At 37.4% G+C, this 56,614-nt stretch carries 64 protein-coding genes (2 of these 64 running past the window's edge); 22 read left to right on the top strand and 42 right to left on the bottom strand.

Features of this window, described 5'->3' with window-relative positions:
* Positions 1-1,114, top strand: the 3' portion of a protein-coding gene (locus EG339_RS17960) for an aminotransferase-like domain-containing protein (RefSeq protein ID WP_123871299.1). 374 nt of this gene lie to the left of the window's left edge; only the last 1,114 of its 1,488 coding nucleotides appear in the window; its start codon lies off the left edge, out of view; it ends in the stop codon at positions 1,112-1,114.
* Between the two features lie 88 nt (positions 1,115-1,202).
* Here the strand turns inward: EG339_RS17960 and EG339_RS17955 are convergent, their stop codons facing one another.
* The 8 genes from EG339_RS17955 to EG339_RS17920 form a co-directional block, all read right to left on the bottom strand.
* On the bottom strand, positions 1,203-2,009 hold the full coding sequence (locus EG339_RS17955) for an alpha/beta hydrolase (RefSeq protein WP_123871298.1): 807 nt from the start codon (positions 2,007-2,009) through the stop codon (positions 1,203-1,205).
* 177 nt (positions 2,010-2,186) lie between these two features.
* The gene (locus EG339_RS17950) at positions 2,187-3,161 is read right to left on the bottom strand and encodes a ketoacyl-ACP synthase III (protein ID WP_123871297.1); all 975 of its coding nucleotides are present in this window, start codon (positions 3,159-3,161) and stop codon (positions 2,187-2,189) included.
* Positions 3,162-3,347: 186 nt separating this feature from the next.
* Positions 3,348-3,926 carry a Crp/Fnr family transcriptional regulator gene (locus EG339_RS17945; RefSeq protein WP_123871296.1) on the bottom strand — a complete coding sequence of 193 codons (579 nt, stop codon included), beginning with the start codon at positions 3,924-3,926 and terminating at the stop codon, positions 3,348-3,350.
* Positions 3,927-3,973: 47 nt separating this feature from the next.
* Positions 3,974-4,495 (bottom strand): GNAT family N-acetyltransferase, encoded by a 522-nt coding sequence (locus EG339_RS17940; RefSeq protein WP_123871295.1) that lies wholly within the window; start codon positions 4,493-4,495, stop codon positions 3,974-3,976.
* Positions 4,496-4,510: 15 nt separating this feature from the next.
* The gene (locus EG339_RS17935) at positions 4,511-5,092 is read right to left on the bottom strand and encodes a 5'-methylthioadenosine/S-adenosylhomocysteine nucleosidase family protein (protein WP_123871294.1); all 582 of its coding nucleotides are present in this window, start codon (positions 5,090-5,092) and stop codon (positions 4,511-4,513) included.
* A gap of 197 nt (positions 5,093-5,289) precedes the next feature.
* Entirely contained in the window at positions 5,290-5,991 is a 702-nt protein-coding gene (locus EG339_RS17930) for a DsbA family oxidoreductase (RefSeq protein ID WP_123871293.1), read from the bottom strand.
* Between the two features lie 73 nt (positions 5,992-6,064).
* Positions 6,065-7,228 (bottom strand): MFS transporter, encoded by a 1,164-nt coding sequence (locus EG339_RS17925; RefSeq protein WP_123871292.1) that lies wholly within the window; start codon positions 7,226-7,228, stop codon positions 6,065-6,067.
* A 17-nt stretch (positions 7,229-7,245) separates the two neighbouring features.
* Complete coding sequence (locus EG339_RS17920; RefSeq protein WP_123871291.1) at positions 7,246-8,166, bottom strand: alpha/beta hydrolase; 921 nt, start codon at positions 8,164-8,166, stop codon at positions 7,246-7,248.
* A 144-nt stretch (positions 8,167-8,310) separates the two neighbouring features.
* On the opposite strand from EG339_RS17920, the gene EG339_RS17915 reads away from it, so the two are divergent.
* Complete coding sequence (locus tag EG339_RS17915; RefSeq protein ID WP_123871290.1) at positions 8,311-8,688, top strand: winged helix-turn-helix transcriptional regulator; 378 nt, start codon at positions 8,311-8,313, stop codon at positions 8,686-8,688.
* A gap of 148 nt (positions 8,689-8,836) precedes the next feature.
* Here the strand turns inward: EG339_RS17915 and EG339_RS17910 are convergent, their stop codons facing one another.
* On the bottom strand, positions 8,837-10,021 hold the full coding sequence (locus tag EG339_RS17910) for an MFS transporter (RefSeq protein ID WP_123871289.1): 1,185 nt from the start codon (positions 10,019-10,021) through the stop codon (positions 8,837-8,839).
* Between the two features lie 223 nt (positions 10,022-10,244).
* Between EG339_RS17910 and EG339_RS17905 the strand changes: the two genes are divergently transcribed.
* Positions 10,245-11,003: an NUDIX hydrolase gene (locus EG339_RS17905; RefSeq protein ID WP_317126866.1), complete on the top strand. Its 759-nt coding sequence runs from the start codon at positions 10,245-10,247 to the stop codon at positions 11,001-11,003.
* Positions 11,004-11,083: 80 nt separating this feature from the next.
* The gene (locus tag EG339_RS17900; RefSeq protein WP_123871288.1) at positions 11,084-11,815 is read left to right on the top strand and encodes an MBL fold metallo-hydrolase; all 732 of its coding nucleotides are present in this window, start codon (positions 11,084-11,086) and stop codon (positions 11,813-11,815) included.
* A 15-nt stretch (positions 11,816-11,830) separates the two neighbouring features.
* On the opposite strand, the gene EG339_RS17895 is transcribed toward EG339_RS17900, so the two are convergent.
* The gene (locus EG339_RS17895) at positions 11,831-12,172 is read right to left on the bottom strand and encodes a helix-turn-helix transcriptional regulator (protein ID WP_123871287.1); all 342 of its coding nucleotides are present in this window, start codon (positions 12,170-12,172) and stop codon (positions 11,831-11,833) included.
* A gap of 604 nt (positions 12,173-12,776) precedes the next feature.
* On the opposite strand from EG339_RS17895, the gene EG339_RS17890 reads away from it, so the two are divergent.
* On the top strand, positions 12,777-13,370 hold the full coding sequence (locus EG339_RS17890) for a Crp/Fnr family transcriptional regulator (RefSeq protein WP_123871286.1): 594 nt from the start codon (positions 12,777-12,779) through the stop codon (positions 13,368-13,370).
* A gap of 21 nt (positions 13,371-13,391) precedes the next feature.
* Here EG339_RS17890 and EG339_RS17885 read toward each other — a convergent pair whose 3' ends face one another.
* The gene (locus tag EG339_RS17885) at positions 13,392-14,018 is read right to left on the bottom strand and encodes a CatA-like O-acetyltransferase (RefSeq protein WP_123871285.1); all 627 of its coding nucleotides are present in this window, start codon (positions 14,016-14,018) and stop codon (positions 13,392-13,394) included.
* 172 nt (positions 14,019-14,190) lie between these two features.
* On the opposite strand from EG339_RS17885, the gene EG339_RS17880 reads away from it, so the two are divergent.
* The 8 genes from EG339_RS17880 (at position 14,191) to EG339_RS17850 (ending at position 21,968) form a co-directional block, all read left to right on the top strand.
* Positions 14,191-14,646 carry a PPC domain-containing DNA-binding protein gene (locus tag EG339_RS17880; protein ID WP_123871284.1) on the top strand — a complete coding sequence of 152 codons (456 nt, stop codon included), beginning with the start codon at positions 14,191-14,193 and terminating at the stop codon, positions 14,644-14,646.
* Between the two features lie 127 nt (positions 14,647-14,773).
* The gene (locus tag EG339_RS17875; RefSeq protein ID WP_123871283.1) at positions 14,774-15,796 is read left to right on the top strand and encodes a ligase-associated DNA damage response exonuclease; all 1,023 of its coding nucleotides are present in this window, start codon (positions 14,774-14,776) and stop codon (positions 15,794-15,796) included.
* On the top strand, positions 15,793-17,373 hold the full coding sequence (locus EG339_RS17870; RefSeq protein WP_123871282.1) for an ATP-dependent DNA ligase: 1,581 nt from the start codon (positions 15,793-15,795) through the stop codon (positions 17,371-17,373). The genes EG339_RS17875 and EG339_RS17870 overlap by 4 nt, the downstream gene beginning before the upstream one ends.
* Before the next feature lies 1 nt (position 17,374).
* On the top strand, positions 17,375-19,171 hold the full coding sequence (locus EG339_RS17865; RefSeq protein ID WP_317126865.1) for a DEAD/DEAH box helicase: 1,797 nt from the start codon (positions 17,375-17,377) through the stop codon (positions 19,169-19,171).
* Between the two features lie 15 nt (positions 19,172-19,186).
* Positions 19,187-19,825: a DEAD/DEAH box helicase family protein gene (locus EG339_RS24715; protein WP_317126864.1), complete on the top strand. Its 639-nt coding sequence runs from the start codon at positions 19,187-19,189 to the stop codon at positions 19,823-19,825.
* Between the two features lie 127 nt (positions 19,826-19,952).
* The gene (locus tag EG339_RS17860; protein ID WP_123871281.1) at positions 19,953-20,555 is read left to right on the top strand and encodes a 2,3-bisphosphoglycerate-dependent phosphoglycerate mutase; all 603 of its coding nucleotides are present in this window, start codon (positions 19,953-19,955) and stop codon (positions 20,553-20,555) included.
* Between the two features lie 32 nt (positions 20,556-20,587).
* Complete coding sequence (gene pdeM / locus EG339_RS17855) at positions 20,588-21,232, top strand: ligase-associated DNA damage response endonuclease PdeM (RefSeq protein ID WP_164466458.1); 645 nt, start codon at positions 20,588-20,590, stop codon at positions 21,230-21,232.
* A 229-nt stretch (positions 21,233-21,461) separates the two neighbouring features.
* On the top strand, positions 21,462-21,968 hold the full coding sequence (locus EG339_RS17850; RefSeq protein ID WP_066694870.1) for a pyridoxamine 5'-phosphate oxidase family protein: 507 nt from the start codon (positions 21,462-21,464) through the stop codon (positions 21,966-21,968).
* A 155-nt stretch (positions 21,969-22,123) separates the two neighbouring features.
* Here EG339_RS17850 and EG339_RS17845 read toward each other — a convergent pair whose 3' ends face one another.
* Both EG339_RS17845 and EG339_RS17840 read right to left on the bottom strand, forming a co-directional pair.
* Positions 22,124-23,008 (bottom strand): dihydrodipicolinate synthase family protein, encoded by an 885-nt coding sequence (locus EG339_RS17845; RefSeq protein WP_123871279.1) that lies wholly within the window; start codon positions 23,006-23,008, stop codon positions 22,124-22,126.
* Between the two features lie 122 nt (positions 23,009-23,130).
* Positions 23,131-23,586 (bottom strand): cupin domain-containing protein, encoded by a 456-nt coding sequence (locus EG339_RS17840; protein WP_123871278.1) that lies wholly within the window; start codon positions 23,584-23,586, stop codon positions 23,131-23,133.
* Positions 23,587-23,687: 101 nt separating this feature from the next.
* On the opposite strand from EG339_RS17840, the gene pdxR reads away from it, so the two are divergent.
* A complete protein-coding gene (pdxR, locus tag EG339_RS17835; RefSeq protein WP_123871277.1) occupies positions 23,688-25,118 on the top strand; it encodes a MocR-like pyridoxine biosynthesis transcription factor PdxR in 1,431 nt (476 codons plus the stop codon).
* A 285-nt stretch (positions 25,119-25,403) separates the two neighbouring features.
* On the opposite strand, the gene EG339_RS17830 is transcribed toward pdxR, so the two are convergent.
* On the bottom strand, positions 25,404-26,483 hold the full coding sequence (locus EG339_RS17830) for an Atu1372/SO_1960 family protein (RefSeq protein ID WP_378113337.1): 1,080 nt from the start codon (positions 26,481-26,483) through the stop codon (positions 25,404-25,406).
* Between the two features lie 141 nt (positions 26,484-26,624).
* Between EG339_RS17830 and EG339_RS17825 the strand changes: the two genes are divergently transcribed.
* Entirely contained in the window at positions 26,625-27,428 is an 804-nt protein-coding gene (locus EG339_RS17825; protein WP_228459014.1) for an AraC family transcriptional regulator, read from the top strand.
* Here the strand turns inward: EG339_RS17825 and EG339_RS17820 are convergent.
* The 17 genes from EG339_RS17820 to EG339_RS17750 form a co-directional block, all read right to left on the bottom strand.
* Positions 27,410-28,066, bottom strand: a complete 657-nt coding sequence (locus tag EG339_RS17820; protein WP_123871274.1) for a DUF6766 family protein — start codon at positions 28,064-28,066, stop codon at positions 27,410-27,412. The genes EG339_RS17825 and EG339_RS17820 overlap by 19 nt on opposite strands.
* A 3-nt stretch (positions 28,067-28,069) precedes the next feature.
* The gene (locus EG339_RS17815) at positions 28,070-29,593 is read right to left on the bottom strand and encodes an FAD-dependent oxidoreductase (RefSeq protein WP_123871273.1); all 1,524 of its coding nucleotides are present in this window, start codon (positions 29,591-29,593) and stop codon (positions 28,070-28,072) included.
* A 25-nt stretch (positions 29,594-29,618) separates the two neighbouring features.
* On the bottom strand, positions 29,619-29,783 hold the full coding sequence (locus tag EG339_RS24330; protein WP_164465356.1) for a hypothetical protein: 165 nt from the start codon (positions 29,781-29,783) through the stop codon (positions 29,619-29,621).
* Positions 29,784-29,800: 17 nt separating this feature from the next.
* Positions 29,801-30,547, bottom strand: coding sequence for an SDR family oxidoreductase (locus EG339_RS17810; protein WP_164466457.1), 747 nt, complete (start codon positions 30,545-30,547; stop codon positions 29,801-29,803).
* A gap of 5 nt (positions 30,548-30,552) precedes the next feature.
* A complete protein-coding gene (locus tag EG339_RS17805; RefSeq protein WP_123871271.1) occupies positions 30,553-31,350 on the bottom strand; it encodes an SDR family NAD(P)-dependent oxidoreductase in 798 nt (265 codons plus the stop codon).
* A gap of 6 nt (positions 31,351-31,356) precedes the next feature.
* A complete protein-coding gene (locus tag EG339_RS17800) occupies positions 31,357-31,857 on the bottom strand; it encodes a CinA family protein (protein ID WP_123871270.1) in 501 nt (166 codons plus the stop codon).
* 39 nt (positions 31,858-31,896) lie between these two features.
* Positions 31,897-33,075 carry a zinc-dependent alcohol dehydrogenase gene (locus EG339_RS17795; protein WP_123871269.1) on the bottom strand — a complete coding sequence of 393 codons (1,179 nt, stop codon included), beginning with the start codon at positions 33,073-33,075 and terminating at the stop codon, positions 31,897-31,899.
* A 42-nt stretch (positions 33,076-33,117) separates the two neighbouring features.
* Positions 33,118-35,256 carry a catalase gene (locus tag EG339_RS17790; RefSeq protein WP_123871268.1) on the bottom strand — a complete coding sequence of 713 codons (2,139 nt, stop codon included), beginning with the start codon at positions 35,254-35,256 and terminating at the stop codon, positions 33,118-33,120.
* 62 nt (positions 35,257-35,318) lie between these two features.
* Positions 35,319-35,696 (bottom strand): hypothetical protein, encoded by a 378-nt coding sequence (locus tag EG339_RS17785; protein ID WP_123871267.1) that lies wholly within the window; start codon positions 35,694-35,696, stop codon positions 35,319-35,321.
* A gap of 13 nt (positions 35,697-35,709) precedes the next feature.
* Positions 35,710-36,012 (bottom strand): hypothetical protein, encoded by a 303-nt coding sequence (locus EG339_RS17780; RefSeq protein WP_123871266.1) that lies wholly within the window; start codon positions 36,010-36,012, stop codon positions 35,710-35,712.
* Between the two features lie 74 nt (positions 36,013-36,086).
* Positions 36,087-36,671 (bottom strand): YciE/YciF ferroxidase family protein, encoded by a 585-nt coding sequence (locus tag EG339_RS17775; RefSeq protein WP_123871265.1) that lies wholly within the window; start codon positions 36,669-36,671, stop codon positions 36,087-36,089.
* Between the two features lie 72 nt (positions 36,672-36,743).
* Positions 36,744-37,532, bottom strand: coding sequence for a KGG domain-containing protein (locus EG339_RS17770; protein WP_123871264.1), 789 nt, complete (start codon positions 37,530-37,532; stop codon positions 36,744-36,746).
* Positions 37,533-37,747: 215 nt separating this feature from the next.
* A complete protein-coding gene (locus EG339_RS17765; protein WP_228459648.1) occupies positions 37,748-38,362 on the bottom strand; it encodes a Crp/Fnr family transcriptional regulator in 615 nt (204 codons plus the stop codon).
* Between the two features lie 48 nt (positions 38,363-38,410).
* Complete coding sequence (locus tag EG339_RS24570) at positions 38,411-38,515, bottom strand: hypothetical protein (RefSeq protein ID WP_262706926.1); 105 nt, start codon at positions 38,513-38,515, stop codon at positions 38,411-38,413.
* Positions 38,516-38,661: 146 nt separating this feature from the next.
* Positions 38,662-39,009, bottom strand: coding sequence for a Crp/Fnr family transcriptional regulator (locus EG339_RS24565; RefSeq protein WP_228459646.1), 348 nt, complete (start codon positions 39,007-39,009; stop codon positions 38,662-38,664).
* Between the two features lie 286 nt (positions 39,010-39,295).
* A complete protein-coding gene (locus tag EG339_RS17755) occupies positions 39,296-39,541 on the bottom strand; it encodes a hypothetical protein (RefSeq protein WP_123871263.1) in 246 nt (81 codons plus the stop codon).
* An 87-nt stretch (positions 39,542-39,628) separates the two neighbouring features.
* Positions 39,629-40,513, bottom strand: a complete 885-nt coding sequence (locus EG339_RS17750) for a DMT family transporter (protein WP_123871262.1) — start codon at positions 40,511-40,513, stop codon at positions 39,629-39,631.
* Between the two features lie 95 nt (positions 40,514-40,608).
* Between EG339_RS17750 and EG339_RS17745 the strand changes: the two genes are divergently transcribed.
* Positions 40,609-42,030 carry an aminotransferase-like domain-containing protein gene (locus tag EG339_RS17745; protein WP_123871261.1) on the top strand — a complete coding sequence of 474 codons (1,422 nt, stop codon included), beginning with the start codon at positions 40,609-40,611 and terminating at the stop codon, positions 42,028-42,030.
* Between the two features lie 139 nt (positions 42,031-42,169).
* Here the strand turns inward: EG339_RS17745 and EG339_RS17740 are convergent, their stop codons facing one another.
* The 5 genes from EG339_RS17740 to EG339_RS17720 all read right to left on the bottom strand — a co-directional run bounded on the left by EG339_RS17740 (position 42,170) and on the right by EG339_RS17720 (position 45,464).
* A complete protein-coding gene (locus tag EG339_RS17740; protein ID WP_066693650.1) occupies positions 42,170-42,766 on the bottom strand; it encodes a Crp/Fnr family transcriptional regulator in 597 nt (198 codons plus the stop codon).
* Positions 42,766-43,146, bottom strand: coding sequence for a bacillithiol system redox-active protein YtxJ (ytxJ, locus tag EG339_RS17735; RefSeq protein WP_123871260.1), 381 nt, complete (start codon positions 43,144-43,146; stop codon positions 42,766-42,768). Before ytxJ ends, EG339_RS17740 begins: the two co-directional genes overlap by 1 nt.
* Positions 43,143-43,604 (bottom strand): DUF1569 domain-containing protein, encoded by a 462-nt coding sequence (locus tag EG339_RS17730; protein WP_225718227.1) that lies wholly within the window; start codon positions 43,602-43,604, stop codon positions 43,143-43,145. The genes ytxJ and EG339_RS17730 overlap by 4 nt, the downstream gene beginning before the upstream one ends.
* Positions 43,598-44,134, bottom strand: coding sequence for a YfiT family bacillithiol transferase (locus tag EG339_RS17725; RefSeq protein ID WP_123871259.1), 537 nt, complete (start codon positions 44,132-44,134; stop codon positions 43,598-43,600). Before EG339_RS17725 ends, EG339_RS17730 begins: the two co-directional genes overlap by 7 nt.
* 187 nt (positions 44,135-44,321) lie before the next feature.
* Positions 44,322-45,464 carry a DEAD/DEAH box helicase gene (locus tag EG339_RS17720; protein ID WP_123871258.1) on the bottom strand — a complete coding sequence of 381 codons (1,143 nt, stop codon included), beginning with the start codon at positions 45,462-45,464 and terminating at the stop codon, positions 44,322-44,324.
* Between the two features lie 257 nt (positions 45,465-45,721).
* On the opposite strand from EG339_RS17720, the gene pncA reads away from it, so the two are divergent.
* The gene (gene pncA, locus EG339_RS17715) at positions 45,722-46,327 is read left to right on the top strand and encodes a bifunctional nicotinamidase/pyrazinamidase (RefSeq protein WP_066694887.1); all 606 of its coding nucleotides are present in this window, start codon (positions 45,722-45,724) and stop codon (positions 46,325-46,327) included.
* A gap of 129 nt (positions 46,328-46,456) precedes the next feature.
* On the opposite strand, the gene EG339_RS17710 is transcribed toward pncA, so the two are convergent.
* Positions 46,457-47,641, bottom strand: a complete 1,185-nt coding sequence (locus tag EG339_RS17710; RefSeq protein WP_228459010.1) for a pseudouridine synthase — start codon at positions 47,639-47,641, stop codon at positions 46,457-46,459.
* A 101-nt stretch (positions 47,642-47,742) separates the two neighbouring features.
* Here EG339_RS17710 and aroB point away from each other — a divergent pair, with 101 nt between their 5' ends.
* The 5 genes from aroB (at position 47,743) to EG339_RS17690 (ending at position 52,064) form a co-directional block, all read left to right on the top strand.
* Positions 47,743-48,789 carry a 3-dehydroquinate synthase gene (gene aroB / locus EG339_RS17705; protein WP_123871257.1) on the top strand — a complete coding sequence of 349 codons (1,047 nt, stop codon included), beginning with the start codon at positions 47,743-47,745 and terminating at the stop codon, positions 48,787-48,789.
* A 275-nt stretch (positions 48,790-49,064) separates the two neighbouring features.
* Positions 49,065-49,706: a porin family protein gene (locus tag EG339_RS17700; protein ID WP_123871256.1), complete on the top strand. Its 642-nt coding sequence runs from the start codon at positions 49,065-49,067 to the stop codon at positions 49,704-49,706.
* A gap of 247 nt (positions 49,707-49,953) precedes the next feature.
* Positions 49,954-50,538 (top strand): porin family protein, encoded by a 585-nt coding sequence (locus EG339_RS17695; RefSeq protein ID WP_123871255.1) that lies wholly within the window; start codon positions 49,954-49,956, stop codon positions 50,536-50,538.
* A 347-nt stretch (positions 50,539-50,885) separates the two neighbouring features.
* Positions 50,886-51,020, top strand: a complete 135-nt coding sequence (locus tag EG339_RS24660; RefSeq protein ID WP_262706868.1) for a hypothetical protein — start codon at positions 50,886-50,888, stop codon at positions 51,018-51,020.
* 342 nt (positions 51,021-51,362) lie between these two features.
* The gene (locus EG339_RS17690; protein ID WP_123871254.1) at positions 51,363-52,064 is read left to right on the top strand and encodes a porin family protein; all 702 of its coding nucleotides are present in this window, start codon (positions 51,363-51,365) and stop codon (positions 52,062-52,064) included.
* Positions 52,065-52,202: 138 nt separating this feature from the next.
* Here EG339_RS17690 and EG339_RS17685 read toward each other — a convergent pair whose 3' ends face one another.
* The 5 genes from EG339_RS17685 to purC all read right to left on the bottom strand — a co-directional run.
* Positions 52,203-53,123: an ISAon1 family transposase gene (locus EG339_RS17685; protein ID WP_228459753.1), complete on the bottom strand. Its 921-nt coding sequence runs from the start codon at positions 53,121-53,123 to the stop codon at positions 52,203-52,205.
* 37 nt (positions 53,124-53,160) lie between these two features.
* A complete protein-coding gene (locus EG339_RS17680; RefSeq protein WP_123868712.1) occupies positions 53,161-53,514 on the bottom strand; it encodes an ISAon1 family transposase N-terminal region protein in 354 nt (117 codons plus the stop codon).
* 130 nt (positions 53,515-53,644) lie between these two features.
* Positions 53,645-54,592, bottom strand: coding sequence for a glycerophosphodiester phosphodiesterase family protein (locus EG339_RS17675; RefSeq protein WP_123871253.1), 948 nt, complete (start codon positions 54,590-54,592; stop codon positions 53,645-53,647).
* Between the two features lie 206 nt (positions 54,593-54,798).
* Entirely contained in the window at positions 54,799-56,298 is a 1,500-nt protein-coding gene (gene purF, locus EG339_RS17670) for an amidophosphoribosyltransferase (protein ID WP_123871252.1), read from the bottom strand.
* 109 nt (positions 56,299-56,407) lie between these two features.
* A protein-coding gene (purC, locus tag EG339_RS17665) for a phosphoribosylaminoimidazolesuccinocarboxamide synthase (RefSeq protein WP_045496615.1) crosses the window boundary here: on the bottom strand, positions 56,408-56,614 show its end. 516 nt of this gene lie beyond the right edge of the window; the window shows 207 of its 723 coding nt (coding positions 517-723); its start codon lies beyond the right edge, outside the window — the gene reads right to left on this strand; the stop codon is at positions 56,408-56,410.

The raw sequence follows: 56,614 nt of genomic DNA, 5'->3' as shown, positions 1-56,614 counted from the left end.
TTTTGAACATTCAGATTGTGAATATGTCTTTAATGATGGTGTGCCCGATATCAGGCTTACTCAGATAGGGCAGCATTCGCGGTATTACAGCTCTATCCTTAAGAGAAAGTCGACCCAGAAAGGGCTTGGACATTATAATCATGATGGGAGTGAGTTTTTTAAAGAGCACTTGTCCCGTTATCTCAATTTATCCCGTGGACTGCCCATCTCTAAAAACAATCTTCTGATTACAAGAAGTACGGAAATGAGTATTTATATTGTTTCCGAAATTCTTTTATCCGCAGGGGATACAGTTCTGGTAGGTGATTTGAGCTATTTTTCCGTTAATATGATCTTTCAGAAGGCAGGCGTTTCTATTGTTACCCTCCCTATTGATGAGGATGGAATTATTGTAGAAAGTGTACGGGCTGCCTGTAAAAAACAGAAAATAAGGATGCTTTATCTTACCCCGCACCATCACTACCCTACAACTGTGGCTTTAAGTGCACAGCGTCGCCTGGAATTGCTGGAACTGGCGAATGAGTATGGGTTTGTAATTCTTGAAGATGATTATGATTATGAATTCCACTATGATAAAAGCCCCATTCTGCCTTTGGCAAGTGCTGATACGAATGGAATGGTGATCTATATAGGGTCTTTCGGAAAATCACTGGCACCGGGATTCAGGACCGGGTTCATTGTAGCGCCTGAAAACCTGATGGCGGAAATGCGGAAACATCTCGGGATCATTGATCGCCAGGGTGATATTCTGATGGAAAGAACATTGGGAGAAATGATTGAGGAAGGAGAAATCAACCGCTATCTGAAAAAATCTTTAAAAGTTTATCAGGAAAGGCGGGATCATTTCAGTGTCCTGCTTTATGAAAATCTTGGTGATCTGATTACATTTGAAAGACCTTCCGGAGGGCTTGCCATCTGGATGGAATGGAATGTGCCCGTTAATCTGATGCAGCTGAGCCGCAAATGCGCTCAGGACAATCTTTTTATTCCGAAAACACTGCTTTACCAAAATAAAAACCTTACAGCGATGAGGCTGGGTTTTGGTGATATGAGCTTTGATGAAATGGAAAAAAGTATTGATATTCTTTCTGAAAATGTAGCCCATTTCATTTAACTGCTTTCTATGAAATGCTCATAACAAAAAAATCCTTTTTAAGAACAATGCTTAGAAAGGATTTTATAAGTTTTAAATGATCTGTGTATTATTTGAAATATTTATCAAACAGAGCCAGCTGTTCAGAAAGTGAACGGCTCCAATATGAAGTATCATGAACTCCCAAAGATTCTATATAAAGATGCTGGATCTTTTGTTCAGTGAGTTTTGTATGGAATTTTCTGTTTTGTCCTATCATCTGTTCATCTTCCGTACCACAGTCGAAAATATAATGCTGCCCGGCTGTGGCCATTAATTTGATCCTGCTGTCAGTAAGAAAATTAGGATTCAGAGATTCCATAGGGCCTAGTACTTTATTTACCATGTATTTATTGTACCCTTCTCCGAATGAGTTAAAATCTAATGCTCCGCATGAACTACCCACAATTCCAAATGTTTTGTTATAGGTAACACCAATATTTGTAGCCCCGTAACCTCCCATACTCCATCCCAAAATTCCACGGAATTTCTTTTCAGCTTTTACCGGATAATTTTTATCAATAAAATCCACAAGTTCTTTTCCGATAAAAGTTTGGTACTGAGAATCTTTAACAATAGGGCTGTCTACATACCATGAACTATAGTTTCCGTCAGGTAATACATAAATGGTTTTGTACTGCTGGGCTTTCTGAGCTAAGTCAGGAATATCTTCCTTTATAGTTCTGTCCGGATTACCGCTGAAGCCATGAAGGATATAGACAGATGGATACTTTGTATTGGGCTGTACGTCAGGAGTAATAATGATTGTTTTGATCTTTTTATTCATTTTGGGACTGAAAACTTCCTGATGAATGATCTTTTGTGCTGAAATCTGTGCGAAGACTGTAAAAGCAACAATGCTGATTAACTTTTTCATGCTTTAAAATTTAATTAATGATGAAAGATCATGTCCTTTGATACATTTAAGGTATTTCACTTAAGCAGTCAATGGCCAATGATCTTATAACAGGGCAAAATTGCACCACAAAAAAATAAAAAGCCTCAACAAATGTTGAAGCTTTTATTCAATTATTTATTTATACCGTTCCTGTGATCAGTATTTCCACAGCATTAATCCTGCCTGGTAACCTGCTCCTAACGTCCATATGAGAATATGTTCACCCTCCTGAAGTTTTCTTATTTTTCTTTGGTATTCATGCAAAGCCAGAAAAGGACTTGAAGAACCGGTATATCCTACTTCCCGTGCATAGAAAGGAACTTTTTCCGGGGGTAAATTGAAATGTTCAATAATGGTATTGATATTTTTTATTGAAAACTGTGAGAATAAGAACAAATCAATTTCTTCAACAGTGAGCTGGTTTTGTTCTAAAAATTGAGTCATGTGGGTTAAAGCAAAATCTACACTTCCGCTTCCGTCAAAACGTTTATCCCATATTGTCACATCATTATGATGCTGGCAGGCGTATCCTTTGGGAGGATATAAGACGGTATCGTGAAAACTGCTGTCCGTATGGTACATAACATCCATTAATCCTGATGATGAGGAATCTTTTTCCACAATAAAAGCAAATGAGGAATCTGAAAAACAAAATGCTGTCACCGGATTTTCAGGATCCAGTATTCTGGAAAGCCTTTCTGAACATATTACCAATGCTTTATGAGCTGTAGAAGATCCTTCCAGGTATTTTGAAACCTGATCCAGGGCTGCAAAAGCTCCGATACAGTTAGCATTGATATCATAACATAATGTATTGGGTTTTCCTTCCAGGGCCTGATGTATTTTTATGGAATCACAGGGAATATGATGTTCAGGTGTACTGGTTACAAATACAATTACACCTATTTCCTGAATTGAGGTTTTGCTTTCTCTGAGTACACCTTTAGCTGCTTCAATTCCCATAGAAAGAGTCGTTTCGTCAGCATCATCAGTCAGAATAAAACGATTATTTCTGCCCAGTGCATTCTGAATCTTCTGCATGGAGATGTTCTGCTGTTCGAAATGTTGTATAATGGCTTCATTGTTTTCCATGTGTTCCGGATGATAGAAATAAGTGTGCTGCAGTTTCATGATAGTCTGAATGTTTAGTTGATTTTGAGTTAAGATTATACAATAATTCTCTATATTGAGATTTATTGTAAATTTAAAAAAATATACTGCACTAAAAACTGTATTAAGAAAAATTATTCTATCAGATAACTTTCCTATTCAGAGATAAATGGGAGTTTTGGAAATGGGAATAAAAAATTGATGGTATTATCTGTTGATTTCCTTTTTTATCCGGCTGAGCTGTGTAGGGGTTATTCCTAAATATGATGATATATGATGCTGTTTTAGCCTGTTATGCAGCGATTTATTTTCAAGTAATAACAAATACCTTTGTTTTGCAGTTTCAAATTTTAAGGAAACTTCAAGAGGCTCTTTTTTTACCACCCAGTTTTTCTCCAGATACCTTATATGAAAAAGAGCAAGATCATGATACTTTTCCAGCAGCTCCCGATAGGCTTTAACCGGATATTTGATGACTGAGCAATCTTCAAGGGCAATAATACTGAAATCACTCGGTTCATTTTTAATAATGGCAGATGTGGAAGCTACAAAGCTGTTCTCTTCAAAGAAAATCTTATAAATGGAATTGCCTTCCTCATCAATTGTATAATAGCCAATTAATCCGGATTGCAGGAAATAATAATACCTTGCCATGCTCCCGGATTCCAGCAGGAAATCATTTTTTTTGTACAGTTCTTCACTGCAGATACTCATCAATGCTGCAGTAGTCTCTTCTGATAATGGATAATAGCTGTTGATTTGCTTTAAAAACTCAGAACTGTTCATTTTTTAAGTTAAAGTAAAAATTAATCTTCAGGAAAACAATCACTTTTTTAATCAAGGATTTTCTTCATCATCAGATCAGTCTGTTCTTCATTCCCAAGCCTGAAAATGTGCTTATCAAACTCAACAAATCCGTTTTTCCTGTAAAAGTTTAAAGCCCTCAGGTTTTCTTCCCAGACTCCCAGCCACAAATATGATTTTTCGAGTTGTTGGGCAATGCTTAGCGTCTGGTCATAAAGAAGCTGGCCTACTTTTTTACCATGATGGCTTTGCTTCACATAAATCCTTTCAATTTCAAGGCTGGTATCATCCTGTAACTCTGTCTGTGCTTTACCGGTATTCACTTTCAAATACCCAACAGGATTGTCTTCTTCCCAGGCAATATAAAAATGAGAATCCGGATTTTTCAGTTCAGCAGTTACCTTTTCTGTATTGAAACTTTCTTTCAGGTATTTTTCCATGGCTTCTTCTGTATTGTCTTTTGCAAAAGTTTCAGAAAAAGTCTGGATACCCAGCTTCTGGATAATGTCCGTATCTTCAGCAGATGCTTTGTTAATAATAATTGATGCCATTTTTAATTTAAGGTTTTATGAAAATAATATTTTTTTGAATGCTTCTGAAGCTAAATGTACCTGCACACTCCAATCATCGGCAGCATCGCTTCCTGCATCATCAGAGATGTATTTTAAACATAGAAACGGAATGTTCTCTTTTTGGGCAATTAATGCCAAGGGATAAGCTTCCATATCTACGATATTGTAATCGGTTTCAGAATGATTCATTTCAAAACTATCGCCGCTTCCACAGATTCCTTCTTTCAGGCTGTCCATTTTCAGACCGTATTCCAACACTGGCGGAATTCCTGATAATGGGGTTTCATACAGTTTAAAGCCTAAACCCCTCACATCCATATCTCTCTGGATAAACTTTGTACAGCAAACCACTTCTCCTTTATGAAAGCCTTTGCTTCCCGCAGAACCCAGATTCACAATTAATTTCGGTTTTCTGGTATGAATTTCTTTGGTAAGCTCTATGGCAGCATTCACCTTTCCGATCCCTGTTATTAATTTATTTTTTCCATCGAATACCGTTCCCGCCTCAGAATCCAGTGCAAAAACAAATAGAGTGTCTGCAACATGAAAATGAATATCATTATTAATTTTTATCATTGAAAAATATAGATTTGTACTGTTGTACAAAGATACGAGAGTTTTGCCGGATATAATAGAGTGTTAACTGTTTTCATAATCTTTTGGATAAATTTCAGCACGAGCTGCATTAATTTTTCACAAGCAAATTGAATGTGCTGCCCTAATCAAGTTATTAAAATAAAACCCCAAACTAAAAAGTCTGGGGTTTTATATGATTAAATGCTGCATCCGTCAGCATCACAGGAAGCTCCGTTATTTCCCGAGAGATCCTTAAAAGGACTTACTGTTTCTTTATAAGTCTGTTGTAATGCATTTTCAAATACTTCCACCGGCTGGGCTCCTGAAACCGCATATTTACCGTTCAGAACAAAAAAAGGAACTCCTGAAACCCCATTATTTCTTGCTTCCATTATATCCTGGTTTACCTCATAATCCATTTGATCAGTAGTGATAGCTTCTTTTGCTTCTTCCTGGGCAATGCCTAAGTTTGCAGCAAGAGAAATCAATACCTCAGGATCACCCACATTTTTTCCGTCAATAAAATGAGCGATAAATAAAGCTTCTTCCATTTCATTGGACTTGTTATGCTTCTTAGCTAAATGAAGCAATCTGTGAGCGCTGAAAGTATTGGTGATCAGGGTCTTTCCAAAATCAAAGTCAATACCTGCTCCTTTTCCCATTTGGGTAACCTGAGCCAGCATCTGATTGGCCTGGGCTTCACCCACTCCTTTTTTCTCTCTGAAATATTGAATAGTATCCTGAGTTGTATTGGAGTCTAAAGTCGGATCAAGCTGAAAGCTTTTCCACTCTACTTCTACTTCATCCTTAAATGGCAATTTTTCCAATGCCTGTTCAAAGTTATTTTTTCCGATATAGCAAAACGGACACATTACATCCGACCAGATTTCTATTTTCATTCTATTTAATTTTAATTCGAATTGAGTATTGCAAAGATACGGAATTATTTTAATGTAATAAAATTTGTTACATTTATTTAAGGCTGCCCGAATAAGCTGTTTTCTTTTCAAAAATATTTCTTGCAATCATCATCAGAAATGCGATAGCTCCAAAAATAAAGCCAATCCAGGGGGTATATTCTACTCCTTCAGTGATAATAATCCAGCCTCCAACTGTAGTTCCTAAAGTAATGCCCAGATTTCCAAATGAGGTGGCGAGGCTGTTTGCAAATTCCAAAGCATCGGGGGCAGCAGAAATCATGTACGTAGAAGCGTTAAGGAAGCTTGGAGAATAAAAGAATCCCCAAATTCCTATAACGATAACGGTTGCCGGGAAATTTCTATCCGAGATATATAATAATACAGGAATCAGCAATGTTCCGGAGAGGAAGAATGCAAGCGTTGCAGTTACATTCTTATTGAGCATTTTACCCGCTGTTCTGTTAGCTATAATGCCTATGAATCCAAACAGGAAGAGTATATAACTTACCATTGCTGTATCCATTCCTTTAGCCTTCTCCAGATAATCTGCAAAATAACTGTAGGTAGAAAACCAGGCAGTAATCATAAAAAAGTTTGTGAGTATGCTTAAAATAAACGGCGGTTGTTTTAAAATCCTGATTTGGCTTCCGTAAGATTTCTTCTCTTTAACAGGCATGGAAGGAAGAAGAAAATAAATAACTCCTAACGCAATCAGGCTTACAACAGCTTGTACTATAAACGAATATTCCCATGAATACAGCCCCGAAATCCAGGTAGCAAAAGGAACTGTAGTAACCATTGCTATGGCTACACCATTGAAAACAATACTCATTTGTTCGTTCTTTCTATTATTATCAGCTCCGGATACTGCAACAGACAATGCTGTTGCAATATACACGGGCTGTAAAAATGCTGGAAGAATCCTTACGGTCAGCAACAGCCAGAAAGGAGGTGAAAGAGAAGAAATAATACCCGTTACCAGAAACATAAGAATAGCGATTATCATGATCTTTTTACGGTTAGTTCCTGAGGTGAGTAATGTTATGAATGGTCCTGTAAGTGCAATAACCAAAGCAAAAGCACTTAAAAGATAACCTGCTTTATCTATGCTGATGCTATAATGTCTGGCGACCTGTGGCAGAATCCCAATGATTCCAAACTCTGTAGTAATCACAGCAATAAATCCCAAACATCCGATATAGGCGTACTTTTTCATTATTTCTATGGATTGGGTTATTTAAAGTGCTGTTTTGCAAAATCTGCCATTTCATTAATCGCCAGCTGGGTTTCTTCCAAAATTTCTCCCATATGCATAAAACCATGAACCATATCCCTGTAAAAGCTTGTTGTGAGGGAGACTCCTGCATTTTGCATATTTTCAGAGAGGTGTCTTGCATCATCCGCTAAAGGATCATGTTCAGCAATAATAATCAATGTGGGCGGAGTATTTTTGAAATCCTTTATTAAAACAGGAACCGCCAGTGGGTTGTTGCTTTCTTTCTTGGGAAGGTACCAGTTCCAGGCATCTATTCCACCCTGCTTATGAAGAACCGGTCCGTTTTCATAGATTTCCCAGGTTTTCGTATTAAGCTGGTTATCCACAGCAGGATAAATCAGAGCCTGAAACCTGAAGCGCTCTCCTATCTGGGTAGAGACGGCCGTTGATAAAGCCCCACCGGCACTGTCTCCTATAATGCCTATCTGAGTCTGGTCAATTCCTAAGGAATCTGCGTTTTGTATGATCCAATGCACTGTGTTAAGGCAATCATTCAAGCCTGCAGGAAAAGGATGTTCCGGAGCAAGACGATAATCTATAAAAATGACAACAGATCCTGTAGCATTGGCCAATTTACGGACAACTGCATCATGAGTTTCATACCCTCCGGCGATAAACCATCCGCCATGGATATAAATAATTGCTGATGATCTGTGAACGGTTTTTCCTTTTGGACGATATATTCTGATTGGGATCTGGTGATCTTCATGGGAAATATCCAATTCTTCAATCATAGCAACGGCCTCTTTTTTAGCACTTAGCTGTAAAGACATCGCTTCAAGGTATTTACGGGTATCATCCAAAGGATTTTTAGGGTGGAATGACTGTATTTTTCCTAAATGGTTTAAAATCTGGCTGATTTTAGGTGTCAACTGCATTTTGTTTTAATTTTAAGTTATTTGATTTGCAGTGAACAGTAGCGCTATTGTTATTGATCTGCTTTTGTAGGGGCAAATTTAGTTTTCAAGTCTTACATTTGCACTATAAACAGTCCAATGTATGGTACTGACAAATTTGTAAGTATGGGTAAGATAAAAGAGAATTCCACCAATAATATCAATAAACAATATATATACGAATGTGATCTGAGCTATGCCGTGTGTAAAATTGGCGGAAGATGGAAGCTGTTTATTCTGAGTAGATTAAAAGATGATAAACTGCGCTTCAGTGAACTTAAAAGAGCCATTTCAGGAATTACAGAAAGAATGCTTACACTTCAGCTGAAAGAGCTGGAAAAGGAGGGCCTGATAAAAAGGACAGTGTATGCGGAAGTTCCGCCAAGAGTAGATTATGAACTTACTGATATTGCCAGAGAATTGATTCCTATATGGGATGCATTAAATACTTGGGGCGGAAAACACAGGAAGTTTATTGAACAACAGGAACAATCTGAAGAATAATTTTTAATAAATACAAACTGTAAATCTTTTTTTCACCATGAATTCCTTTTGCAAAACGAATTCGTGGTGAAAAAAGAAGTATTTTTGAAACCTTATGTCGGAGCAAAGTCAAAATGTTTTTATTTCTTTGCGTATCCCAACAACAAGGCTAAGACTTATTGACTTTGTTACAAAACAGAACATGCGCTATTAAAGCAAAAACTCCGAATGTTGCTCCTACAGCACATACACCTGTCCATTGCGCTTTCTGCCATGCAACGGATGCCAGCCATGTTCCCAATGAACCTCCGATGAAGTAGGAAACCATATAAACTGTATTCAGTCTGTTCACAGCGTTAGATTTAATTAAAAAGTAATTGGTCTGGTTCATAATGTGACTGGATTGTACTCCAAGATCTACAAGAATTACTCCTACGATTAGACCCCAATAAGTGTCTCCGGCAAAATAGGTGAATCCCCAGCTTCCGATCAGGATCAGTAGTGAGTACAGGATAATACGGTTGATATCCAAATATTTTTGCAGACTTCCCACTTTTGCAGCAGCTAAAGCTCCAACAGCTCCGGCCAGCCCAAAACTTCCTACTACGGATGAACCTGCATTGAAAGGCGGCTTCTCCATGTGGAAAACCAATGTTGTAAACAATGCACACATAGATCCGAATGCCATAGCCCCGCGGAAAGATGCCAGCTGGAGAATCGGCTGGGTTCTGGCAAGGTGAGCCACAGAGCGCATGAGTTCTTTATAGGTACCTATAAAATTAGGGGATAACTCCGGAAGCATTTTATAAACAGCCAGCCATACTAGGATCATTAAACCTGCAGCAATTCCGAACATGGCTCTCCAGCCCCATACTTCACCTACAATTCCACCAATGAAACGGGAAAGGAGAATACCCAATAAAAGGCCGGACATTACCAATCCGATATTGGCTGATTTCTCTTTATCTGAAGACAGTTCAGCAGCAATAGGAACAAAAAGCTGGGGAATTACAGAAGTAGCCCCAATCAATAAACTGGCAGTATACAACATCCATAATTGGTTGGCAAAGGTAATCCAAAGCAGGGAACCAAAAACAAGGAACAGGTCAATCAGGATTAATTTCTTACGGAAAAACTTATCACCAAGCGGTACGATCAGCAACAGCCCGAGTGCATAGCCAATCTGGGTAAGCACCGAAATTTTGCTGGCTGCAGCCTCGGAAACATGAAGATCTTCTGAAATCAAAGCCAATAAAGGCTGGTTATAATAATTGTTAGCCACTACAAGCCCTGAAATAATAGCCATTAACCAGACCACTGTTCTGGAAATACTGTTGGTAGAATTCACCTGCATCTTAAAATTTTTATTGAACAGAAATATTTTCTGATGACGGAATGTTTTTGAAACTATTTTTAACAGCCCCAAAGGTAGGCATTTTCATAAAAAAGAAAGGTTTATTGTGATTGATTTCACCTGTAGGTGTTATATGATTTGTTCTTACTGCCGCTTTAACAAAGAGTTTTTTTTAAGTATTATGCAATTTTATTTTTACATTTGTAATAACACATTTATTTTTATGGATTATATGGATTCCAGAGAACAGATCTTACAGAAATCTGCTGAAGCAAAAGAACTTTATCTTCCTCATATTTCAGTAGACCCGGTTGTTTTTGGTTTTGACCAGAATGAGCTTAAGGTATTGCTGGTGAAAATGAATTACAAAAAACAATGGCTTTTGCCGGGTGGATATGTAAGACAGGATGATGATCTGGATGAAGCAGTAGTAAGGGTATTGAAAGACAGAGCTGGTGTTACGGATGTATTTCTGGAAGAATTTGGCGTTTTCGGAAGAAAAAACAGAAGCCAGCTTTATTTTGAAGAGTTTGATGACAGCCTTTTTCAAAAACAGAGATTTATTTCCGTAGGATATTATGCGCTCTATAATTCTTCTGAAATTAATCCCATAGCCGATGATGTGAGTGAAGCCTGTGAATGGGTGTACCTGCGCCAGCTGCCCGAAATTATTCTTGGAATGGATCACCGTGAAATCATTGAAAAAGCATTGCTTACTTTACGGGAGAAAATATCTACCAAACCAATCGGGTACAACCTGATGCCTGAAAAATTTACCCTTCCGGAACTGCAGAAATTGTACGAGGCGATATTGGGAAAATCACTCAACCGCGGAAATTTCTACAGGAAGATCAAAAACCTGAATGTTTTAAAAAAACTTGATGAACAAAGATATGTGGGAGCTCACAGAGCCCCCGAACTCTACTCTTTTGACATTGAAAACTACGAAAAAGCCCTGGAAGATGGTCTTAATAACTGGTAAGGTGCTTTTATTGTTTTTGCCGATCGTTTCTATTGATGAAAACCCTTTTGAATGTTGTAAATATTCAGGAAATTTGCAGCATGAAAATCATTCCACTCAAAGAAGGTAACTTCGCAGTGAGTAAAACCAAAGACTTTACACTTTTAACAGAAGACAATTTTGATACTGTTTCGGGGATAAAAATGTCTGTACAACCTTTTCTTATCATTACTGAGAAAGATTATATCCTTCTGGATGCCGGTATTGGCTGGAAAAACGAAACTGGAAAGACCGTAATTTCAGCAATTCTTGAAAGAGAAAATATACACCCTGAACAGATTACGAAACTCCTTCTCTCCCATCTTCATAAAGATCATATTGATGGTGCAGTAACCCATACAGATCATGGTTATGAAGCTGCCTTTCCCAATGCACAGATCTATATTCAAAAGCGCGAACTGGATTTTGCCATGGAAAATAAAGGAAATCCCTCTTTTGATTTTGATATTTTAGAAACCTTAATTCAGTTGCCTAATATTGTCTGGATGAATGATGATAAAGGGCAGATTACCAATGAAATTTCATATGAAGTAGTAGGAGGCCATACTCCATTTATGCAGGTTTTCTGGATCAGGGAAAATGGTGAAACCGTTTTCTATGGGGCAGATGATCTGCCGCAGGCTTCCTATCTGAAATACCATTTGGCCTACAAAAGTGATTTTGATGGCAGGAAAGCAATGGAACTAAGGCTTTTATGGGAAAATGAAGCAAGGGAGAATAACTGGAAAATACTTCTTTACCATGATCTGGATAAAGCCGTTATTGAAGTCTAAAAAACAAAAAATGGTTTAAATTTCATTAAACCATTTATAAATATCAAATTCAGAAGGAATATTAAGCTTCTTTCTGATCCGGTTTTTCCGGTTTTGTATTGCTTTTGGGGTGACAAAGATACAGGTAGCTATTTCCTTTGTCGTCATATTGAGCTTAAGATAAATACAAAAGATCAGTTCAGAATTTTTAAGGCCAGGCTGTATAGCAGATAATTTTTCGAAAAAATCCGGATAGACCAATCTGAATTTATTAAGCAGACGGGGAGAATTTGCTTTGGCCAATGCGATAATCTCATCTTGTACAAGAATCTTCTGGTTCAAATCCTCCAGGTTGGGTTCAGGTTTTTTGTTTTTCATAATACTTTCTCATCTCTACTCATTTCTGGTATGCATCCTTTGCATGCCAGTAAAAAATCTTTTCTTTTATCAATTTTGCGTTTTATAGCTGTTATTGGGAATAAAATTATTTTTATATATTCAAAATCTGTTTGTTATTCTTTAATAATATGTAAAATTTTTATGTATATATAATGCATTTGTTAAATGATTGGGTTAAAAAACTCATACATATTAATTTTAGTTCATTTTTGCATAGGGCAAAGAAATAAAAAATGATTAAAATTCTGTTAAAACAGCGTACCACATACATACCACGTTATGTTTTTCAATAAAATATCTTAACCGCTTTTATCAGCCCGTTTCTCCATTATTTGTGTTCTCCTTAATTAAGGCTATAAATGTAAGGGGATAATCCTTTCACTTTTTATGATTACAGTCAATAGTTTTGAAATAGCGGAATAAAAAAAATTATTATTTGTGGTATGTGAATGGTACCTTATTTCATGGCTATTGACTGAAATACCCGTTTCTTTATTCTCTGAAAATTCTGAACTGAATTAACAGAATTTGAATGATGGAAAAAGATTTTATCAGGTTTTAAATTTCTAACGGAGTCACAGATATGATTATTGAAGATGTATTAATTTCATTTGGAGCAGAAATAAAGAACTATAAAGGAGGAGAAATTATTTTTCGTGAAGAAGATTCGCCCCTATATTATTATCAGATAAAAAAGGGAAAAATAAAGCTTAATAATTATACTGAGGATGGGAAAGAATTTATTCAGAATATATTCTCAGATGGTCACAGCTTTGGAGAATCTCTTTTGTTTGTAGAACGTCCGTATCCTATGAATGCAGTAGCAATAGAAGACTCATCTGTTTTCAGGTTACCAAAATCCAGCTTCCTTGAGCTTGTACAAAGCAATAGGGAGATTTCTTTGAATGTTTACCAGTGCTTGGCGGAAAGAATGTACTACAAGTATATTATGTTCTATAACCTTTCATTTCAGAATCCAGTATCCAAACTGAAACTGCTGCTGGATTACCTGAAAAGCTACCATGATGATAAAGCGCCCTACTCTTTCCAGATCCCGCTTACAAGACAGCAACTAGCCTCATTGGTAGGCCTCCGGGTGGAGACGGTAATACGTACCATAAAACAAATGGAAAAAGATAAGATACTGAAGATTGAAAAAAGAAAGATATACTATTAAGATATCTATTTTTCTCTTTTCCTACAGATCCAGTTGCCTCTGGAATTCTTCAAGATATTTTGCAATATGGATACCATCTGCCAATCCGTGGTGTGCTTCTATAGAAACCGGCATATATTTTCTGCCATCGCGGATATTGAATTTTCCAAAAGAAACCTTAGGTACCGATTCATCATTGTTAAAATTGGTTGGATGAAGGATGGCACTGAAGGAATTCCACGGAATGGTGGTATGTCTTACGTGGTCTTTACCCAATCTGTTATTGCTTAATCTGAGTCCTGTAGAATGGTGAACCCCTTTAATTTCCTCCTGCAGTGCAGTGTTGAACGTTTCAAAATCCTCTGAAAAAGGAGTAAATGAAAAACCGAAAGTCCCATCCGGCCTGGCAATTGTACTTCCGGCATGAACAGTGTGAAACTGAACTACCTGACCATCAACAATTCTCAGTTTTAATTCATCAACGGTATTTATGGCAATCATAGATTTGTGATAGTAATAGGCAAAGAAAGAATATCCGTTTTCTTTGGCCTTGTCATAAGCTTTTGTACAATCTACTTCGGTAGTAAATCCAAAATACGGGCTTGCCATCTGAGAGAAAAATTCAAAATGCTCCTTTCTGTTCCATTGCTCGAGGTCTACGATCTTCATTGATTTTAATTTACTGCAAATTTCTGCAAATTTTCTGTTTTTACCAGTAAAATGCCTACTAATTTTTTATTAACAAAAATATTTAGAAAAAGGTTGCCGAAATTTGATATGCATGATTCTTGATATTAATGTTATCTAACACTCATTACAAATTTATCAAATACCTATCATCATGGAAATACAAAATATCCAGGGAAAACAGTGGTCAGCAAGAAAAGTAGACCATATCTATATTGTCAGCCTTAAGAATTACTCCAATATTGTAGAAGCTTTGACGGATTTTGTTCAGCACCAGAATATTCAGGCAGGAGAAGTTTCCGGGATAGGTGCTGTAAGCGAAGCTACACTTAGATTCTTTAATTTCAAAACAAAAACGTACGCTGATAGGACCTTTAAAGAACAGATGGAAGTGTCCAATATCTCAGGAAATGTCTCTGTAATAAATGGAACTTCTTCGCTTCATATGCATATTACATTGGGAAGAGAAGATTACACAGCTTTAGCGGGACATCTTTTAGAAGCAAAGGTTCATGGTGCAGGGGAATTTATTTTTTATCCTTTAGATACAAAAGCTGTAAAAATAAAAGATGAAGAAACGGGAATCAATTTCTATGATTTCGAACAATAAAATGAGATATATTGAGTCAGATAACTGACATGATTACGCTACAATAAAACCTTGAATTGTAATAAAATCAACCGTTTGTCGTAAATTGGTTAAGTTTTTGAAGTATTTAAACAAACCAATCACACCATTGAAACTAATCACATTTACTAAAAAAGGAATTTACTGCCCTCAGGGAAAGTTCTATATAGATCCCTGGCGGCCCGTAGATATGGCTGTCATTACACATGGACATGCCGACCATGCCCGCTGGGGAATGAAAAAATATCTTTGCCATCATTTTACCAAGCCTATTTTATATCAGAGAATTGGAATTGATATAGAATGTCAGAGCACCGGATATGGAGAAAAGATCAATATTAACGGAGTAATTGTTTCCTTCCATCCTGCCGGGCATATTATTGGTTCAGCACAGATACGATTGGAATATAAAGGATTTGTAACCGTTGTTTCCGGAGATTATAAAGTTCAGGATGATGGTCTCAGTACTCCTTTTGAGCTGGTGAAATGCAATGAATTTGTTACAGAAAGCACTTTCGGACTTCCCATATATAACTGGCTGGAAGTAGATGATTTGAATAAAAAGCTTCAGAATTGGGTGCTGAAGAATCAGGAGAACGGCAAAACCTCAGTGTTTATCGGCTATTCCTTAGGAAAAGCTCAACGTATTATGAAAGCTGTAGAGGAATTGGGGAAAATATATGTTCACGAATCTATCGGAAAATTGAATAAAGCTTTTGAAACGGTAGGAATTGACCTTCCGGAGTACACTGTTGCGGATTTCAGAGAACGCCCAAAAGAAATGGAACATGAAATTGTTATTGTTCCTCCTGCTTTACTTGACAGTAATATCATCAAAAAGGTTCCTGATCCGGCCACAGCAATATGTTCAGGATGGATGCAGGTTCGCGGAGCAAGAAGATGGCGCAGTGCTGATGCAGGTTTTGCTATGAGTGACCATGCCGACTGGAAAGGATTACTGCAAACTGTAAAAGCAACAGAAGCGGAAATTGTGCATGTTACGCATGGGCAGACGGATGTTTTTTCAAAATATCTGAATGAAATCGGGATAAAGGCTGATGTTATAGAAACTCTGTTTGGTGAAGATGAAGAGGTACCAGAGCCGGAAACCCTTGAAAATCCGAAATTATGAGACATTTTGCAGATCTTATCAATGCTTTGGAAACTACGAATAAGACCAATGCTAAAATTGATGCCATTATTGATTATCTGGAACGCGCCCCGGATGAAGATAAAGTATGGTTTATTGCTTTGTTTACAGGAAAAAGGCCTAAAAGAAATGTGAATACCAATGCAATGAAAGAATGGGCTTTGGAGATCACAGGACTTCCCTTCTGGCTCTTTCAGGAAAGTTACTCTTCTGTTGGTGACCTTGGGGAAACCCTTTCATTGATTCTTCCGCCACCACAGGAAAAGATTGAACGGAGCCTCTCCCAATGGATGACAGATATTGTAGATTTAAAGGATAAAAAAGATACTGAAAAGAAAGAATTTGTCTTGCATTCATGGAACGGACTGGATTATACGGAACGTTTGATTTTCAATAAATTAATTGGCGGAAGCTTTAGGATCGGAGTATCAGACAAGACACTGATTAATGCATTAACCAAATTCTCCGGGCAGGAAGCCAGTACCTTAACCCACAGTTTAATGGGCAAATGGCAGCCTGGTGAAGTCTCTTTCCAGGAACTGATCTCGGCAGAAAATATCAACCCTGATAACTCCAAGCCTTATCCGTTTTGCCTTGCCTATCCTTTGGAAAAAGAGCTGGATGATTTAGGACAACCTGATGAGTGGCTCGTAGAATATAAATGGGATGGTATCCGTGGGCAGATCATCAGGAGAAACGATGAAGTATTCATATGGTCCAGAGGTGAAGAGCTTGTCACAGAGCAATTCCCTGAAATTACCCAGACGGTAATGGCGATGAAAGGCAATTTTGTGCTGGATGGAGAAATACTTGCAGTAAAAGAAGGTAAGGTTTTAAATTTTAACGAGTTACAGAAAAGATTAAACAGGAAAACTTTAACTAAAAAAATGCTTACTGAAATTCCGGTTGAAGTATTTGTGTACGACTTATTGGAACTGGAAGGCCATGATCTGAGAGAAAAACCTGTTTCTGCAAGAAGGGCTATGTTAGAAGAACTCTTGTTGAATGAAGCGCCTGAAAATATAAAGATTTCCCAGAGTATAAGTTATGAGAAGTGGGAAGAATTGAATGATATCCGGGAAAATTCAAGAAGTGTGAACAGTGAAGGACTGATGCTGAAACAGAAAAACTCACCTTATCATGCAGGACGTAAAAAAGGTGATTGGTGGAAATGGAAAATTAATCCCTTCACCATTGATGCCGTTATGATTTATGCCCAAAAAGGCAGCGGCAGGCGAAGTGCCTATTACACAGACTATACTTTTGCTGTGAAAAATGAAGAGAAACTGGTCACTATTGCCAAAGCATATTCAGGATTAACCGACAAAGAAATTATGGAGGTCAGTAAATTTGTAACAAAGAATGCAATTGAAAAATTTGGCCCCGTAAGAACCGTAAAAGCAGAACTGGTCTTTGAGATTGCCTTTGAAGGAATCGGATTCAGTAACCGTCATAAAAGCGGTGTAGCCCTCCGGTTTCCAAGAATTGTAAGATGGCGGAAAGATAAGACGGTAGATGAGATTGATACTCTGGAAGAAATTAAAAAGTTAATACAATAGCGTGACAGCATTTGAACATACTCATGGATTTACCATCATTCAGCAATGGATGAAGGATAAAGGCATTTCTCCTTTTAAATTCCAGGTTGATACATGGCGGAAATTTGGAAGCGGTTATAGCGGTATGGTGGTGGCTCCCACAGGATTCGGAAAAACCTTTTCTGTTTTTTTAGCATTGATCTCAGACTTTCTAAATCATCCTGAAAACTATAAAAAAGGATTAAAGATGCTCTGGATTACCCCACTCCGCTCTTTATCCAAAGATATTGCCAAGGCGATGCAGGAAGCGATGGATGAAATTGGGCTTGATTGGGTGGTTGGGGTAAGAAACGGAGATACAGATCCTAAAGTAAGACAGCAGCAGGTTAAAAAAATGCCTGAAATTTTAGTAGTAACTCCTGAAAGTTTACATCTTTTACTCGCACAGAAGAATCATGAAGCTTTTTTCAGGGATATGAAATGTGTTGTAGTGGATGAGTGGCATGAGCTGTTAGGTTCAAAACGCGGCGTCATGGTTGAGCTGGGGATATCACAGCTCAGGAAGTATGTCCCGAAACTGCAGATCTGGGGAATTACGGCAACCATTGGAAATCTGGATGAAGCCATGGATGTTTTGATCCCTTATGATATAAAAAAAACAAAAATTACAGCCAAAGAACATAAAAAGATAGATATTATTCCCGTTTTTCCTGACGAGGTTGAAATATTACCCTGGGCAGGACATCTTGGGCATAAGCTTGCTGATAAAGTAGTTCCCATCATCCTTGAATCGAAATCTACCATTGTTTTTACCAATACCCGAAGTCAAAGTGAAATGTGGTATCAGTTACTTCTGGATGCCTACCCTGATTTTGCAGGGCAAATAGCCATTCACCACAGTTCTATTGATGCCCATTTACGAATCTGGATTGAAGAGAATTTAAGCTCAGGGAAATTAAAAGCTGTTGTTTCCACGTCATCATTAGATCTGGGGATAGATTTTAAACCTGTTGATACGGTCATTCAGATTGGTTCTGCAAAAGGTGTGGCAAGATTTCTTCAACGGGCAGGCCGCAGCGGGCACTCCCCTTTTGAAACCTCTAAAATTTACTGTGTTCCTACCCATTCTTTGGAATTAATAGAAGTTTCTGCTTTAAAAGAAGCTGTAAAACAGAAAGTGGTGGAACCTAGAGATCCGCAGGTTCTGTGTTTTGATGTTCTGGTTCAGTTCCTGATGACTCTGGCGGTTGGGAATGGTTTTTATCCTGATGAAGTGTATGAAAGGATTAAAAAAGTATATGCCTTTCAGGAAATGATGGATGAAGAATGGAAAAGTATTCTTGAGTTCCTTACCATTGGCGGAAGTGTTCTAAAGAACTATGAAGAGTTTCATAAAATTGTGATTATGGACGATGGTTTATACAAAGTAACTTCGCGGAAAATAGCCATGCTTCACCGGATGAATATGGGGGTTATCGTCAGTGATGCCATGCTTAAAGTCAAATTTATTTCCGGTGGTTATGTAGGAATGATTGAAGAATATTTTATTTCCAAACTGAAAAAAGAAGAAAAATTCATTCTTGCAGGCCGTACCCTGGAAGTAGCAATGATTAAGGATATGACGGTTTATGTAAGGTCTGCCAAAGGAAAGGCCCTGGTTCCGAGTTATCTTGGCGGCAGACTGCCCCTGAGTTCCGATCTGGGGCACTTTTTAAGAGAAAAACTTTCACATGCCTTAAGTCCGAAAGCTTCGGAAAAAGAACTTAAATTTTTGCACCCGTTGTTGATTAATCAGGAAAAAAACTCTCATATTCCCTAGGAAAATGAATTTCTGGTGGAAATGATTAAAAACCGCGAAGGCTACCATCTGTTTATGTATCCTTTTGAAGGCCGTCTGGTACATGAAGTGATGGCGGCGTTAATCGCCTACCGGATTTCGAAGCTGGCTCCTATTTCCTTTTCAATGGCGATGAACGACTATGGATTTGAATTGTTCAGTGATAAGGAAATTCCTTTGAATGAAGAGAATTTACAGCAGATATTGACCATGGAAAACCTGATGAATGATGTTATTGCCAGTATCAATTCAGCAGAAATGGCAAGACGGAAATTCAGGGATATTGCTGTAATCTCCGGAATGGTGATTCAAAATTATGCGGGACAACAGCGCTCCAATAAATCATTACAAAGTTCAGCCGGTCTCATTTTTAAAGTTCTGGAAGATCATGATCCCAGCCATTTTTTAATCAGACAGGCTTATACAGAAGTTTTTAATATGCAGCTCCAGGAGCAGAGATTGGTAGAAGCTTTTAAGAGAATTGAAAAATCAGCAGTTATTTTAAAGCATTCCCGCTCTTTTACGCCTTTAAGTTTTCCAATCAAAGTAGACAGTCTCAGACAGACTCTCTCCAGTGAAGGCTTAGATGCAAGAATTAAAAGAATGCTGAAACTTTCCAATATAACAGATATCTGACATAAGTATGTTTTAAAGAATCAGGAGTATTACCAGTCTAATATTCTGACAAAAATTTCTTGATAAATTTAAATAATCGCCGTAACTTAGAGTATAGCTTTTTCAGGAAGCTAAAATAAAATACATAATGGCAAAATTATTTTTAGTCCGTCACGGACAGTCGCTTTGGAATCTTGAGAACAGGTTCACAGGCTGGCATGATATTGATATTACAGACATGGGAATTGAAGAAGCAAAAAAAGCAGGAATTGCCTTAAAAAAAGAAAAAATAGACATTGCCTTTACTTCAGTCTTAATCAGAGCGAAACATACCCTTTCCATTATCCTTGATGAACTTGGAAAACCCGATATTCCTATTGTTATGGATAAAGCTTTGAATGAACGTTCTTATGGAAATCTTGAAGGTCTTAATAAAGCAGAAACCGCACTGAAATACGGAGATGAGCAGGTACATACGTGGAGAAGATCTTATGATGTGGTTCCACCGGGTGGAGAAAGTCTTAAAGATACATATAACAGGGTGATTCCTTATTTCGAAAAAGAAATTGCTCCTTTGTTGAAGAAAGGAGAAAATGTATTGATTGTTGCCCACGGAAACAGCCTTCGTGCCCTTATCATGTATCTGGAACATTTATCTCCCGAAGAAATCCTGGAGAGAGAAATTGCAACCGGTATCCCGATAACCTATATCTTTGATGAAAATTTTCATGTAAGCAGAAGAGACCCTTAAATTTTAACCCTAAACTTAGAACCATTTTATCCGTGTTTATTGTTACCAAAGAAATTACCATTCAAAATGAAGTTTTTACACTAACCAATCAGCGTGCTGTATTCTGGGAAAAAGAAAAAGCCTTACTTCTTTCTGATCTTCACATCGGGAAGACGGCCCATTTCCGAAAAAATGGTATTGCACTGGCCAATCATATCATGAAAAGTGATTTGGAGAGGCTATCTGCGTTGATCGAATATTTTCAGCCCGATAAATTTATGGTGGTGGGAGATCTGCTTCATGCGGGAGATAATTCGGATGTGGATGAATTCTGCCAATGGAGAAATCAGTATCCAGATTTAAAATTCTATCTCATTGAAGGAAATCACGACCGTATTTCAGAGCCTTTGGAGAAAAAGCTTTGCCTGGATTTTAAAGAATCCCTATTGGAACTGGGAGCGTTTACACTGATCCATGATTTTGATAAAGAAATATCCGGTTTTCAGATCACCGGGCATATTCATCCGGGAATTGTTTTAAATTCGGCTGTTAAAAGCATCAGGCTTCCCTGTTTTGCCCTCAATGAAAACCAATTGTTACTTCCGGCTTTCAGTGAATTTACTGGTTTGGATACTAAAAACCTGCCGGGAAAAAGTAAGTTCTTTGTGTTTACGGGTGAGGGGATTTATGAGGTTTAAGATTTTTTAGAATCAAACCTTTTCTTAGTATTTAAAGAATCAGAGATTTTTCGAAACTTATGTGTACTTCTATGTGCAAAGTTCGCCACTTCAGATAATTTGAATGTTAAAAATTTAACCGTATGTACCACATTTTCCTCATTTGGTCGGGTATTTGAATGCGTTATTAGAAATGAGTTCTATTTTCTGTAGAATTTTACTATTCAGCCAATCACTTAAAATATATAATATGTCAACACAGAATCTTAGCCATTTAGAAGCGATCAAAAAGATCAAAGAACTATCGGAAAATGCAAGAATATGTATGTTCTGTACAGAACTGGAAACGGTACCTGTTAATTCCCGTCCTATGACTTTACAGGAAACAGATGACAGCGGTAATCTTTGGTTTATCAGCAGTGGAACGAGCAACAAGAATTTTGAAATTAAAGAAGACCGTAGAGTGCAACTGTTCTTCATGAACAATAAAGACTCCCAATACCTTTCAGTATATGGAAAAGCTTCTGTTTATAAGGATAAAGAAACAATAGAAGAAAAATGGTCACCTTTGGCCAAAGCATGGTTCGATGGTAAAGATGATCCTAATGTTACGATCATTCGTGTAGAACCGCAGGAAACTTATTATTGGGATACAAAAGCAGGGAAATTAGTGAGTTTGTTCAGTTTTGCAATATCAGCCATTACAGGCAATAAGACTGACAATTCTGACGGTGTAGAAGGAAATGCCACAATATAGATTTTGCTGCTTCAATTAGAAAAAAAAATTATTTGCCACGCAATTCACGGGATTTTATTCGTGAATTGCGTGGCGATTAAATAAGATAATTTTTAACAAAGATTCCGCAGAATATTAGGTAGAGAAAACTTATGCCTTGTGTTTCCAAACATTAATCAATTCTTTATTTCATCAAGAATCTTTCTCAGTTCTTCAGTTTCAATTTCTGTCAAAGGTTTTAAAGGACTTCTCAAATAACCGCTTTCTTCACCTGAAATATCCAGACCCGCTTTAACCGCTCTGGGTAATCCTTTAGCCACAATAAATTTCAATAATTCTACCTGTTTATAAAAAATATCCTGAGCCTTATGCAGTTGGTTCTCCTGAATTGTCTGATAAAGATCGAGATTCAGTTGCGGGATAAGATTGGGTGCTGCCGTACACCAGCCTGTTGCTCCCGCAGAAAAAGCAGCTAATGCCAATGGATTGGAGCCATTGTAAAAAGCCACATCTTCACCCAATTCCTTTCTTAGGTAATGCATTCTCTGCACATCTCCCGTGCTTTCCTTAATCATGGTTATATTGGGAATTTCGAGAAGTCTTTTCAAAAGGGCTGGGGACATGTCTACTCCACTCGTTGACGGATTATTGTAGGCCATAATCGGGATAGAAATTTTGCGGGCTACAGCATCATAATGAGCCACAATTTCATCATCGGTGAGCTTCCAATAACTCATGGGAATAATCATAACGGCATCAGCACCTGCCTTTTCTGCGAACTGCGCATGATGGATGGTCTTTTCAGTAGTCAGGTTAGAAACTCCTATAAGCGTTGGGATCCTGCCTCTGACCTGTTGTACTGTAGCTTCAGTTACAGCTTCCTTCTCTTCGTCTGATAGATAAGGCATAACACCGGCACTTCCCAGGGATGCAATTCCATGGCTTCCGGAAATTATAAGTTTTTCAACCATCTCTTTGAAAAGCGGAATATTGATGGTATCATTTTCATGAAACGGAGTGATGGGATATGCGATAATTCCTTTAAATGGAACATTTTTCATATGTCTTGAATTTAAAATAAATATTGTTTGTTGTAATAGAATTGAAATGACAGAAAGAAGTAAACTAAGTTTAAAATGAAAGAACTGTAATATTTTTATTACTCCTTTCTGCCAGTGTAAAATTAAAGGTCTCTACCCTCTTCTTCCCTAAGGGCAACGCCTAAGTTCTGCAGCTGTGGGGCATTTTCGCAGGCTATATATTTGGCAGGTTCGGTATCGCTCAGGTTTTGGTGTTTATGCCATGCCCATGACGGAATGTAAACGGCATCTCCGGCTTCCCAATATACTCTTTCGTCCTCTACTTCTGTCCAGCCTTTTCCTTCAATGACGAATAATACAGTTTCATAGGTATGGCGGTGTCTGTTCGTTTGTTGTCCCGGGATTAGTCCCCCAATTGTCATGCTCACATTTTTACTGGGAAGGTCAACAAAAAAAACAGGATGTTTCCTTTCCGTTGAAAACTGATTATGCTCACCTGCATTTTCCACATTTTTATGAATTAAATGGCTTGGTTTTACATACTTTGGTCTTGCATACGTTTCGTGAAAGTCTTTTGAACTGAACTGTTTCTTGTCCATAATTTTAAAAATTTAAAGATTCTGTGCTTTATTGCATGACAAAATTATTTTATATTTGGACTGTTTAAATGATTCAGTTTTTATATAAATAGATAGTCCAGATGCTAAGGCCTTGGAAATTAGAATTCGAAATTGATAAAAAACTTGATAAAGCTGTTTATTTGCAAATAGCAGACACCATTATTACAGACATCAAGTCAGGAAGACTGAAGCCCGGCGATACCCTTCCCGGAAGCAGAAACCTGGCAGCTATGTTAAAAATCAACAGAAATACTGTAGTAGAAGCTTATCAGGTCTTGTTGAACGAAGAATGGGTAATTTCTAAGGAGAGAAAAGGAATTTTTGTTTCGGGCCATCTTCCTGTTTTACATGAAAAAAGAATTGAAAGGCTTTCTGATGTTTCGGATCATCCTATCCATAATCATGGTACCATGGTTAATTTTGATGATGGCCATCCGGACAGTAAAATAGCTCCTGTCACAGAATTGGCAAGAGCCTACCGCCAGATCTTCGGAATCAAAGCAAAATGGCAGATGATGGGTTATGGAGATGAGCACGGTGATATAGAATTCCGGAAAATGATTTCTCAAATGCTGAACCATCAGCGGGGTATGCAGATCCATGAAAAAGAAATATCTATTACAAGAGGAAGCCAGATGGCCATGTTTCTGACCGCTCAGAGTCTTTTAACTTCCGGAGATTGTGTCATTGTAGAAAACCCTGGTTACCAACCTGCGTGGCAGGCTTTTGAATACTCAGGAGCCAAACTTCTTCCTGTTTCCGTAGACGAAGAAGGAATTAATGTACAGGCTATTGAAAAACTTTTATCTCAGTACAAAAACATAAAAGCAGTTTATATAACCCCTCACAGGCAATATCCAACGATGGTTACTTTAAGCTTATCAAGGCGGTTAAGATTAATAGAATTAGCCAATCAATATAATATTACGATCATTGAAGATGATTATGACAATGAGTTTCATTTTGGTTACCGCCCTATTTTGCCTATTTCAAGCTTTCCCGAACTAAATAATTATGTGTATGTGGGAACTTTGAGTAAAGTAGTGGCTCCAGCCTTGAGGATAGGATATTTGGCCACTAAAAATCAGGATTTACTGCAAAAGATCGGAAGTTTAAGAAAAATTATTGACGTACACGGAGATGTTATTATGGAGCAGGCTGTTTTACAGCTAATCAAAGAAGGAGCGGTAAAAAAACACATCAGAAAAGCTACAGCTCATTATAAAAGTAAAAGGGATTTTGTATACAGCCTTTTGAATCAATATATGAAAGGAGTTGCTCATTTTACTTTACCTGAAGGCGGATTGGCATTCTGGATTGTCCCAAAAGCAGTATTGGATTGGGATAAAGTAACCTCATTACTGTTAGAGAAGAATATTAAGATCATCCATCCTAAGCAATACAGCCGAAATCATGTCAATGGTTTCAGACTAAGTTATGGCTCTGTTTCGGAGGAACAACTGGAACAAAGTATACCGATTATTGCAGAAGTTTTTAATCAGTATTTGTAATAAGGTTCTCACAGATTAGCAGATTTTATATAGTTTATTATCATCCAGATCTTTTCAATCAGCGAGATAAATAAACATGATTTTTGTTATTCTGACAAAAGAAGAATCTTAAAAAATTGTTTCCCGCAGATCACACGGATTGTATAGAATTATTATCTGCGTTATCTGCACAATCTGCGAGACATTACATAATCCCCAAAGCATAAAAATAGCGCAAATTATTATCCATTTGCGCTATAAATTATCTATATTTCCCAATATCTTTCGTGAGATTCATAGAAAAAACTACTCCACTTCAAAAACAGCCTGAATCTCCACGGAAGAATTTACCGGAATGGAAGACGCCCCAAATGTTGCTCTTGCATGTTTCCCTTTATCTCCAAAAACCTCAGCCGTAAGATCAGAAGCAATATTCATCAGCTCAGCATGTTTGGCGTAATCATCCTTTGTGTTGAAAATCCCGGTAAGCTGTACACATTGTTTTACCCTACCCAGATCACCGCCTACTGCTTCTTGAAGAACAGCCAGGACATTAAGCATAGTTACCCTGGTTGCATCTTTTACCTGCTGTTCGTTAACCTCTACTTCTAACTTCCCCGGATTAAAGATCTTTCCATCTTTTAAAGCTACCTGATTGATAAAAACAAGATTTCCGGAACGTACAAACGGCTGGTAATTGCCTGCTGGTTTAGGAACTTGTGGCAGAACAATATTTTTCTGTTTTAGAATCTCATTAAAATTCTGATGATTTTCAGTGACGGATACAGCTCTTTTCGGATGGGTATCTTTCAATGCCAGTGATACTTTCGCAAAATTTCTTCCCTGAAGTTCCGCCAGCGCTCTTTCTCCTTTTGTGGGACGTTCAACATCTTTCAGGGAGGCCATAGTTGTGATTCCGAGTACCGAATTTCCCTGTGGGATCGCTTTGTTAAGTTCTTCTGTTCCACGAATTCCATTAGAAACTAAAATCATTCCGTGCACTGCAAGACTGTTCCAAAAAGACTGAATAGCCAATTCTTTTCCCGCACCGCTTCCTGCAGACATGAATACGGTTGCCGGAATTCCTTCCAGAGTATGTTCTGTCCAAAGCTGAACGGTTTTAGATAAGAATTCACTCATTCCGGTGCTGATATTTCCAAAATAAACAGGTGATCCGAAAGCGATTCCATCGTAGTTGGCAAGCTCATCTACTGTTGCTACAGGTAAACTTTTCAGGTTGGGATTTTGTGATGGCTTCACCAGTTTGATATAAGAATCAGCATTATTTTCACTCTCAATACCTTTGGCAATTTCTTTGGCCAGTTCGTACGTTCTACCATTGTCTGAGTGGATAAGGACTAATATTTTAGCTTTATTCTGTGCCATAATCTGTGTGGTGTTAAATAGTAAAATTAAAATAAATAAAGAACATATTTTTTTCATTCTGAAGGGGGTATGAATTAATGATACAAAATTAATATTGGCGTTTTTATTAAATTTGCCAAAAAATATATACAAAACGACAGAATGAAATGTGGACTGATTGAAAGAACAGAGAGCCAGTTTGTAGACACCATCAACAAAGAAGCTTATGTTTGGTGCGAAAAAGACTGGAAACATGATGATTATGAACATGTTCACCACCGTGCCCAATTAACCTTTGTGGAAGACGGGTATCAGTATTTTCATATTGATCAGAAAATTTATCTGGTTCCACAGCATCATGTGATATGGATTCCTTCCGGAATAGCCCATAAAATTACTTCTGAAGCAAAAACGCTTAATCTGATGGTCTTTCTGTTCAAATCTGTGTTTGATGAAGAGTTTTATCAGAGTGTACATGTATTTGCTGTTCCGCCGGTTCTAAAAGAAATGCTGCTTTATGCTTCAAAATGGAATCAATCTCTGGATGAAAACGAAGAACAGGGTATTTTCTTTAAAGCCATATTAAAGAGTCTTCCAAACTTTTGCAAAGAAAGTAACGGACTCGAAATTCCTATTCCAAAAGACACAAGATTAATTCCTGTTTGCAATGACATCAATTCCAATTTTAAATATAATCTGGATATTGATTCCCTGGCTGCCAAAGCACAGATGTCTGTACGCAGTTTGCAGCGGATTTTTAAGAATGAAACCGGAATTACCCTGCAAAAATATCTTCAGCTGACCAGAATATTAAAAAGTATTGAACTGATTGATACGAAACAGTATACTTTAAGTGAGATAGCTTACAAAGTAGGCTATCAGAGTCTATCTGCCTTTACCTCATCTTATTTTGCTGTGATGAAAGCAAAACCCAAGTCCAAGAAAAATCATGGGGTTTCATCATGAGGCATATCTACCGGCTTGGACTCCGGTGATCCTTTCTCCCGTAGCCAGATAGACAAAATAACAATGGAGGCAACTGCAAGGAATTCAATCTGCCAGTTCTGAAATGATTCAAACCAGAACCGTGATTCCGAAAGATATTGTATAGCTGTTACCCCGGGTTCTCCTTTCATTGCCTGTTCATTATTATAATTTTTAAGGCTGCCGTAAAAGTGCATTCCAAAACTGCACAGGAACAGTAAAGCAAAGGCCAGCGATAGTGAATGTTTGTATATTTTCAACCATATTCCTCCTTTTCTTACAGGCCATGGAGCTTGGGGATGTGGTATTGGCTCTCTGTCAACGTCTTCAGTTCCTTCCAACGATTTAGATTCGCTGGAACCTTTTTGCCGGAGAGATACAGTTAATAAAACATATAACATCATCTGAAGAAATTCGCTTTCCCAGTTTTCAAAAGTAGCCTGGATAAAATGCCCGCTATAAAAATATTCATTAATCGTTAAGGCCGGAAATCCATTTTCTTCAAGCTCTTTGTTCTCTGTTTTCCAGCCGGTAAAGAACTGCCCCGTAAGAGAAAGCAGCATAAGTATAATAACTGTAATACTCAAACTATTGCGGTATAGAAAACTTCTGTGGGTCATGATTTACTTTTTTTGAAATGGAAATATTTTATCAAGGTTTTTTGTTGTGGGTCCATTAAGCCGCTTACCATTGATATTAAATCGTGAACCATGGCAAGGGCAATCCCAGCTAAGCTCAGCACTGTTCCATCTTACCTCACAGGAAGCATGCGGACAGGTACTCCTCAGGAGATGGAAAGTACCGTTAATTTCTTTATACAAAGCATAGGTATCCGATTCGTAGCGGAAAACTTTTGCTTCGCCAGGCTTGATTTCAGACAGGGAATCAATTCTTTCGACAAAAATTTTATCTTTTATATAATCAAAAGCCACTGCAGCATTCTCTTTTACGAAATCTGCAAATCCGGCAATAGGTTTTATTCTTAAAGGATTGAACAGGGGTTCATATTTACTTTGGCCTGTAACTATGAGATCATGTAAGATCTGTGAAGAAAGGGTTCCGAAGATCATTCCGTTTCCTCTGAAACCAGTAGCTGTAAATATTCTTTGTTTAGTTCCGGGCAGTCTGCCGATATATGGTAAACCATCTACAGGTTCATAATACTGACTGGACCAGCTGAAATAGGTTGTTTCTACATCAAAATGTTCTCTTACATAACTCTCCAGTCTTGAGAAACATTCTCCGGTATCTTCAGAATGACCGGTTTTATGATCCTCACCGCCTGCAATCAATAGGTTCTCTCCTTCATATTCCTGAATCCGGTAATAATGATAAGGATCACAGAGATCGTACCCCAATTCCCGCGGATAACTGTTATCTTTTAAACTGAAAGCCATTGCATAGCTGCGATATGGGGCATTGGTGAAATGAAGCACATTGATTCCGGGCGGAATGTGTGTGGCATAAACCAGGTTTTTTACTTTTATTGTTCCTTTGGAGGTTGTAAGTACAATATGATCGTCGTATTCTTCATGCTCTTCAGATACACATTTTTCTTCAATAGCACCCCCTAACTGAATGAAAGCTTCACAAAGCGCCTTGATATATTTTATGGGATGAAACTGCCCCTGATCCGGAATACGTACGGCTTCCCTGAAAGGAATTGGAAATGGAATTTCATTTACATACATCATTTCATGACCTACCTGAGCAGCTCCTGTTACAATGTCTTTAAGCTGTTTTTCCTGATCTTCATCCAGTGCAAAAAGATAGGCATCCTTCCTGATAAAATCACAGCTAATGTCGTATTTTTCGATGTTGTCCTCTATAATCCGGATGGCATCTTTACCGGATTCTGCATACAATTTGGCATTTTCCAGCCCAAAATCCTTAATGGCCTGTGCAAAAGTGGTATCAAAGAAATCGTTTAAATGGGCTGTTGTTCCTCCTGTAGTCCCGAATCCTATATTAGCTGCTTCTATAATAATACATTTCTGTCCGGATTCCTGCAGTTTCAGGGCGGTGGAAACTCCTGTAATCCCACCGCCTACGATGACAGTATCAAACCACTGGCTGAGATCATTTTCTGTTGAAAATTTCCTGATTTCATCCTGCCATATACTTTTTCTTGCGCCATCTCTGTACATAACCAGTATTTTTAGAGTTAAAAAATTATCTGATGCTCAGTGAATCATTTTCCGGTGATCTTGCCGTATTACTGCTGGCTTGCACATTATTTTTCTTTTTATCAGAAGGTTCGTCTTCCTCAAGGTTACATCTGCACGAAGCAAATGAAAATACACCTAAGATTCCTAAAATAAATGCTGTAGTTTTCATATCTTTTTAATTATTTGTTAGCCGTTTACAATGATTCCTCCATTAGGATGAATGACCTGTCCTGTAATTTGTGCTGCATCATCGCTGGCGAGGAACAGGAAACTAAAGGCAACTTCTTCAGGAGTCGCGTTTCTGTCTAATGGAGGCTTATTGGGATCTTCTTCCTTTTCATCAAAAGTTTCCTTGGTGAGCGGTGTTGCTACCGGGCCGGGAGCTACAGCATTGATACGAATGCCCTTAGGTTTTGCCTGTAAAGCGAGTGACCGGGTAAAAGACACTATAGCTCCTTTTGTTGCAGAATAGTCTAACAGTTCCGGATGCCCTTCATAGGCTGAGACTGATGTTGTATTAATCACACAGCTTCCCTCTTTCAGGTAAGGAAATACTACTTTTGTGAGCAGAATCATTCCTACAATATTGGAATTGAAGGTATGACGGATGTTTTTTTCCTCAAGCTCTTCAATAGAATCTGCAGGAAACTGAACCCCGGCATTATTGATGAGGATATCAATTTTTCCGAAAATTGATATTACTTTCTGTGTTGTCTCTTCACAGAAATCATAATCATTAATATCTCCCTGGAAGATGATGCATTTTCTGCCCAGATTTTCAATTTCAGCCTGGGTTTTTGCTGCATCGGCATCATCTGAGTGATAAATAATGGCAATATCTGCTCCTTCTGTTGCAAAAAGAAGAGCTACTGCCCTGCCTATTCCGCTGTCAGCTCCCGTTATGAGAACAGATTTTTTTTCCAGTTTTCCCATAATCTTTATTTTTCGGTTACCGGTTTCTGCATTTCAGCCATTCTGTGGGCCGCCATACTGTCTGTAGAAAGATTAGACATGGCTACAGATAATTTATTCTTTAATCCTGAAATGATTTTATCTTCATCATTCATCAATGCATTATAACCATCCATAGCAACTTCTTCAGGAGAAGCTAAAGTTTCTCTGTCTTCAACTATTTTGCTTTGGTTCATATCCGCCTTATTGAAAAAATCAGTATCTGTAGGTCCCGGTAAAAGGGCTGTTACGGTAATTCCTGCATCTTTAAGTTCTTCTCTGATGGCTTCAGACCACGATAGCACAAAAGCTTTGGTTCCATGATATACCGAATGCCAGGGACCGGGAACTTTGCTGGCTATAGAAGCCAGATTCAGAATTTTTCCCGATCTCTTAGGCAACCGGTCCTTAATAAACAGTTTGGTTAATATGATGACTGAAATGATATTAAGATTCACAATATCTACTTCCCGGTGAATATCAGTTTCCTGAAATTTTCCAAATACGCCCTGGCCGGCATCATTTACCAGAATTTCAGGGCTTATCCCATTCATTTTCAGTTCAGAATAGAGGGAATAGGCTTCATCCTGCAGGAAGAGGTTCTTGGATATCGGAATGGCGTTAATTCCATATTCTTTAAATTCATTGGCTTTGTTCCTAAGCTCTTCGTAATCCCGGGCAACGATAACAAGGTCGTAGCCATTTTTAGCAAACTGTTTGGCCAGTTCGTATCCTATTCCGCTTGTTGCTCCGGTAATCAGGACATATTGATTTTTACGTTCCATGTTTTCTTATTTTAAAATTAAAAGCCTGTTCAGTTCACTTTTAAAGCACCCCAAGATGAACTCTGTATAATATAGCTGGGCATTCAGAGCCTGGGTTTTGGGGTGCAGTTCCAGTTTTTTGGTAAGGATGATCTCTCCTTTATATGAAAATGAGAAATAAGCAAATATTTTATAGGCAGAATTACGGATCGGTGTACAGTAGCCCGTTGTTGAAATAGACCAATCGGTTTCAAAAAGGCTGGCAACATTTAAAGCCATCGTTTCTGCAATATTTTCCGAAACGCAGTCGCATTCTTCCGCTTCTTTTTTGTTTACCTTTAAGAGCTTTACTTTTTCGGGTAAAGTATAGGCCGTAATTCCTCCGTTATAAAACATGGAGGCATTCGGCATCTGTGAAAAAGCCAGCTGTAAGCAGCCTGATGTTACGCTTTCAGCAATAGAGATGGTTTCATCCGCAGTCATCAGACAATGGCTTATATATTCAAGAAGATTTTTTTGAAATTCCATAACATTTTGTTTTTGAAAATATTGATTAACAATTTGTATTTACAGTCCGGCAGTCTTCCATGGATCAAGAACAACCTTTACGCAACCGTCTTCTTTTTTATCAAAGATCTCGTAACCTTTGGCTACTGCTTCAAGAGGAAGGCGGTGTGTAATAATATCGTCAAGAATGATCTGTCCTTTTTCTACATAGCTCATAAGCCGGTCTATGATAGGATGTACATTACATTGTCCTGCTTTCAGAGTAATTCCTTTATCAAAGATCTGCCCAAGCCTGAAGTTATCATAGTTAACAGGATAAACCCCAAGTACGGATACTGTTCCGCCTCTTCGTACAGCACTCATACAGGCTTCAAGTACTTTTATGGAGCCTTTCTCAAAATTTAAAACAGCTTTTGCACGGTCTAAAAGGTCTCTTTCGGGTTCAAATCCTACTGCATCAATACATAAATCTGCACCTCTTCCGTTGGTCATATCACGAATCTGTTCTATAGTACTTTCGGCGTCTTTCCAGAGAATGGTTTGGCAGCCTGTGAGCTTTCTTATTTTATCCAATCTGTATTGAAGAGTATCAATCACAATAACTTTCTCCGCATTGTGAAGAATGGCACTTTTAGCTGACATTGAGCCTACTGGTCCGGCACCAAAAATGACTACGGTTTCACCTCCTTTCAAGTCTCCCCACATAACGCCTGTATAGCCGGTTGGGAAAATATCGGTAAGAAAGAGTACCTGTTCATCAGTAAGGCTTTCCGGTACTTTTCTGGGGCCAAAATGAGCATATGGAACTCTTACATACTGTGCCTGTCCGCCATTATATCCTCCATAGAGATCTGTATATCCAAATAAGGCTCCTCCTTTTTCTGTAAGAATACCGCCTTCAGGACCGTAATGTTCAGGATTACTGTGTTCACATGCCGTGGGAAGATCATGCTGGCAGAAATAACAGCTTCCACAGGCAATAGGAAAAGGAACCACTACTCTGTCTCCTGCTTTCAGGTGGTTAATATTCTTTCCGGTTTCTTCCACAATTCCTATAAATTCATGTCCCATTACCATTGGGCGTGCCTGGGGGATTCCTCCAGAATACATATGCAGATCGCTGCCGCAAATCGCTGTAGATGTTACTCTCAGTATAATGTCATGATCGTCATGAATTTCCGGATCGTCAATGGTGTCACAGGTAATTTTACCCGGTGTGTGAAAAACTGCTGCTTTCATAATATTATATTTAGTGTGATTGGTGTGAAGGGTGTTTTATTTTTATGATTGAGCGTTTCTCTCCATTTCAAGATCCCAGACTCTGTGCTGAGCAATGGCATTGATAAATTGATCTGCGGCATCCTGATCTGCCCATGTAATGATCCCGGGATCCTCATGCTTTTTTGAAGCTACATTACTGTTATGGTAAACAGGTTCTGTATCTGAACCAAAATATACAGCTTTACAGTGTTTGTACGCTTCATTGATAAAATGTAATACCAGATGTTTATTTTCAGGGATCATAAGTTCTTTTACAGAATTTTCACCTGAACATATTACAAGGGCGTCGAAGCAAACACTGGCAGTACTGGTTAAAGAATGTTTGGGAGTAAGCTCTGAGCCGTCATTGGTTCTTACCTTAGCCAGACTTGGAGCAATGAATTCAACGCGTGCTCCCTCTGATTCCAGTTTTATTTTAAGGGCGTTTGTTTCTTTCCCATCTATTCCGTTGGCCATAATAAACCCTATTTTTCTGCTCTTAATGGTATTTTTAACCGTGTTTTTCATGCTTAGTGCTTCAGAGACTTTTGTTTTAGGCTCTTTTTCTTCGCTCTGCAGTTCCACAATATTACTGTCTGCCGGTAAGCTTTGGTTAGGCCAATCCAGTTTTTTAACTTCTACCCCAAGTTTTTCAGCTACACGCCATGCAAGAAACATATCAATATAGGCAAGCTGGCCTACTACCCTTTCTCTTACAGCTGGAAGTGTCACTTTTGATAATTCAAAAATCAATGCATTTTGAAGGTGTTCTTTTTCCGGTGTTGACTGGCTGTTATAAAAGAGTTTAGCCTGAGAATAGTGGTCTACAAAGCTTTTGCTTCTTTCGCGGATCTTAGCGCCTGACACTCTTTCCTGTTGGGATACAAAGCCACCTTCAGACATCATGGCCTGGAAAGGGCATCCGCCTCCAATGGAATTAGGATCATAGCTGGTTTTTCCTTTTACGATCTGTTGTCTCATGTGGCCATCACGCTGGTTATTGTGAACGGTGTTAATTGAGCGATTGATCGGAATTTCATGAAAGTTGGGTGATCCAAGTCTTGACAGCTGGGTGTCGGTATATGAAAATAATCTTCCCTGTAGCAGTGGGTCATTGGTGAAATCAATTCCGGGAATAATGTGTCCCGGGTGAAATGCAACCTGTTCTGTTTCTGCAAAGAAATTATCCGGATTTCTGTTTAGGGTTAATGTTCCCACGATTTCTACAGGAACTTCTTCCTCAGGAACAATTTTGGTGGGGTCGAGAAGATCAAAATCAAAACGGTCTTCATCTTCTTCAGGAATAAGCTGTACTCCGAAATCCCATTCAGGATAATCTCCGTTTTCAATAGCTTCCCAAAGATCTCTTTTATGGAAATCAGAATCTACACCTGATATGATCTGAGCTTCGTTCCAGGCTACGGAATGTACTCCGAGTTTTGGCTTAAAATGAAATTTTACAAAGTGTACTCTTCCTTCTTCATTAATAAATTTAAAGGAATGCACTCCAAATCCTTCCATCATTCTTAAACTTCTTGGAATTGCCCTGTCACTCATCAGCCACATAATCATATGCATGCTTTCCGGCATCAGCGAAATAAAATCCCAGAAGGTATCGTGAGCTGAAGCGGCCTGGGGAATTTCGTTATCAGGTTCCGGTTTAACGGCATGTACAAGATCGGGAAATTTTATAGCGTCCTGAATAAAAAATACAGGCATATTATTCGCTACCAGATCGTAATTCCCTTCTTCTGTATAAAATTTGACCGCAAAACCACGCACATCCCTGGCCAGATCTGTACTTCCTTTGCTTCCTGCTACGGTGGAAAACCTTACAAAAACAGGGGTTTCTTTGCCCAACTCCGTTAAGAATTTTGCTTTTGTATACCCTGCAAGGCTTTTTGTTAGTTTAAAGACTCCGTGAGCACCGGATCCACGGGCATGAACCACCCTTTCCGGGATTCTTTCATGATCGAAATGGGTTATTTTTTCACGAAGGATAAAGTCTTCGAGTAACGACGGACCTCTCTCTCCGGCTTTTAAGGAATCCTGATTGTTGTTGATCTTTAAGCCCTGATTGGTAGTCAGCTTTTCATTGTCATTAGATGTGCTGTACTGTTTCAGTTGGTCTGCTTTTTCATTATTTTCTTCGGGTTTCATATGATATTGATTTTTGGGGTTGATGTATATTTTAAAAGCAGTCAGATAAGGGGATAGTAACTTCAGTCTTTACTGTTTTCCAGCATATTGAGCAATTTGCTGATGCATTCTTCTTCCTTTAATACTTTATAATAAGCCGTTTTGGCATATAATGTAAAAGAGGGAGTATCAATTCTGATTTCAGCATCCATTTCAGAGGAATCCACTACGTTTTGGGTATGGAATTCACGGATATGAAGGATGTATTCTTCAATATAGTTGTCTATTACCTTTTTAAAGACTTCACATTTTGCATTGCGCTTGATCTTCTCCAGAGATTTAATCAAGAAAGCTGTTACTCCATATGAGTTGATAATACCGGGAAATAAGGATTCATTTTCAATCACATTATTCTTATCATTCAGTCCGGAATGCTGTAAAGTGTCATTTTCAAAAACCATATATAAAAAGTTATTAGTTGTTGGAAGCCTTTAAATATTGCTCAAAATAATGGATGTCATCTTTATCCTTAATGGAAAGGTAGAACATAACCTGTTCCGGTTCTTTTAATCCGATACTGTTGAAACTATCAAAATGAGCAATAAATGCCTGAATGTTTTCAATATCAATATCTTTAAGAATAACGAATAACAGAAAAATATGGTCTTCTATCTCCTTGGCATAAACAGCGGCTCCATTTTCAAAACACTTACCATTATTGTTGATTTTTATGAAGCTTTTGTGCTTCAGGGTCTTTATTATTTTCTGGCAGTCCATATACATTTTGAGTTCATGATTTAAAATAAGCCATATAGATCGAAACAGCCTATATGGCTTATTGTTTGGCTGGTTTAGTCTTCCTGTTCCGCATCAAAATTGATGGAGGTTTCTGCTATTTCCGTAAGTCCGGCGTCCGTATCCTCTTCTTCCTGTAAAGTTCTTTCCAAAAGATCAGCCGCTTTGTCATGTCCCATAGTAATAGCAAGCTGGGCAAGCCCTCCGTATGTGGCAATTTCATAGTGTTCAACCTTTTGAGCCGCAATAATAAGTCCCACATCTCTGGTTGCGGAACCTTCTTCAGTAGACTTAATGGTTTCTTCGCCTTCTTCAATAATTCCTTTTATTGCTTTACATTCTTTCTTTTCAGGAGTTTCATCAATAAGTTTGAATACTTTTTCCAGACGTTTTACATGTTTCTGGGTCTGAAGATGGTGGTCTTCAAAAGCATCCTTTAAATCTTCGCTGGTTGCTGCGTCCTGCATTTTTTCCAACGCTTCAAGAATAGCATTTTCAGCGTAATAAATATCTTTAAGAGCACTTACAAAAAATTTGTGAAGCGGTGAATTTTTCATTTCATCTTTCTTGGTGGTTGCCTTGTCTGCTGTTCCTTTTTTTGCAGAAACGGCTGTATTGGTTTCTAAAATTTTATTTGCCATAATGTGAAGTGGTGTTTAAAGTTGAAAAGATTACCTCTTTATATTCAATAAAGAGGCAATCAGGAAAAAGAATTATGAATTACGTCTGCCTCCGAATCCGGATCTTCCCGAAGATCGTCCGCCTCCGTGAGATGCCTGTCCTCCCATTCTTGCAATTCTGGTACGTTCAGCTTTGCTCATTGATGCAAAACCTCTTCTTGATGTACCGGATCCTGAATTTGAATTTGAACTACGACCTGATGAACCGTTACCGGAATTTCCGCCTCTTGAGTTACCTGAACCGGATCTTCCCGAAGATCGTCCGCCTCCGTGAGATGCCTGTCCTCCCATTCTTGCAATTCTGGTACGTTCAGCCTTGCTCATTGATGCAAAACCTCTTCTTGATGTTCCGTCTCCTGAAGATCTGCCTCTGCCACCGCCAGACCTTGAACCTGGTCCTGAGCCAGAGCCTGACCTTCCACGGGAACCGCCACGGGAGCTGCTGCTACGTGAAGAACCTCCTCTTCCAGAGGTGAATCTTCCCATGCTGTCTCTCTGTTGGTTTCTGTTTCCGCCGCTGCTTCTGGAACCTCTTCCGCCACTGCCTCTTTGGTTATAATCGTCATCATCTTCATCCTCATCTTCGTCATCATAGTCGTCATCTTCATCGTAGTCATCATAGTCGTCATAATCTTCATCATAATCATCGTCATCATCATTTTCAAAATAGTCTTCATATTCTGAAAAATCATCGTCATAGTCTTCATCTCTCGATGCGTCATTAAAACCATGATCATATCCTAATTGGTAAACTTCTTCAAGGTTTTCAGGTGAGTGTGAATTTCCTCTTGAGCTACGATTTCTTGAATTTCTAGTGTTCATAACTGAATTTTTTATATTAATATTTAGTGATGTATTGCCACCCGTGACTAGTATTAGACGGCAATGGTTGGGTTCCGATAAATTCAAATTGACCAAAAGCTAAAATGCTTTTTTCGTTCCTTTACTAAGGTTTAAAGAATTGTATTGTAAATTGATAGATCAAATGTACGACTGTATAACTCACTTTTTTATGACCTGAGTCATGTTGGGTAATATTAATACAAAATTTTCCTGTCTTTAAATATGATATCCCCTTCCTGTTCCATTTTTTTCAGGGTACGGATCACTGTTTCCACCCGTAATCCTGTAAGGTTGGCAAGCTGCTGTCTGGTAAGTTCAACAGTAAAGCAATGGGTGCAATCGCCATCATGATAGCTTTTCAGATAATTTAGCAGTCCTGTAAGACGCAGCATTGGTTTTTTGGATGATAAGCTCTGCATCATGATGAACTTATAATAAACCTGCTGAGAAAAACAGGCATTCATTTCAAGGGAAAGTTCAGGATGTTTTTTAAGCATTTTTATAAAATTGCTCTTAGGGAGCCTTATAATTTCAGAAGGCTCCAGACATATAGCATTCATGGGATAACTCTGGTTTAAAAACAGAAGCGGATCTCCGAAACTTTGTTTTTTTCCTAAAATATTATGGATAAATTCCTTTCCGTCTTCATTGTAGTTATTAAGTTTTACCTTTCCCTTGGCAATCTGAAAATAATATTGTGCCTGATCTCCCTCTTTAAAGATTATTTCACGCTTTTTATAGGTTCTGAACCCTGCACCAAAAGAATGCAGAAGTCCTTCATCAATATTCATGCAGCTTACTGTTTTCATATTCCATATTAATTTTAACAGAAAAACCGTAAAACTTCAGTATTGATTCTAATACAGGATTTTACGATTTTCAATTTTCAGGATTTTTTCCTTTTCCATATGTTTGATGGTCCTTATGGCTGTTTCTACACAAAGGCCTGTAAGACTGGCCATCTGCTGCCTCGTTAAAGGAATCATAAAAGAATAAGAGGGCTTTCATCATCCTGAAAGCTTTTAAGATAATCCATCAATCCCTTTAATCTAGTGGATGGGTTTTGAGATGAAATGTTCAGCATCATAATAAATTTATAGTAAAGACGCTATGATAAAAAACTGCTTACCTCCATGCAAAGTTTTGGAGATTTATTTAATAAACTGAAAAATGTAGATTTATGAAGCCTTAAAACACTGCAATCAGTAACAGCTTCTGCATTCATTGGATATGGTTTATCTATAAACAGAATAGACTCTCCACAGCTCTGCCCTTCTGATAAGAAGTTTTGGATAAATTCTTTTCCCTCTTCATTATAATTATTCAGCTTTACCTCTCCGGTAATAATCTGATAATAATAGTGAGGGCTATCTCCTTCACAGAAAATATTTTCTGTAGGCTTATATTCTTTAATTTCAGCTCCTGCTGAAATTAAAATATTTTCGTCAATAACCATAATAGCTTTTTTTTGTTGTTTTCTTCTTCTTCTTAATCTTAGTAAAAATATCACTGGAATTGACAATAAATACATACAAATATCGAACCTTAGTCTTTATTTTATAAGTTAAATAAAGTTAAATTTATTATATATTTTATTTTAATTTAATGTTATTGTTTAATTTTTAACATTAAAAACGCATTATTTTTATTTCTTAAGTAGGTGATTTTATTTATAGTGTTGAGTTAACAAAACCCGTCTCAGCGGATGACAACGGGTTTTATCAAATATGGAGTTAAAACAATTATTTTTTTCTGTTCGTGTTAGGTACGGCTCTCGCTGTATCCTTTTTATTCATTGAAGATGTACTGTCCTTATTAAGTGTATCTGAAGGAAGCGGAGATGACGTTGGCTGATGATTAGCAGCTGTATCCGTCTGCATACTATCAGCTATTATAGTGTCAGTACTTGTAGATTGTTCTGTTCGCGTTTCTTTTTTACAGCTTAAGGCAAGAAATCCAATAAGCATAAATGACATGATAAGTTTCATAATAGTATATTTTGTGTGTGATAGGTCAAAAGTAGACTATTAGGATACCGTTTGTTTATGACCCAGGTCATAATGCTTTATTTATGATTATTTCGCAAATTTCTTAGTCCCGATTACACAGAGAATAACCCCAACTGTAATTCCCAGCATTCCTATACTTACCTGCTCGTGAAGAAGGTATGCTGCTAAAGCAAGCCCGAAGAAAGGCTGTAATAGCTGAAGCTGGCCTACTGTGGTAATACCACCAAGTGCCAGCCCTTTATACCAGAATATAAACCCGATAAACATGCTGAAGAGAGAAATATACCCTAATCCGAACCAGCCTCTAAAACTTATGGATTCTACATTGGTTGGAAAATAGATGAAAAACAAAGGAAGCATAACCGGTAATGATATAACAAGTGCCCAGGAAATAACCTGCCATCCACCTAATGTTTTGGAAAGCTTTGCACCTTCTGCATATCCCATTCCGCACAGAATGATAGCCAGAAGCATGAGGATATCCCCAACAGGAGAGGCTGAAATTCCCTGGGAAAAAGCATAACCAATTACCAAAAGACTTCCGATCACAGAAAAGAGCCAGAATACGGGATGTGGCTTTTCTCCACCCCGGAAAACCCCGAAAATAGCTGTGGCTAAAGGAAGCATTCCCAGGAATACAATAGAATGCGCAGAGGTAAGGTATTGTAATGCCAGTGAAGAAAGCAAAGGAAATCCTATGACACAGCCTATAGCAACCAGAACCAGAGAGAATAACTGTTTTTTTGCCGGACGTTTTTCTTGGTATATCAATAAAACTGAAAGCGCCAGGATTCCGGCAATCACTGCACGGGCAATCGTAGCAAATATAGGATCCATTTCCATCACTGCAAGTTTGGTAGCGGGCATAGAACCACTGAAAAGCAATACACCTATGAAACCATTGATCCAGCCGCTTACAGCCTGGTCTTTTGAAATTGTTTCTGTCATCATTTTAATAAGCTTTAATTAACTAGATCAAAATTAAAGAAGATCATTAGACAAACACAGTATCAGTTTTGTATATTTGCATGAGCACAGTTAAGAAAATGAGTAAAGAGTTTTTATACACAGAAATTGCAGATGGTATTGCCACTCAGATCAGGAACGGAGTATTAAAGGCAGGAGATAAACTCCCGTCAGTAAGAATGTTATGTAATGAACATCAGGTAAGTATGAATACCGCAAAGCGTGTTTTTCTTGAGCTGGAATCTCTGTCTCTTGTAGAATCGAAGCCTCAATCCGGTTATTTTGTAAGCCCGTTATTGTCTGTAAAACTTCCATTACCTGAAGTGAGCCGCCCTTCTTTGATTGCCAACAATGACGAACCTGATGAATTAATCAGTAAAGTCTTTGAAAATGTTGGCAAAAAAGATATTACATTCTTTTCTATTGGGATTCCATCCGGAGATCTTCTTCCTCAGGCCAAACTTAAAAAAGAGATTGTACATGCTATAAGGGAATTAAAAGAAGGCGGAACAGAATATGAGGAACTGCAGGGAAATCTGAAGCTGAGAAGAATGATTGCCATACGTTCTTTACAATGGAGCGGAAATCTTAATGAAAATGATTTGATAACCACAAATGGCGGAATGAATGCGCTGTCTTTCTGTTTAATGGCTTTGGGAAAGCCAGGAGATACCATTGCTATTGAAAGCCCGTGCTATCCAGGAATTCTTCAGCTTGCCAACGGCCTGGGACTGAAAGTTCTGGAATTACCTACCCATCCTACTACCGGGATAGAAATTGATGCCTTCAAAAAGCTGATCCCCAAAATTGATCTGTGCCTGTTGATTCCTAATTTCAATTCACCACTGGGAAGCTGTATGCCTGATGAGAATAAGAAAGAAATTGTAAAGGTCCTTTCAGAAAATAACATTCCGTTGATTGAAGATGATGTATATGGAGATCTTTATTTTGGTTCTACCCGCCCTAAATGCTGTAAATCTTTTGATAAGGATGGAAATGTGCTGTATTGCAGTTCTATTTCAAAAACACTGGCTCCGGGATATCGTGTAGGCTGGATTGCTCCGGGGAAATATAAAGACAAGCTTTTAAAGCTTAAGCTTCTGCATTCTACCTCTTCTATATCCATTGTGAATGAGGCTGTTGCTAATTTCCTGAAATCAGGAAGATACGAGAAGCACCTTCAGCAGCTTAGAAAGACGTTGCAGAGTAATTACCAGAATTATGTACAAACCATTGCCGAATATTTTCCGGAAGGAACTAAAACCAGCCGTCCGCAAGGCGGATTATCCTTATGGGTAGAATTTGATAAAAAGATCCGTACCACAGAGTTGTATGATCTTGCTATTAAAGAGAATATAAGTATTGCTCCCGGAAGAATGTTTACTTTTCAGGATCAGTTTGAAAACTGTATGAGACTTTGTATCGGGCTTCCATGGTCAGATGAAACCCAGGCAAAACTCAAACAGGTGGGGCAGCTTGCTAAAAAGATTTATTCAAGGTAAGGAAGATGGAAGCCATTGCTGTCTTAGGAATAACTTATGCCAATTTTATTAAAATTAAAAAAAGGATTAAAACAATTGGGCTAAAGTTCTATTGTGTTCAACAGAACTTCCGGCCTCCTTCTCCCATCTTCCTGCCTTTTTATTTATTATCCGGAACAAAGTTCTTTCTTGCCAGCTCTTTTCTTACGCGGCTTAAACTTTCCGGGGTAATGCCAAGATAAGAAGCAATCATCCATTGAGGAACCCTAAGAAGAAGGTCCGGATACATTTTTATGAATTTCATATATCTTTCTTCTGCAGTTTCTCCCAATAAAGAGTTGATCCTGTTCTGAAGGCTTCTGATATGTTTCTGAAGCAGAAAATCACTGCGTTCAATGCTGTTTGGGAACTGTTCTACCAATTTATTGAAGAAATCAGGATGCAGAAACAACACTTCCGAATCTTCTACAGCTTCAATATAATAATTGGATTTTTCATTGAAATAAAGACTGCTTCGGTCAGAAATCAGCCAGCTTTCAGGGGCAAACTGTATAATATGTTCTTTCCCATTCTTATCGATAGAGTACATCTTCAAAAGTCCTTTTTCAACAAAGAATATGTGTCTGCAGATTTCGCCGTACTGAAGAAGAAACTGGTTTTTAGGGATCTTTTTTACTTCATAATGCAGGCTGCAGGTATTCACACTTTGAAGGGGAACGTTTAAGACTTTGGCTAAATAATTATTAATATTCTTCATTATACGATCTGGCTTAAAGAAATGTCCTGGTGCGAAGCGCTGTTAACGGGCTTTCCGTTTTCAATAACAATCAGCTGCGGACTTTCATGCCTTATCCCGAAATCCTCAGCAATTTTATTTGAAATAGGCCGGTGAGCTAGCAGATCAAGAAAATAAACGTTTACCTTTTGATCCGAATTTTCAATTTCTTTTTCAAAATTCCTCAATACTGTTTTGCTGATAAAACAGCTTGTTGAATGTTTAAATATCGCTATTTTATGCTGATAGGAGCTTTCAATGGCTTTTTCCAGGTCTTCTTCAGACTTTATATTTTGCCAGAAAGATTTTTGATCAGAGGTTTCACTATTATTTCCGCCGAATATTTTTTCAAAAAAACTCATACATTAAATTGTTTTAAATGATGATCAAGATGCTTATATTCTAAAAAATCCCAGTCTTTTTCAGTCATGTTTCCGAATAATCTGTGACTGTCCGGCAGTTTTCTGTTTTCACAGGCTTCCCGGAATTCCTCCAGCGTATTCAGCAGATTGGTTTTTGATTCATCAAAATCACACTCAAAATTAACGATTAGTTTTTGAAAAGTAGGCATGTTTCTGGGAATTCCGTTATTGAAAACATACATTTCCAATTTTGTAACGATTCCTATTGTCCCGAAAACAAGATTAATGCGGGGAAGTTCAATTTTGCGTAGGGCAACCTGAAGAACTAGATCACAGTGCGTTAACATCTGGCAGACATCCATTTTTCCCCATTTTTTTTGGCTGTCCGCAGATAATCTGGAAATTCTGTCCGTAATTTCCTTAAAATATATTGGATGAGTGAGGAGTTTCTTTACCAACCTTTTTCTTTCTTCAGATTTTCAATGTGTGCGAAATGATGATTACAATGCCAGACATATAAAGCAAGATTATCCCTTAAATTATAGTTCCTGTTATGCTCAGGATGATGAAAAGTTCTTTCAAACTGTTTGTTGGTAAGGCTTTTAAGAAGTGTTGTCCACCGCTGGTGAGTTCCCTTTATCATTCTCATCGCAGGCTTTATAGGCATATGAATACTGTCCTGAAGTTCTGCCCACTTAGCTTCATCATAAGGTTTTATGGTTGGATTGTCTTCTGTAAGTGCCAGCTTAAAACGGATAAAACTGTTGGCGTGGCTGTCAGCAATATGATTAACAAGTTGTCTCACTGTCCATCCTCCTTCTCTGTAAGGTGTATCAAGCTGTTCATCTGTAAAATGTTCAATGAGATTCTTCAATTTTCCGGGAAAGTCTTTTATTGCTTTAATATAGGTGTCTAAAGTGGTATCACAGATATTTTCCGGTGCTTCAAACGGCCCTATTGGGAATTTTTTATTCTCAAAATCATTCATTGTTCAGGTTTTTAAGTCTTAGTTGTGGCTAGTTTGCCTGGTAATCCGGTGGGCAAGCCTTTTTATCCGGTTTTGTAAATGTATTAAAATTCAGGAAAATTAAATATGAAAAAAACGTTAATTATAAAGATTATACAGGAAATATAAAAGCTCCGATTGCAGACAATCAGAGCTTTTAATTTATATTTTAATAACCATGCAGGTTAATTCCTTCTGTTCTTTCCAAAGGTACTTTTTTACCCATTTTCTTTTGAATTACCCTGAAATGCTGCAGTTCATCATCCGTCAGAATGTTAATGGCAGTTCCTTTTTCGTTCGCACGCCCCGTTCTTCCGATTCGGTGAATATAATCCAAAGGAGATCGCGGCAGCTCATAATTGATGACACAAGGCAAATAATCTATGTGGATTCCACGGCCTATTAAGTCCGTTGCAACCAAAATCTGAGCCCCGTTAGATTTGAATTCCTCTAAATTATTCTTTCGGGCACCCTGGGATTTCTGACTGTGAATAGCTACAGCCTTAATTTTATTTTTCTTAAGCTTTTCCACCAAATTATCAGCAGATCTCGTAGATGAAACAAAGATCAGAGCCTTTTCAACTTTCTTTTCTTTGATTAAATATCGTAAAAAAGGTCCCTTATTTTCCGGGGCAACATGATAGGCAAACTGTTCGATGTTATCAATCTCAACATCTTCTTTTTTAATTTCAATTATTGTTGGGTTAATAGATAGACGTTCTTTCATTTCAGTAACTTTATCATTTAAAGTGGCTGAGAACAAAGTTGTTTGTTTTACCACAGGCATCAGCTCAAAAAGCCTGTTCATCTCTTCACCAAAACCTAATTGAAACATTTTATCTGCTTCATCAATAACCAAATGTTTAATTTCTGAAATGCTCAGTGCATTATGATCAATCAAATCTAATAAACGTCCGGGAGTGGCTATAAGAACTTCTACGCCAAACATCCCTTTCATCTGTGGGTTGATAGAAACTCCGCCATAAACTGCCATAGTACGGATATCACGCTTCAGGGTTTCTGTAAATGCTCTGAACACTTCATCAATCTGAATGGCCAGTTCACGTGTAGGCACCAATATCAAAACCTGTACATTACGTCCTTTCTTTGCTTCCGTATTCTGTAACTTTTCCAAAATCGGCATAACAAAACAAGCCGTTTTCCCGGAACCAGTCTTTGCAATTCCCATAAGGTCTTTGCCTTGAAGAATAACAGGGACAGCCTGTTCCTGAATTGGAAAAGGTTTTAAATATCCCAGTTTTTTAACAGAGCGAATAATATTGTGTGATAAACCTAAAGATTCAAATGACATAAAAACTATTTATTTATGCAAAGATACGCTAAAAGGATGGATGATGGATGATGGAAGAAGGGTGTGGTGATAATCAAAAAATATTGATCCTCCTTTTAAAGGTGACAGTTCGTCGTTGTATCACTAAAGGTAATTTACAAATTCTCTCCTCAGTCTTCCAGCCTTTATTTTTTTGCCGATTTGTCCGATAATTCATTTTTGGACAAATTTTTGCCAATTAGTTTTGTAAATTTATCAAAAATTCGAGAATTCAAAATATGAAAAAAGCGTTAATAATAGTCGATGTACAGAATGATTTTTGTGAAGGCGGAGCATTGGCAGTACCGGGAGCTAACGAGATTATTCCTTATATCAATCTTTTGATGGAAGAAAATGAATATGATCAGATCATTTTAACACAAGACTGGCATCCGGCAGGCCATAAAAGTTTTGCAAGCACCAATGGGCGTAAGGTAGGTGAAAGCATTATCCTTAATGGGGTTCCGCAGTTTATGTGGCCGGATCATTGTGTACAGGGAACTTTTGGTGCAGAATTCCATAAAGATCTAAACCAAAGCAAGGTTACCCATATCATACAGAAAGGAAAAAATATTGAAATTGACAGCTATAGTGGCTTCCAGGATAATAATCATTTTATGAAAACCGGGTTGGATGATTTTCTGAAATACCATGATATCCAGTTAGTGGAAATTGTAGGTCTGGCAATGGATTATTGCGTAAAGTATACTGCTCAGGATGCTGTAGCCAACGGATATGTAACCTGTCTTCATTTCAACGGAACCAGAGCTGTAAATGTAAAGCCTGATAACGGAAGAGATGCAATCTATGATATGATTGAAAAAGGAGTAACAGTATTGGGATAAAATATTGTATAATTGATTAATGATGATTGATAAACATTAATCTTTTAGAATTTGAATATCTGTAAAAATAAAAGGCACTGATTAATTTCAGCGCCTTTATATTTTTCAATCCTAAAAATGATTTTATTTTTAAAGCATTTTTAGGTTGTTTACTTCCAGTTCTGTAAGGATTCTCCAGTGTCCTCTTTTGATGTTTTTCTTCGTTAATCCGGCAAACATTACTCTGTCTAAAGACTCTACTTCGTATCCTAACCTTTGGAAAATTCTTCTGATAACACGGTTCCATCCGATATGGATCTCAATTCCGACCTCATTTTTAGGTTTACCTTCAATGTATGAAATCTGGTCAACCACAGCTACTCCCTCATCAAGACGGATTCCTTCAGCAATAAGACGTAAATCTTCACCCGTTAGTTTCTTATCCAACGTTACATGGTAAATCTTCTTGGCATCAAAAGATGGATGCGTAAGTTTTTTAGTCATGTGTCCGTCATTGGTCAACAAAATAACCCCTGTAGTGGAACGGTCTAATCTTCCAACCGGGAACAATCTGTAAGGAGAAGCATTGGCTACAAGATCCATTACTGTTTTTCTTGCTTTATCATCCTTAGTGGTAGAAATATACCCTTTTGGCTTATTCAGAAGTACATAAACAGGTTTTTCCGGTGTAATACTTTGTCCGTCAAAAACAACTCTGTCGGTTTTCTGTACCTGATATCCCATTTCAGTTACCACTTTTCCGTTCACTTCTACAAGTCCCTGAGTGATAAGTTCATCAGCCTCTCTCCTGCTGCAGATCCCGGAATTAGCAATATACTTATTAAGACGGATGCTGTCTTTATGAATGTCTTTATCAATCTTGTTCAGCCTTCTTTTCTGTACAAAAGATTTAGTTTTATCCTCTCTTCTTTCCTCTCCATTAGCAGAAGGTCTTCTACCGTATTTCAGGCTGCCTCTTTCATACTTATCTCTCGTGTCAAAGTTTTTTCCACCTCTTTTAGGCCTTCCGAAAGATTTTTTCTCAAAACTCTCACTTTTATTCGTGATATAAGGTTTTCTTTCAGATTTTGAGTCAAAATCATCATTGGAGCCATCAAAGCCTCCTGTACTTTTCTTGAACGGTTTCTTCTCAAATTTTGAATTGGACCCTTTATGTTCGGGACCTTTTCTTCCGCCGTCTTTAGAGAAAGGTTTTTTATAAGGTTTTGATCCTGAAGAATTTCCAGATCTGGAAGCACGAGAATCATCAGAACTTTTCTTGGTTGAAATTCTTGGTCTCTTTGGTCTGTCTGAATTATTATTATCTCTGCTCATTCTAAAAATTTCTGCAAAGATAGTAATTTAGTTACGAGTTAAAAATTAAGAATCATAACTTTGCAGTATAGTTTTTATTTTAACCTTACATATTTTCGAAGATGATAACAATATTAAACGATAATTTTTCTCAACTCAACGATTTTCTTCATGAAAAAACATTCAGTAAAATTTTTATTTTGGTGGATGAAAATACACATGAATACTGCCTTCCTGTTCTTTTAGGCAATATGGAAACAGATCTTGGGTTTGAGATTCTGGAGATTGAAGCCGGAGAAGAAATGAAGAATATCCAGACAGCCAATCAGCTTTGGGAAATTCTCACAGAAATGCAGGCAGACAGAAAAGCACTGGTGATTAATCTGGGCGGCGGAGTTATTACTGATATGGGAGGTTTTGTAGCATCTACTTATAAAAGAGGAATTAAGTTCATCAATATCCCTACTACCCTCTTATCCATGTGTGATGCCTCTATTGGCGGTAAAACAGGTATTGATCTGATGCATTATAAAAATATGGTAGGAACGTTTGCATTCCCTGAGCAGATTTTTATTTATCCTAAATTTTTGCAAACATTACCTTTTAAAGAATTAAGAAGCGGATTTGCTGAAATGCTTAAACATGGCCTTATTGCAGATAAAGCACACTGGAATCAGCTGATTCAGATCCATAAGCTTGATGTGGATGCCGTAACTCCTTATATTCAGAATTCTATGGATATTAAACAGGATGTTGTAGAAAAAGATTTCCATGAAAGTAATATCAGAAAAACCCTGAATTTCGGACACACAATAGGTCATGCGGTAGAAAGCCTTTGTTTACAGCAGGAAAACCCTATCCTGCATGGCGAAGCTGTTGCCATGGGAATGATTTGTGAGGCACATCTTGCTTATCTTGAAAACCTTATCTCAGAGGAAGATTCAAAAGTAGTGATAGAAAATATCCAGAGGTATTATCCTTATTTAGATATCAGTGATTTTAAAAATGAAGAGATCACAGCCTTGCTTTTAAATGATAAAAAGAATGTTGACAGTAAGATCAATTTTTCTCTGCTTACTGGTATTGGTGAGTGTAATTATGATTACCAATGCAGCCAGAAAAATATCATTAAATCATTATCTTTCTATAGAAAACTGAATGATGCATAACAGATTTTTAATGAATTATTACACTTTAAAACAAAATTTTTGACAAAATTGTCAATTTAGACCTCTTCTAAACAAATGTTTAATTGATTTTATAAGTGACTATTAATCAATTAAATAATTTCAAAACCACTCGTTTTACAAGTGGTTTTTTTATTGATTTTATTCCACGAAATATTTTTTGGCAAGCAATTTGGAATATCTCCAGCGTTCAACAGAAATGTGAACAAGTAGTAAAATTTAAAATTAAGAAAGAGTAAAATTAAAAAATTAAAGTTATGAAAAAGTTAATTTTAGGATTAGCAGTAACTGCAGGAACATTAGCGTTTGCACAACAGACAACTTCTACAAGTGCAGCAACGTTTGGTATTAAAGGAGGTATGAACGTGTCATCACTTTCTAACGGAGCAGATTTAAGTGACTCTAAGTCTAAAATCGGTTTTAACGCAGGTGTTTTTGCTAATATTCCTCTAGCTAGTTCATTCAGCGTACAACCGGAGGTTATTTATAATGACTTAGGTTCTAAAGTAACAAGAGAATATAATGTATTAGGAAATACTTATAAAGATGAATATTCAAGAAATCTGGGATATGTTGCAGTGCCTGTAATGTTCCAGTATAATGCAACTCCTGAGTTTTTCTTTGAAGCAGGTCCAGAGTTCGGATTTTTGGTAAGTGCTAATGACAAGTTCAAAAGCTCTACCAACAGCAATACAAGTTCTCATGTAGCTTCCCTTAATAAGGATGATTTCAAAACATTCAACTTTGGTATCGGTATTGGTGCAGGATATTATTTCACTCCAAACTTAGGTCTTACAGCAAGATATACAGCGGGTCTTACGGATATTTATAAAAACAATTCCGGTGACGCTGTAAAAAATAATGTATTCCAGGTAGGATTAGCTTATAAATTCAAATAAGCTTCATCAACATTCAGTAACAAATTTTATATTCAATAAAAGATCAGATTATAATTTTAATCTGGTCTTTTTTATTGTAAATCTTAAAATATGTTAATAAGTTTTAGTTTTCGTGTAAAATCATACTAAAATAGAAATTATTATTTCTCTGCTATAAAGATGAATAGATAGTTTTATTTTTTTTGGCATAGAATTTGTTAATAAAGAAAGTGTTAAACAAAACTTAAAAACTATTAAATAAAAACTTATGAAAAAGATTCTTTTAGGTCTTGCATTAGTAGCAGGTACTTTCTCTTTCGCACAAAAAACTTCTAATAATACAGCTTCTTCTCCAGTAAGATTTGGATTAAAAGCAGGTCTTAACGTTTCAACAATCTCGAATTATGACGTTAACTCAAAAGCAGGGTTCTATGCTGGTGCATTTGCTACAATCCCAGTTGCACAGGATTTCTCAGTACAGCCGGAAGTATTATATAGTGGTGTAGGTGCTAAATCTAAACACGATAGCAGTGATAAATTAAATTTAGATTATATTGCTGTACCAGTGATGTTCCAATATAATGCACTACCTAACTTATATGTAGAAGCAGGTCCTCAATTTGGGTTCTTAGTAAGTGCTAAAAGCAAATTCAACAACGGTTCTGTTGATGTTAAAGATGCTACAAAAGGATTTGATTTCGGACTAGGTCTTGGTGCTGGTTATTATTTTACACCAAATATTGGAGTTAATTTAAGATATGTTGCAGGATTAACAGATATCGTTAAAGACAGAATTGGCGGTGACTCTGCTAAAAACGGAGTATTCCAAGCAGGTTTATCTTATAAATTCTAAGCTTATACATAGCTTTAATAACAAAACTATAACCGGATTATTTATTTAATCCGGTTTTTTTATACCTGAAACTCTGAATTAATTTTTTGGCAAGGAATTTGCGTATAAAGTTATATCTGTTTTGAAAATGTTTTACATTAGAGTTTTTAACTTATAATTAAAAGCTGAGAAATAGATAACGGGAATATCAGTTATTTCCACATTAAAAAGAATACATTTTGATTTCAATAGAAAAAGTCAGGTTTACTTGTTAAATCTGACTTTTTCGCTTTTATATGATTTTTATCAATTTTATCTCTTTGGCGGGAATTTTGTTGCAGTGTGAACTGAAAATTTAAATAATAATCGTGAAAAAATTATTTATGGGATTGGCTTTTGCAGGAAGTATTTTTTTGGCAAGACTTACGAATATTATGAAGGAACCTGAGTATAAAATAAAAAACAATTCCTTTCAGGTTGGTGTAGCATATAAATTCAAGTAGATATTTATTATTTTTCGATGTAGGCCGGACATTTTTATGTCTGGCTTTTTTGTTTTTAATATAATATTGGCAAATTAAGGTTTTTCAGGTTTATAAAATGTTATTATTTGCCAATTAGGATATATTATCGGATAGAATAATTTTAACATGAAATTTATCACAATATTCAATATGTGTTGAAATATTTTATATGAAATAAAGTATAATGCTTCTTTTGTTTAATTGAAAAATCTCTTGGAAATGGCTGTGTATCTGGTTTTTTTAAGTTTGGCAAGCATTTTGCAAAATAAACCGCGAATGGCTGAAAAGTCATCAAGTAGTAAAAATTAAAAAATAAAAATTATGAAGAAGTTATTTTTAGGACTGGCATTAACTGCTGGTACACTAGCCTTTGCTCAGGAATCAACAACTGTAAATACATCACCTCTTAAAAAAGACGTTCAACCTGTAAGATTCGGTATTAAAGCCGGAGGTAACTCAGCGTATTTCAGCGAGCAGAAATTCGGAATGAACAGTCAGAAATTAGGTTTCCATGCAGGAGCTTTTGTAAACATTCCTATCTCTAAGCAATTCAGCATCCAGCCAGAGGTATTGTATAACCAAATGGGAGCAAGAGATGTTGCTTATTCTACAGAAACCACTACAGGGGCAACTACTGTAAAAACTAAAGGTGAAAACAAAGTAACGATGAACTATATCTCAGTTCCATTAATGGTTCAGATGAGACCTATGGACAAATTCTATATTGAAGCAGGTCCTGAGTTCAGTTATTTCATCAATGGAAAAACTAAAGGGGAAGCTACTATTTCGTCTACTACAGGAGGAATAACTACAACAACAACTCAATCTCAGTCTGATGATATTAACAAGGATAATATCAACAGATTCAACTTTGGCCTTGGTCTAGGTTTAGGATATGATATTACTAACAATATCGGAATTAGTGCAAGATATACCAACAGCTTAACAAAGATCGAAAAGAGCAGACCGGCTGCTGAAAACAATAACAGAGTTTTCCAACTAGGTCTGAACTATAAGTTCTAATAAAAAATAAACCAATTTTTAACTTCAGATGCAGATTTTGCATCGCATAAAATAGCCGGGAGAGTTTCTTTCGGCTATTTATATTTTGGTGAAGTGAATGTTGTAGTGTTAAAATGGATCAAGCGCAAAAGTTGGGGACTAGGCAAAAAGTTTAGCTAATCTGAAGATAAAAAAGGTTCTGTCTTTTACTCCTCTGAGCTGCATTCTGAAGTTTTTTATTTTCGCATTGAAAGATTCAGCAGCAGCATTGGTGCTTCTTTGATCAAAGTAGTTGAGAATATTTCTATAATGATTCATTATTGTTTTTCTTAAGGTAGAAAAAGATTTAAAATCTGCTTCTTCCACATTTCTAAACCAATGGGCCAGTTTAGTCATTGCTACAGATTTCGAAATATTTTGGTTATAAATTTTTCTAAGTCCATCAGTCAATTCATATGCCTGTTCCAGATCAGGATACTGGGTAAAAAGGATCGAAGCTCTTTGTTTCTGGGACAGAGTCCATTTCTCACGGCTTTTATATAGTAAATACCTGCTTCTTGCCAGGAGCTGTTTCCGGGTATCTCCGTTTGCAAAAACTTCTGTTTCAGCTGAGTGACTGTTAAAAGGATTGTTTTCCATTTCAATAGCCTCCCAGCGATGCCTGATCCTGATCTCCTGAAGGGCCTCTATGGACAGCTTCTGAACATGAAAACGATCAATAACCTGTACTGCATCAGGAAAGCAGCGTTGGGCAATACGTTTCATGGAACCCGCCATATCCAATGTAATTTCGTTTACCTTCATCCGAAGTTTTCTGCTGATCTTCAAAAGATGTGTGATGACAAAATCACTTTGGGTACCTTTTATCATAGCAACAATACTTCCTTTTCTCCCTTTTGCTTTTTTGGAGGTAAGAACGGTATAAAGTTCTCCATCAGATAATGCTACTTCGTCTAAAGATAAGGAGGCTGAGACATTTTCAGGGTAAATGATCCAGTCCTCTGCGTGCGGTTTTTGTTCCCAGCTATGATATTCGCTGAGATTATTCTTGTATTGCCTCTGGAAGGTCTTGCCTTTGATCCCGAAAAATTCTGCTATAACTTTTAGGGGAAGAGCTTTAGTGTCGGCTAATTTTTTTTAAGAAGCCTGCCAAATCCTTTGTCATCCGTGTGCCTTTCGCTACAAGCTGCCAGTCTCTCTGAAGGATCTCACCGGAGGATTTATCTGTCCATCTTCTTCTTTTCACATGGAGCTTTACGATTTTACCCCGTAATGGATAATCATCTACAATGATTTCAGGTAAAAAGCCCTTGGATTCAAATCTCCTTTCTTTAAATTCATGGGGAATACTATTTCTTTCTTCAAAATAAATATGAAGTTCTGCATCATGAGTTTCTGCTTTGAGGATATCAAAGTGCTCTACTAAAAATTCCGGAAGTAATAATTTAAGAAGGTCGTGATCGCTTAACATGATGCAAAGATAAAACTACTTAACATTCCCCCCAACTTTTGAGACTGAGCCGTTAAAATTTATATGTGCTGTAATAATGAATGAAACTGGGGGTGAAATGAAGAATCTGTTTCAGCCTTTTTGAGAATACTTATTCAAATATTCTGGGATCATCACTGATTACACCATCTATTCCCATGTTTTTTAGCTCCCGTAATCTTTCTTTGGTATTCACAGTCCACGGGATTACTTTCATCCCTAATGCATGACATTCCTGTATGAGTGAAGAGGTAACAAGTCTATGGTCCGGACTATAAATGGTTGGAGTGAAACTTAGAAATTTCATATCTCCTGCTACTCCATTCAGATGATCCGGATATAATTTAAACTTTTCTGGAGAAATATTTTTAAAATGAGCCCGTTGCTGTTCTATCTTCTTATCATCAACTTTTTCTACAAGTAATGCCGTCATTATTTTGGGATATTCTTTATGAACAATCTCCAATGTTCTGGGATCAAAAGACTGGATAATAACCCTGTCCTGAATTCCTTTTTCTATAATAATCTTCATCATGAGGTCTACAAATTCTTTAGGTTCCGGATGAAAAATATTGTCGGAGAAAGGACGTGTTTTTGTTTCTATATTATAATAGGGTAAAGGTCTTTTCAATTCACGGGAATAAGCTTCACATTCATCTATAACCTTTGAAAACAAAGGCTTCTGTACCTTCATTTTCTTTTGATCAGGATAGTTGCCAAGTTTCTTTAACCCCACATCAAAGGTTTGGATTTTGGAGTAAGGCATATCGTAAATTTTGTAGTAAAATCCGGAGTCTTGCGGGATATAGGTTCCATTGGCTTTGGTAACGAGTTCAGGAGAAAGAAAGGCATCATGGGAAAGAATTACTTTTTTATCTTTTGTGATGGCCAGATCCATTTCCAGCGTTGTTATATTCATTTTTAAAGCATTCTTCATCGCCGGAATTGTATTCTCCGGATATAGAGACTTTCCGCCACGATGCGCCTGATTATCGAAAAACTGCGCTGAATAAAGTTGAGTGGCAATAAGAAACAGACCTGTTAAAAATGTATTTTTCATACTCCTAAATTTTAATCTAAAATTAAAACCTGCATGTGTACTGAATACTACCGGAATATTAAGGTTGTGCTACATTTTATCATATTTTAGAGTATTGGAAAATTTAATAGCGTGTCTTGAGATTCCTTGTTCCTCGGAATGACATCGTGTATAAACGAAAGCCAGATATTTACTACCTGGCTTTCTATTTTTATGTAAGAAATATTTTAATTAAATAATTCTACTTCCTCTCCTTTTCCTACCGGATATTCTTCTGTGAAGCATCCGAAGCAGTGATTGGAAGATCCTAAAATTTCTTTAAGGTTGTCTATACTTAAAAATTCTAAGGAATCTACTCCTAAATAGTTTTTAAGTTCTTCTGTAGTCATATTTGCTGAGATCAGATCATCTTTTGACGGAGTATCAATTCCCAGATAACAAGGTGCAATAATTGGCGGAGAAACACTTCTGAAGTGAATTTCTTTTACTCCTGCATCCTTAAGGATCTTAACCAGTCTCTTGGAGGTTGTTCCGCGAACGATAGAGTCGTCAATAATTACTACCCTTTTATCTTTCATTTCTGAAATGATCGGGTTTAGCTTAAGGTTTACTACCCTTTCTCTCATTTCCTGTGTAGGAACAATGAAGCTTCTTCCGATGTATCTGTTTTTGATCAAAACAGGGCGGAAAGGGATTCCTGAAGCTTTTGAGAAACCGATGGCAGCAGGAACTCCGGAATCAGGAACTCCAATGACCAGGTCTGCCTCTACAGGAGCCTGTTCCCAGATTTTTTCCCCGGATTTTTCTCTGATCTCATATACATTGATGTTTTCCAGGGTAGAATCAGGTCTTGCGAAATAGATATATTCGAAAGAACAGATTCTCTGCTTCCCTTTAGATTCATCCATCATATAAGAATGAAGTTTCCCGGGCTCATTTTCATTGGTGTAAATGATCTCTCCGGGAAGAATATCACGTACATACTGAGCGCCTACAGCATCTAATGCTACAGATTCGGAAGCAACAACATAAGAGTTTTCATTAATGGCTCCTAAAACCAGCGGTCGGATTCCGTTGAAATCTCTGAAAGCAAAGAATTTATTTCTCGTCATTCCCACTACGGAATAAGCGCCTTCAATTTTTTCCATAGTTGCTTTAATAGCACCACGAAGCCCAAGGTCAAGGTTTTTCTGGATTAATCTCAGAATCACCTCAGAATCGGAAGTAGCTCTGAAAACAACGCCTTCAGCTTCTAGTTCTGCTTTTAATTCTTTTGCATTGGTAAGATTACCGTTGTGTGCTATAGAAAGTATAATCTGGTCGTATTCATTTTTCGCAAAAAATGGCTGGAAATTATATTTCTTTTTATCTCCTGCAGTGGTATAACGGGTATGCCCAATTGCAGAATTTCCCATAAAAGTTTCAGGCTCCTGAATGTCTTTATAAACGTCCAAAACCAGCCCTTCATCTTTCATATTGGTAATTTTTCCATCCTTTAAAACGGAAATACCACAAGCTTCCTGGCCTCTGTGCTGCAATGCAAAAAGCCCGAACTGTGAAAGAGAAAATGTATCCAGATCATTATCTGAATACAGTCCGAAGATCCCACATTCCTCATTAGGAGCATCTAATCTTTCCTCCTCCTGAGTTCTGAAAAGGTTTCTTCCGTAAACCTGGTTTTCAAACTGTTTTAAATATTCACTTTTATGAATGTCTAAACTTTTCATTTCTATTTTTTCTAATGATTAGAATTTAGATATTAGATGTCAGGAATTAGTCTAAGTTAACTTCAGTTTTTAATTTTTAGTTTCAGAATAATACCCTTTCTCTGCAATCTTATTTCTCTAAAAGATTTTTCAGACGGTTGTAGATCTCAACGTACGCCTCAGTTACTTCTCCTAAATCTCTTCTGAATCTGTCTTTGTCAAGTTTCTTCATTGTATCTTTATCCCAAAGTCTGCAAGTATCAGGAGAAATTTCGTCTGCAAGGATAATCTCACCTGTAGATGTTTTTCCTAATTCGATTTTAAAGTCTACAAGGAT

This window comes from Chryseobacterium bernardetii, from assembly GCF_003815975.1.
GTDB classification, from domain to species: Bacteria; Bacteroidota; Bacteroidia; order Flavobacteriales; family Weeksellaceae; genus Chryseobacterium; species Chryseobacterium bernardetii.
The sequence above is the reverse complement of the archived record's forward strand: the minus strand, read 5'-3'. Positions and strand labels throughout refer to the sequence as shown.

Excerpts from the sequence above, each read along its gene's own strand:
- aroB (WP_123871257.1), top strand. The coding sequence starts at position 47,743 with ATGATAACAATATTAAACGATAATTTTTCTCAACTCAACGATTTTCTT.
- EG339_RS24565 (WP_228459646.1), bottom strand. The coding sequence starts at position 39,009 with ATGGTTATTGACGAAAATATTTTAATTTCAGCAGGAGCTGAAATTAAA.
- EG339_RS17745 (WP_123871261.1), top strand. The coding sequence starts at position 40,609 with ATGAGTAAAGAGTTTTTATACACAGAAATTGCAGATGGTATTGCCACT.
- EG339_RS17905 (WP_317126866.1), top strand. The coding sequence starts at position 10,245 with ATGGATTATATGGATTCCAGAGAACAGATCTTACAGAAATCTGCTGAA.
- EG339_RS17725 (WP_123871259.1), bottom strand. The coding sequence starts at position 44,134 with ATGAATGATTTTGAGAATAAAAAATTCCCAATAGGGCCGTTTGAAGCA.
- EG339_RS17830 (WP_378113337.1), bottom strand. The coding sequence starts at position 26,483 with ATGGCACAGAATAAAGCTAAAATATTAGTCCTTATCCACTCAGACAAT.
- EG339_RS17710 (WP_228459010.1), bottom strand. The coding sequence starts at position 47,641 with ATGAGCAGAGATAATAATAATTCAGACAGACCAAAGAGACCAAGAATT.
- EG339_RS17935 (WP_123871294.1), bottom strand. The coding sequence starts at position 5,092 with ATGATAAAAATTAATAATGATATTCATTTTCATGTTGCAGACACTCTA.
- EG339_RS17750 (WP_123871262.1), bottom strand. The coding sequence starts at position 40,513 with ATGATGACAGAAACAATTTCAAAAGACCAGGCTGTAAGCGGCTGGATC.
- EG339_RS17850 (WP_066694870.1), top strand. The coding sequence starts at position 21,462 with ATGTCAACACAGAATCTTAGCCATTTAGAAGCGATCAAAAAGATCAAA.
- EG339_RS17775 (WP_123871265.1), bottom strand. The coding sequence starts at position 36,671 with ATGGCAAATAAAATTTTAGAAACCAATACAGCCGTTTCTGCAAAAAAA.
- EG339_RS17810 (WP_164466457.1), bottom strand. The coding sequence starts at position 30,547 with ATGGGAAAACTGGAAAAAAAATCTGTTCTCATAACGGGAGCTGACAGC.
- EG339_RS17700 (WP_123871256.1), top strand. The coding sequence starts at position 49,065 with ATGAAAAAGTTAATTTTAGGATTAGCAGTAACTGCAGGAACATTAGCG.
- EG339_RS17800 (WP_123871270.1), bottom strand. The coding sequence starts at position 31,857 with ATGGAATTTCAAAAAAATCTTCTTGAATATATAAGCCATTGTCTGATG.
- EG339_RS17880 (WP_123871284.1), top strand. The coding sequence starts at position 14,191 with ATGGAAATACAAAATATCCAGGGAAAACAGTGGTCAGCAAGAAAAGTA.
- EG339_RS17690 (WP_123871254.1), top strand. The coding sequence starts at position 51,363 with ATGAAGAAGTTATTTTTAGGACTGGCATTAACTGCTGGTACACTAGCC.
- EG339_RS17790 (WP_123871268.1), bottom strand. The coding sequence starts at position 35,256 with ATGAAACCCGAAGAAAATAATGAAAAAGCAGACCAACTGAAACAGTAC.
- EG339_RS24330 (WP_164465356.1), bottom strand. The coding sequence starts at position 29,783 with ATGAAAACTACAGCATTTATTTTAGGAATCTTAGGTGTATTTTCATTT.
- EG339_RS17785 (WP_123871267.1), bottom strand. The coding sequence starts at position 35,696 with ATGGTTTTTGAAAATGACACTTTACAGCATTCCGGACTGAATGATAAG.
- EG339_RS17915 (WP_123871290.1), top strand. The coding sequence starts at position 8,311 with ATGGGTAAGATAAAAGAGAATTCCACCAATAATATCAATAAACAATAT.
- EG339_RS17860 (WP_123871281.1), top strand. The coding sequence starts at position 19,953 with ATGGCAAAATTATTTTTAGTCCGTCACGGACAGTCGCTTTGGAATCTT.
- EG339_RS17890 (WP_123871286.1), top strand. The coding sequence starts at position 12,777 with ATGATTATTGAAGATGTATTAATTTCATTTGGAGCAGAAATAAAGAAC.
- EG339_RS17950 (WP_123871297.1), bottom strand. The coding sequence starts at position 3,161 with ATGAAACTGCAGCACACTTATTTCTATCATCCGGAACACATGGAAAAC.
- EG339_RS17795 (WP_123871269.1), bottom strand. The coding sequence starts at position 33,075 with ATGAAAGCAGCAGTTTTTCACACACCGGGTAAAATTACCTGTGACACC.
- EG339_RS17805 (WP_123871271.1), bottom strand. The coding sequence starts at position 31,350 with ATGGAACGTAAAAATCAATATGTCCTGATTACCGGAGCAACAAGCGGA.
- EG339_RS17945 (WP_123871296.1), bottom strand. The coding sequence starts at position 3,926 with ATGAACAGTTCTGAGTTTTTAAAGCAAATCAACAGCTATTATCCATTA.
- EG339_RS17680 (WP_123868712.1), bottom strand. The coding sequence starts at position 53,514 with ATGTTAAGCGATCACGACCTTCTTAAATTATTACTTCCGGAATTTTTA.
- EG339_RS17930 (WP_123871293.1), bottom strand. The coding sequence starts at position 5,991 with ATGAAAATAGAAATCTGGTCGGATGTAATGTGTCCGTTTTGCTATATC.
- EG339_RS17815 (WP_123871273.1), bottom strand. The coding sequence starts at position 29,593 with ATGTACAGAGATGGCGCAAGAAAAAGTATATGGCAGGATGAAATCAGG.
- EG339_RS17825 (WP_228459014.1), top strand. The coding sequence starts at position 26,625 with ATGAAATGTGGACTGATTGAAAGAACAGAGAGCCAGTTTGTAGACACC.
- ytxJ (WP_123871260.1), bottom strand. The coding sequence starts at position 43,146 with ATGAGTTTTTTTGAAAAAATATTCGGCGGAAATAATAGTGAAACCTCT.
- EG339_RS17770 (WP_123871264.1), bottom strand. The coding sequence starts at position 37,532 with ATGAACACTAGAAATTCAAGAAATCGTAGCTCAAGAGGAAATTCACAC.
- pdxR (WP_123871277.1), top strand. The coding sequence starts at position 23,688 with ATGCTAAGGCCTTGGAAATTAGAATTCGAAATTGATAAAAAACTTGAT.
- EG339_RS17695 (WP_123871255.1), top strand. The coding sequence starts at position 49,954 with ATGAAAAAGATTCTTTTAGGTCTTGCATTAGTAGCAGGTACTTTCTCT.
- EG339_RS17895 (WP_123871287.1), bottom strand. The coding sequence starts at position 12,172 with ATGAAAAACAAAAAACCTGAACCCAACCTGGAGGATTTGAACCAGAAG.
- EG339_RS17940 (WP_123871295.1), bottom strand. The coding sequence starts at position 4,495 with ATGGCATCAATTATTATTAACAAAGCATCTGCTGAAGATACGGACATT.
- EG339_RS17840 (WP_123871278.1), bottom strand. The coding sequence starts at position 23,586 with ATGGACAAGAAACAGTTCAGTTCAAAAGACTTTCACGAAACGTATGCA.
- purF (WP_123871252.1), bottom strand. The coding sequence starts at position 56,298 with ATGAAAAGTTTAGACATTCATAAAAGTGAATATTTAAAACAGTTTGAA.
- EG339_RS17910 (WP_123871289.1), bottom strand. The coding sequence starts at position 10,021 with ATGCAGGTGAATTCTACCAACAGTATTTCCAGAACAGTGGTCTGGTTA.
- EG339_RS17920 (WP_123871291.1), bottom strand. The coding sequence starts at position 8,166 with ATGCAGTTGACACCTAAAATCAGCCAGATTTTAAACCATTTAGGAAAA.
- EG339_RS17955 (WP_123871298.1), bottom strand. The coding sequence starts at position 2,009 with ATGAAAAAGTTAATCAGCATTGTTGCTTTTACAGTCTTCGCACAGATT.
- EG339_RS17675 (WP_123871253.1), bottom strand. The coding sequence starts at position 54,592 with ATGAAAAATACATTTTTAACAGGTCTGTTTCTTATTGCCACTCAACTT.
- EG339_RS24570 (WP_262706926.1), bottom strand. The coding sequence starts at position 38,515 with ATGGCCAGTCTTACAGGCCTTTGTGTAGAAACAGCCATAAGGACCATC.
- EG339_RS17925 (WP_123871292.1), bottom strand. The coding sequence starts at position 7,228 with ATGAAAAAGTACGCCTATATCGGATGTTTGGGATTTATTGCTGTGATT.
- EG339_RS17720 (WP_123871258.1), bottom strand. The coding sequence starts at position 45,464 with ATGTCATTTGAATCTTTAGGTTTATCACACAATATTATTCGCTCTGTT.
- EG339_RS17755 (WP_123871263.1), bottom strand. The coding sequence starts at position 39,541 with ATGAAACTTATCATGTCATTTATGCTTATTGGATTTCTTGCCTTAAGC.
- EG339_RS17740 (WP_066693650.1), bottom strand. The coding sequence starts at position 42,766 with ATGAAGAATATTAATAATTATTTAGCCAAAGTCTTAAACGTTCCCCTT.
- EG339_RS17765 (WP_228459648.1), bottom strand. The coding sequence starts at position 38,362 with ATGAAAACAGTAAGCTGCATGAATATTGATGAAGGACTTCTGCATTCT.
- EG339_RS17885 (WP_123871285.1), bottom strand. The coding sequence starts at position 14,018 with ATGAAGATCGTAGACCTCGAGCAATGGAACAGAAAGGAGCATTTTGAA.
- pncA (WP_066694887.1), top strand. The coding sequence starts at position 45,722 with ATGAAAAAAGCGTTAATAATAGTCGATGTACAGAATGATTTTTGTGAA.
- EG339_RS17845 (WP_123871279.1), bottom strand. The coding sequence starts at position 23,008 with ATGAAAAATGTTCCATTTAAAGGAATTATCGCATATCCCATCACTCCG.
- EG339_RS17820 (WP_123871274.1), bottom strand. The coding sequence starts at position 28,066 with ATGACCCACAGAAGTTTTCTATACCGCAATAGTTTGAGTATTACAGTT.
- EG339_RS17870 (WP_123871282.1), top strand. The coding sequence starts at position 15,793 with ATGAGACATTTTGCAGATCTTATCAATGCTTTGGAAACTACGAATAAG.
- EG339_RS17900 (WP_123871288.1), top strand. The coding sequence starts at position 11,084 with ATGAAAATCATTCCACTCAAAGAAGGTAACTTCGCAGTGAGTAAAACC.
- EG339_RS17780 (WP_123871266.1), bottom strand. The coding sequence starts at position 36,012 with ATGGACTGCCAGAAAATAATAAAGACCCTGAAGCACAAAAGCTTCATA.